Here is a 57,671-nt window from a genome sequence, read left to right on the forward strand (position 1 = left end):
GCTGTATATGATCAGACATGCTGTTATAACTGGTGGCCAGACTTGCCATCTCGTCATAACCTTCAACAGGTACACGTTGCGACATATCCCCTGTTCTCATCACATCCAAGGCTTCATTCACCTGTTTCAACTTGCGTTGCATTGGCACAATCAAGCCATAAACCCCCAAACACAGCAAGAACATACTCAACAATGTTATTCCAGCAGCCAATTTAACAGGCATCCAGTTAAACATTGGAACAGGTCCCAGCACCAAGACATCTGTAGGCGAATTTGGCAATGGAGAAACAATCGAAATGGTTGTACCACGTACAGTTGCACTGTCACGCCATAAAATTACACTTTGATCTGATCTTAAACGTCCAATTTGCTCTGAATCGAGATTGAGCTGAGAAATCTTTTCAACACCTACATGATAGGAAAAATGTTGTTGAATTTTTTTAAGATATTCTTGTTCTTGACCGGGATAATAAACCAAATAATCCAGAATGAACACAGGAAGCGCCTTCATTTGGCGTTCGCCGATTTGGTCGACTTTGATATATAAATAATGCTTTGGATCGTTTCTGATCCCTAAAACTAGATAAGCAATCCCTTGTTCTGCATCATAACGCACCACCGCTTTTTGATTTTCTATGCGTTTTTCTTCAGTACGAGATAAATCAACCTTTCTTGCTTCGAGATAATAAATGGGAAGCTCTAACAAATCAGAAGCATCTGAAATCCAATCTAGACGCTGCTGCTCAGTTTGCTGACGTGCCACACCCTCACTAATCACAAATGAAATTCCATCTGTGAGAGACTCACGATATTCCTGCGCACGTTGATAATTAATTATTTGGACAAGTAAATATCCAAACAAGGCAACCAACACAACAAGAATGACTAATCCTGCATAGATGCGCAAAAATATACTGTGTTTAGACACGCAAACTAACCTTCTTTATGCTTGTCCGGTGATGGACAAGCATCTTGGATGACCGACCCATCGTTTATAGACCAGTCTCTTTAACAAACAAATAACCTTTACTACGTACAGTTTTAATACGTTTCGGGTTTTCAGGATCATCACCAATTTTTGGACGAATACGTGAAATACGTACGTCAATCGAACGGTCTTGACCATCATATTCAATACCACGGAGACGTTCAAAGATGTCTTCACGCGATAAGATACGGCCTGCATTGGATGCCAACAACCAAAGTAAATCATATTCAGCACTGGTGAAGTCAACCAACTCACCATTGAGTGTCACTGAACGACCGCCATTGTCGATCACAAGATCGTCAAATTCAATACGTTGTGCAACTTCATCTTCAGGCGCTTTATCTGTACGACGTAATAGCGCACGGATACGCGCAAGCAGTACACGCGGTTGAACAGGTTTTGCAACGTAGTCATCTGCACCCATTTCTAGACCAAGAACTTGGTCCATATCTTCGGTACGTGCAGTCAACATCAAAATCGGTTGATGATAATGTGGACGAACTTCACGACAAACGGTTAAACCATCTGCACCCGGCAACATCACATCCAATACAACCAAGTCTGGTTGTTCAGCAATAATGCGGCGAATCGCACGGTTACCATCTGGTTCTACCCCAACTTCTAATCCATTACGAATTAAGTATTCCTGAGTTAAGCGAGCTAGGCGCTCGTCATCTTCAACAATCAGAATCTTTGGTAACTTTTCTTCTTGGCTCATCTATTTGCCCCTATATTTGATTTTGGAGTCTGCTACAAAGCTCGCAGATTCAACACACTATGTTTTGCAATATACACACGTTTACAATGTAAACAAGACCTCATTCACCAAACTGATACATGAGCGTATCAATTTGTTATATTTTTATTAACTATTGAATTGTAGGCAGTTTTATAAACTCAATACACATCATTTTTAAATTTCTCTAAGACAATCAATAGCTGGACTAATTTTTATACAAAATATTTCATTGTTCATATTCTGTCTCATCAGTTTATCGTTTTTTTAGTTATCCACACACTTATCTATAAGCACTCTACTGAGTCTTTGCTATGCTATGTGCTTGTCTCATAAGGCATATAACAAAAATGACACTTTGAGGCAAAAAGATGCAAATAAAAATTTACTTTTCACGGATAAAATATTCTTGAAATGTCAATATTGATCTACCCTTAAAATTACCGTATCTTGTGTTCTAAATTAAATTAAACCACTAAGTATTGTGTTTAGTCCTCAAACATCGTGACAACAAATTTTGCAGTTTGTACGATTCAAATGGTCCATAAACATAACAATGATGACAATGGAGCTACGCTGACAATGAACGCCATTACAACCCCAGGTCAACTACAAGTGATTAAACGCACTGGTGATGTTGCCGCTTTTGATGCAGATAAAATCTCTGTAGCAATTGGTAAAGCTTTTTTGGCTGTAGAAGGTCAACAAAGTGCAGATTCAAGCCGTATTCATGATCGCATCACTCAGCTCACAGAGATGGTGATGAATACTTTTAATCGTCGTTTACCTTCTGGCGGAACAATTCATATTGAAGAAATTCAAGACCAAGTTGAATTGGCGCTTATGCGTACAGGTGAACAAAAAGTTGCACGTGCATATGTAATCTATCGTGAACAACGTTCTGATGCACGTAAACAAACTGGTGCTCATCATCACCCAACCTTACAAATCACAGATGCGAACGGTCAGCTTCAGCCTCTAGATTTGAGCAAACTTCAAGCCACGATTGAAAAAGCAAGTGAAGGCTTAGAAGGCATCAATGTTCAAGCCATTGTCGATGAAACAGTTAAAAACTTATATAACGGTGTAAAACAGTCAGACATCTCAACCACGATGATGATGGCGACACGTACCCGTATCGAACAAGAACCAAACTATACTTATGTAACTGCACGTCTATTACGTGATGACTTGGTTGCGACAGGTTTAAAATTCTTAGGTTTAGCTACAGATACTATCGAAGGCGATGCGCTCGAAACTTATTTAAACAAAGGTATCGAGCTTGAGCTTCTCTCTCCTGAGCTTTTAAACTTTGACCTTGCAAAATTGGCAGCTGCAATCAAACCAGAACGCTCAAACCAATTTACCTATTTAGGTTTACAGACTTTATTTGACCGTTACTTCATTCACTCAAATGATGTACGTTTCGAACTTCCGCAATTGTTCTTTATGCGTGTTTCAATGGGACTTGCATTAAATGAAGAACAGCGTGAAGATCGTGCAATCGAGTTCTATGACTTATTGTCTAGCTTCGATTATATGGCGTCTACACCGACCCTGTTTAACTCAGGTACATTACGTCCACAATTGTCAAGCTGTTACTTAACTACGATTCAAGATGATCTTTATGACATCTATGGTGCGATGCGTGACAATGCCCTTCTTTCTAAATGGGCAGGCGGTTTAGGTAATGACTGGACACCAGTACGTGCCTTGAACTCATATATCAAAGGTACTAACGGTAAGTCACAAGGTGTTGTACCTTTCCTTAAAGTTGCCAACGATACTGCTGTTGCAGTAAACCAAGGTGGTAAACGTAAAGGTGCAGTATGTGCATACCTAGAAACTTGGCACTTGGACATTGAAGAATTCCTAGAGCTTCGTAAAAACACTGGTGATGATCGTCGTCGTACTCACGACATGAACACGGCTAACTGGGTTCCAGATTTGTTTATGCAACGTGTGATTGAAGACGCTGAATGGACACTGTTCACACCATCTGAAACGCCTGATTTGCATGATTTAACTGGCGGTGAATTTGCTGAACGTTATGCTTACTACGAAGGCATTGCAAAAGAAAACAACATGCTGCATAAGAAAATCCGTGCGAAAGACTTATGGCGCAAAATGTTATCAATGTTGTTTGAAACAGGTCATCCTTGGATCACATTCAAAGACGTATGTAACTTACGTTCACCACAACAACACGTAGGTGTAGTGCATTCATCTAACTTATGTACTGAAATCACTTTAAATACCAATAAAGATGAAATCGCAGTATGTAACTTAGGTTCGATCAACCTTGTACAACATGTTCAAGGTGGCGCATTAGACCGTGAAAAATTAGCGCGTACAGTTAAAACTGCTGTTCGTATGCTCGACAACGTGATTGACATCAACTACTACGCAGTTGAACAAGCACGTAATTCAAATATGAAACACCGCCCTGTCGGTATGGGTATCATGGGCTTCCAAGATGCTTTATATGAATTGGGTATGGGTTATGGTTCTGATGCAGCGGTAGATTTTGCTGATGAATCAATGGAAGTGATCAGCTACTACGCGATTCAAACATCAAGCGACCTTGCTGTTGAACGTGGTGTGTATTCAACATTTAAAGGTTCATTGTGGGATCAAGGTATCTTGCCAATCGACTCTTTAGATATCGTTGCAAAATCACGTCCAGAGCGTATGTTTGAAGTTGACCGCACTCAACGTTTGGACTGGGATACATTACGTACTAAAGTTCAAAAAGACGGTATGCGTAACTCAAATGTAATGGCGATTGCACCTACAGCAACCATTTCAAATATTTGTGGCGTTTCGCAGTCTATCGAACCGACTTTCCAAAACCTTTATGTAAAATCTAACCTTTCTGGTGAATTTACAGTGATCAACCCGTACTTGGTACGTGCGTTAAAAGATCGTGGTCTTTGGGACTCTGTGATGGTTAACGACTTGAAACATTTCGAGGGTTCAGTACAAAAAATTGCACGTATTCCTGAAGAGTTAAAAGCAATTTTTGCGACTGCATTTGAAGTCGATACACGTTGGATCGTAGATGCTGCATCACGTCGTCAAAAATGGATCGACCAAGCGCAGTCATTGAACCTTTATATCTCTGGTGCAAATGGTAAGAAACTAGACATCACTTATAAGATGGCTTGGTTACGTGGTCTTAAAACCACTTATTACCTCCGTGCATTAGGTGCAACCTCTGCGGAAAAATCAACCATTAACACGGGTGCTTTAAACGCAGTAAAAGCAACAACTGTTGCTGCACCAGTGGCTACGGTTGCTCAAGAAACTAAACCTGAAGCGCCTGCTGAAGAAGATGGTTTCGCTCAAGCAGCACCAGTACCACAAGCATGTTCAATCGACAATCCAGATTGTGAAGCTTGTCAGTAAGTAATCCTTCCCAATCCTCAAGGGGAATAAAGTCCCCCTTTTTAAAAAGGGGGACTTAGGGGGATTCAAAAAATCTGAAATTATAAAAGGCGAAGAAATGTTCCATTTAAGTCATAACTATGAGTTAGGCGTAATCGTGCTGATCTTAGCCTTTTTAGTTTTTTACGTGCCTGCGGTCTATGCATTCTTTGCGATCCGTAAGCAGCAAAAGCGTAAGCAAAATAAGTAGTGTGGATATCTGTTCTTTCGAACAAGAACAAAACAACTATCGGCAAAACTTAATTTTGCTTGCACAGAATAAGCGTATAGTAGTGACATCTTCCATTGTGAGATGTCGAACATAGATATTAACAACGAAGAGAGAACAACGATGTCTATCCTAAGTTGGGACGATTTTGAAGATGATGAACAGAAACAAGCTGCACAAGCTCACCAGCCTGCGCCCGTCGAACAGAAAAAAACGACTGATTCGCAAGTGGTATCTGATACAAAGCAGTCATCGCAGAATGTGGCAACTACACAATCCGCTGGAACCTATACAGCAAGATCAACAAATCCAACCGATTCGTTGGCAAGAGCATCTCACGCCTTAGAAAAGTTAGATGTTGCACCTGGCTTAGAAGAGCTTGAAATGGGTGCGCAACGTGTACAAGTTGATGATAAAGCCATGATCAACTGTCGTGCTGACTTAAACCAACTTGTACCGTTCAAATACGAGTGGGCTTGGCAAAAGTATCTAGACGGGTGTGCAAACCACTGGATGCCGCAAGAAGTTAACATGAACCACGATATCGCACTTTGGAAGTCTGAAAATGGCTTAACTGAAGATGAGCGTACCATCGTGATGCGTTCATTAGGTTTCTTCTCTACTGCGGATTCTTTGGTTGCAAACAACTTGGTGTTGGCGATTTACCGTCACATTACCAACCCTGAATGCCGTCAATACATCTTGCGTCAAGCATTTGAAGAAGCGATTCATACGCATGCTTACCAATACTGTATCGAATCTTTAGGTATGGATGAAGGCGAAGTCTTCAACATGTACCGTGAAGTTCCATCAGTTGCTCGTAAAGCTGCTTGGGGCTTGAAATATACTCAGTCTTTATGTGATCCAACCTTCCAAACAGGTACACCTGAAAACGATCAAATCTTACTGCGTAACTTGATTGCATTCTATTGCGTACTTGAAGGGATCTTCTTCTACTGTGGTTTCAGCCAGATCTTGTCTATGGGTCGTCGTAACAAGATGAATGGTGTTGCTGAGCAATTCCAGTACATCTTACGTGATGAGTCTATGCACTTGAACTTTGGTATCGACATGATTAACCAAATCAAGATTGAAAATCCAAACTTGTGGACTGCTGAATTCCAAGAAGAAATCATTCAGATGATTCTTGAAGGTACTATGCTTGAAATCGAATATGCGCGTGACACAATGCCACGTGGTGTATTGGGTATGAACGCAGCGATGATGGAAGAATATTTAAAATTCATCTGTAACCGTCGTTTAGCGCAGTTAGGTTTACCTGAGCAGTTTGCTGGTGTAAATAACCCATTCCAGTGGATGTCTGAAATGATGGACTTGCGTAAAGAGAAGAACTTCTTTGAAACGCGTGTAACTGATTATCAAACTGGTGGTGCGTTGAGCTGGTAAGCTCGACATATCGTAGAAGGATACAACACCTGTCATGACGTTCCATGACAGGTGTCATACAATAAATAACTTTGAAAGACATCAAAATATACATCTTGAATATTTTCTTGATAGCCTAAAGATGCCTACAAAATATTAAATAAAAAATGAACTCGTATCACTATCTTTTAAAAAAATTTCCCGATCTAATTATTAACATACAGATTGTTCATAAAAAAGATTATATAAAAAACAAAGGACTATCAAAAAATGTAAGTCAAAAAGTAGTTTTTATTTCACATTTAAAATTTTCTTATTTAATAGAGCATAGTTTTATATGAATATCAGCCTTAAGTCTTGCGAAGAAATCTATAATATCTTAGAAAATATCTCCAAAGATGAGAAGAAAATCAAAAGTAAAAAAATAGAGAGCAACTCAAAAATAGATATATCAATACTAGTAATAGGAATAATATTATTTATTTATGCTTTTATCATAAAGTTTATAATTTTTTTAACGTCAAAAACAGAACCTCTTGAAAATGCACTTTTCTTTTTAGTTATGCTAGGATACCTTCTTATAATAATAAGCCCAATTGTTGGACTAATGATAGAAATTAAGAAAAACTATAAAAATATTAAGAATCCCTTAAAAATATTATTTAAGAGAACAAGAGATTCAACTGAAGCAGATATAAATGCCGTAAGAAAACTAATATATTTCAATCAAGATAATCTTGATTTTTCTTACATAGAACTAAAGCATGAGCTAGAAGATTTTAATAAAAGAATAGCTAATATTGTAGGTACCATAAGCAAAATAGGTTTATTCCCAGCAATTCTCGTAGGATTGACAGCGATATCCACTCAATTAGAGAAAAAAAAGTTTATTCTTCAAAATTTGGAACCATTAAATCAATATATAGTTCTATTTTCAATTTCTATAATTATACTTTACTTTGTATCACTTCATGCTAACTTTAAATCCTCTGATTTAGAAAGAAGAGTTAAGATTCTTGAATATGTAATACAGTTAAAAAAGAACAAAAAAGATATCATTCATCTAATATAGTTAAAAATCCAAAAATTCTAGGAGAAGAAACATACCTAATTCTGTAAAAATATTTAATAAATGGCTTAGAGAAACAAATCTTTTCAGATTTAGACTTTTCTCATGAGAGATCCAACAAACCCAAAAGCAAACTGGCTTTAAGCAACCTCGGTCTGCCCAACATGATGATAAGAACGATTAAAATAAACCAAGCTTTGATCATGTTCACTTTGTTGAATTGCCACAATACGACAAATAAAAATCGTATGTGTTCCAACTTCCTGAATTTGCTCAATCTCACAATCAAAATTCACCAAAGCATCATCTAAAACCGGTGCGCCAGTTTCTAATTCTGTCCAAACGCCATGTTTAAATCGTTCTTCTGGGCTTAATTTAGACGAAAACGCTTTAGAAATATGCTGATGATGTGCACTTAAAACATTTACAGTTAAAATTTTATTTTCAACAAAATGCACATGCGAACTCGCCGCTTTATTCATACAGACCAATAAAGTCGGAGGCGAATCCGTCACACTACATACGGCAGACGCAGTAAATCCATAACGACCAGACAAACCTGTCGTGGTAATGACACTGACTGCACTGGTCAACAAAGACATTGCATTTCTAAAGTCTGTTGCTTCAATCATTTCATTGTTCCTAAATTGAACCGTACTTTTTTAGATTTAGCATTACCCTGCTATTCCGTCATGTAGGCACTGCATCTGGATGAGTTTCTCAGTAGAACTGACGTTCTCTAAATTGTGATCAGGGTTTCCAGTTGGGTCTTGGATATCCATTCACCCAAACAGGTCACCCTTTTTACACCACAATATCGTTGAATACTAGCGGCTAAGTTCTTGACGAACGATTTCTGCGCCAGCACTTAAAGCATTAAGTTTGCCTCTTGCAACTTCACGAGATAAAGGAGCCATACCACAGTTAGTCGATGGATAAAGCTTATCCGCATCGACAAACTGAAGTGCTTTTCGTAATGTGTTGGCAACTTCTTCTGCTGTCTCAATGGTATTGGTTGCCACATCAATAGCACCAACCATTACTTTCTTACCACGGATCAATTCGATCAGATCCATTGGCACACGAGAGTTTTGGCATTCTAAAGACACGATATCAATTTTAGATTGTTGAAGTTTAGGGAATGCTTCTTCATATTGACGCCATTCTGAACCTAAAGTCTTTTTCCAATCTGTATTGGCTTTGATACCATAGCCATAGCAAATATGCACCGCAGTTTCACATTTAAGCCCTTCAAGCGCTCTTTCTAAAGTCGCAACACCCCAGTCGTTGACTTCATCAAAAAACACATTAAATGCAGGTTCATCAAATTGGATAATATCCACACCCGCAGCTTCTAACTCTTTGGCTTCTTCATTGAGGATTTTGGCAAATTCCCAAGCAAGTTTTTCACGACTTTTATAATGCGCATCATACAACGTATCAATCATGGTCATTGGACCAGGCAACGCCCATTTAATCGGTTGATTGGTTTGTTGACGTAAAAACTTGGCATCATCAACAAAAACAGGCTTTTGACGAGATACCGCACCGACAACAGTTGGTACGCTTGCATCATAGCGATTACGAATGCGTACAGTCTCGCGCTTCTCAAAGTCCACACCATTCAGATGTTCAATAAACGTGGTGACAAAGTGTTGGCGCGTTTGTTCACCATCACTGACAATATCGATCCCAGCGTGTTGTTGCTCTTGCAATGACAAGCGTAAAGCATCTTGTTTGCCTTCAATTAATTGCTCATCTTGTAATTTCCAAGGTGACCAAAGTTTTTCAGGCTCAGCAAGCCAAGAAGGTTTTGGTAAGCTGCCAGCAGTTGAAGTTGGTAATAATATTTTCATAATCAATAATCTTGTCTATCTAGGTAAATTAAGCAACGTAATTTGCAGACCACTGCTCAAGGATATGTTTGTATGGCTTGATGAACTGCTCTTCAGTAAATTTCCCTTGCTTAATCGCCAACTGGCCACGCTCTTCTCGGTCATACACAATACGAGTTAGTGAATAATCCTGATGCTTTAAACTTGGTTGGTAAGATTTACCTGCCACAGAATTTGCGTTGTAAATCTCAGGTCGGTAAATCTTCTGGAAAGTTTCCATGGTGCTAATAGTACCGATCAACTCAAGGTTAGTGTAATCACTCAACAAATCACCACGGAAGTAAAATGCCAAAGGCGCAACACTATTAGGCGGCATAAAATAACGAACCTGCAAACCCATTTTTCCGAAGTATTCATCTGTTAACGAATATTCATCTTGTAGATATTCAACACCCAATACTGGATGCACATTTGCAGTACGGTGATACACCTTGCTACTTGAAACACTAAGACAAATCACAGGTGATTTTTTAAAGTTTTCTTTATACGCATTTGAATTTACAAATGCGTTGAAAATCTTCCCATGAAGCTCGCCATAGTTTTCTGGCAGGCTAAATTGATCTTTATTTTTATTATGTTCTAACAGCAATACACTAAAATCATAATCACGCACATAAGAAGAAAAATTGTTGCCCACAATACCTTCAATACGTTGATTATTTTTGTGATCAACAATATTGGTTTTCAATATTTCAATCGTAGGGAAAGTCTCACCGTTGCCTTCGATATCAATATCAACTGAAATGATTTCTAACTCAACAGAATAACGATCTGCTTCTGGATTATCCCAATGCGCTAAGGCATTAAAACGATTGTCAATCATCGTTAGGGTATTGCGCAGATTGTCATGGCGACTCTCACCTCTTGCTAAATTGGCAAAGTTGGTTGTGATACGCGTATTATTAGAGGGATGATAGTTTTCGTCGAAACTAATGCTCTTAATCGTAAATGTAAAATCTTTACTCATGATGATCTGATACCCTAATTTCTGAAATAAACCTGAATTTTTTTCATGCTCTTTCTGAACCATCCAATTTCTCTTTGGATCTATCCAGCCAATAGTATTTCCCGTATTTTCTGACTTGTACTTGGTTGCTCAATTCAGAATCAACGATAATTTTGTCTATCGTGAAGCGCTTGGTGTAATTTATACCGTAATCCTTACATGAATAAAAATGATATAATTTCACAAAAAAGTGAAACAAATTCATGTTTAGGGGTGAGTAACATGAATAAATGGATTGTGAGGCTGGGCTATATGATAAAACTCAAGAAATGAGTAAGCAAAAATGCTGTTAAAAGTGTATATAAAAAAACTGATCTGATTACCAATGTGTTGGGCTTTATTGTGTTGGTTGCTATTTGGCTTATTTCTTGGATTAGGAAATTGAGAAGAAATGAAGATCGAAAGTATTTTTTAGATTGATCAGTTAAGTTTTTCTATTGTTGGACTGTTGGGTAACTGCCGTTGGCAAAAAATCATCATCTAATAATGACTTATACTCATCATTTAATAGCCTCTTTATAAATATTAAATTTGTTAAAAGCAGCCAGCTCGATAAATATCAATTAAAATTATATGGTTATGGTAAATATTTTTTGATGATGAATCCCAAACGTAATTATGACTAAACTCCTAAAAAATATCAGATAATTTAATATATCCTTCTGTTGTCTTAGTTTTTCCATAATATTCAACATGAAGGTATAATGAGTCACTATTTTTAATAATATTCTTTATTGTTACTTTATCATTTTTTACAATATAAGCCTTTGTTTTTATATAATTTTTATCAAGAAAAAACACTTTAGGTAAATTTATTTTTATATTTTTTACTGTTTGATTTGAATTGTCTTTTAGAGAGTAAATAGTTGATTTATTATAATAAATAACACTTAGGTTAAGATTATCACTTAATGTTTTTAGTTCTTCTTGCAAAGAATATCTATCATTTTTCAACTTGTATATACGTGTGTAACTTATAGAGCCATCTTTAAACCTTTCAATAATTTGTTTTTTATCATTTATAACTTCTGGATCGTATAATGGACTCAAATAAAACTTATGAGCTTTATTATTTGATATATCGAATATTTGATACTTTCCACTAGGATTGCAATCATCTGTATAGTTTACAAACAAATATTTCCTTTTATCATTCGTTAAACTCTCCACAGAAAAAGCATCTTTATCAAAACAATAATTAGCATCATCAAATAGGAAAATTTTCAGGGAACCCTGTTTAAAATAAACTTTATGATTATCCTTTACTAGGCTATCACTATCAGCAAAAGTTAGTGGTGGACATAAAAGAGCTACTGTTAAAAAGATTTTTTTACTTAAACCCATTTCTTTTCTCAACTTCTCTTAATATTTTCAAAAATAAACTTTTCCGCTCGGCTAAACCTACTGTACCACCATTAATCCTTCTGCTTACTTTATCTACAACTTGTAAATGATGAGAATTGGTATAAGTCCCATTTAAGTCACTATATCCTTTCCGAACCAAATTATCCGCATTTTTAAATTCATTAAAAGCCCATACAGCACTTTCAACAGCATGAAAAAGATCGTTACAAAGTAAATCCGGATTTGTTACCACATCAAGTCCTGAATAGTTTTTATATAAAATATATGCACTTTTCCACGTTAATTGAATTAAACCTCGCCCTCTATATTTTGGTCCATCACCCGGCGTAGTATTACCTTCTTTTATTATTTGTTTACGCCTTCTACACGCTCTACTTTTTGGAATATCACATACAGATGGAGGAAAAGTTGAAATGTCGTAATCTCTCCCACTCGCATACTCGATTAATGTATAAAAATGATCACATTCATGGTAGATCTGAGCAAGAAAATGACAAAGCATAAGCTTGTCTGTCATTTTATATTTTAGTAATCCCTTATTTAAGGCGAGTACAAATTGTTCAGGAGTTGTGTTCTGTGTCGGTTTACCGTTCATTCCTTCTTTCCAAAATAACTTTCGAGAACCATATACCTCCTTAAAAAAGCTTAAAGAAATTATTTCTCCTGAAATACTATCCTCTATACGTCTAGGAATATTAGGATCATTTGTTGCTGTTCTTCCATTCAAAATATCTACACTTAATTGTAAATCAATAAATTCCTCTTTAACTCTTCTGACCATAAAGCTCACAGAATCTAAAGGAGTTCCATCTGGTTTTAAAATGATTAATTTAATTTTTTGACCAACCCAGTTAATTAACTTTAATTGTCCATTTTTAACTTTAAGATTCTTTTTTTGATTATTGTTAAAAATCATCTCAACATCGACATCATTAACTGCATAACGCTGTCCTGATTTATCTAATACTTTTATTAATGTAACACCTTTAAAGCGATCATATGGTTCATTTAGTTTAAGTAATATTGGTTGCTTTATCCCATTTCCTGAGTTCCCAGAAAACTTAAGCTGAAATTGATCAGTTGATGTAAGTACTAAAACTTCAATATCTCGATTCGCAGATGATAGAACTTCTACTATTCCTTGATTATTTGTATATTTATCTGGAGAGTTTCCTTTTCCTTTTGGTCTAGATTGAATCGGAAAATTAACCATAACTTTTCCATTACTATCAACAACTTTAAATAAAGTACTAACTATTCCTTTGTTCGTAGAAGACCTATTGCTTTGTTTATATTCGTCAATCGTCTTTGGCAATTGAATTCTAATAGGATTATCTTCAGATGATATTACAGAAGAATTGATTGTTTTAAAAACAGTATAACTTTGCTGATTAGGTGGTTGAACAAGAATTTCAATCGCTCTATTGGGTGAAGCTTGAAATACAAACAAGCCATGCGAATTCGTTTTCTGAAGATTCTCTTTAGATGACCCCTTATATTTAGATTTGACACTTAAATTGACTACATATTTCCCAGAACTATCAAAGAATTTTACTGTAATTGTTTTTAATTCAGACATTACTAAAAATCCTCTTCAGAATAAACATCATCACCGTTCGATAATGCTTCATCTAATAATTCATCTATATTTTCTCCATCTAATCGTTTTTGCACTAAAGAAACATATGATGAATCAAACCCTAATGCAATAAAATCAGTTTCTTCAGGTGTATAAAAGCGTAAAGAACTCATATTATTTTTATCATTCAATTTATCAATTTTAGATTTTATTAAATAATTATTATGTTTATTTAGAACAAAAATTTCCTTGTCATTACCAATATTATCACTCCAGTTATAATCAATTTTATTACTATAAAGTGTTCTAGGTGTTGGTAAACTTACTTTAAAATTAGGTACATGTACTCCTCCTTCAAACTTCTGCTGCCCCGACTTCACCTCAAACAATCCTGATGTTGTCGCAAACACACCTGAACCATTGATCCTTACCTCAGAAGTGTCCCCAACCAGTCGAATCTCTTTAGGGCTTATGATATAAACTGCATCTTCAGTTGAAATAATTTGGATGTCTTTACGTGCAATGACATCAGCACCATCACCCTGAGCTTGAATTTCAACTTTACCTTTTCCTGCAAATAACCTTGCGCCTTCTTGTGCTGCAAACAAACTGATCTTGTTTTGTGCATGCGCTAAGAAGCTCTTTTGAGTGCTTAGATTAATACTGTCGCCTGCGCTATGACTAATTTGCCCATCTGCTGAAAGATGAATATCTTCATTACTGGTAAGCGCAATTGAGTTTGGTGAAGCCAATATCATTAACGCCTGTTTAAACGCCTCGGCTTGGTTCTTAGCTTCATCTGAGTCATCTTTTTCCAAAGCAGAAATAAACGATTTCAAATGATCTAAGTTTTCTAAAGGATCAGTCTTTTGGTTCTTGGCAATATCACTTAAAGCTTTACTGTTGGTCTGACTACCCTCAAGTTGCTTTTTGGCAAACTCTGAATCAAGGTGATCACCTTTGGCTTGGTCTTGTTTGTAGGTCGAAAGCAGTAAACCTTGCCCTGCGCGTAGTGCTCCCCATTGGTCAGTTCTCAGCTCAAAACCTTCTCCACGATCATCACTTTCTGCTTTGTCTTTTGGATGACTCAGTTTGCCCAAGTTGAGTTGGCTGGCCCCATGACTACTCTGTAACTGGCTGCTGATTTGGCCAGTAGTATCGTCAAACCTCAGTTGATTGTAGCCACTGCCTTGATACTCTCGACTTTTTATTCCTGCCAGTTTCTTGGTATCAGGCAGTTTGCCTTTGTCATCAAACTTGCTTGGATGACGTTGTGCTTCATGGATGCGCCCAACCACAAATGGACGGTCAATGTTGCCATCAAAGAAGTCAATCACGACAATCTCACCGATTCTCGGTAAGAACCGCGCACCATAGCCTTCGCCTGCCCATGGGGTCAGGACATCGACCCAAGCTGAATCTGTGTCATTGTCATTAGAACCCGCACCGCCATCATGGGTATTGTCTTCAGTACGGCTAAACAGGAAGCGAACTTTGATACGCCCCCATTCATCAACATGGATTTCTTCTCCGCTTGGCCCTACTACTTTGGCCCGTTGTGGTGATGCAATCGGTCGGTGTTGTAATGGGTTATAGGCTGGAACCGTGCTGATATTACGACGTTGAATGGTTAAATTACTGGCTTGACGTTCATCACTCGTGTTGCTGGTGATTTGACTTGTTTGCCAATTGCTTTGTTGGACTAAAGCGGTGACTTGATCGGTGAGATCTTTAGGTAAGTTATTTTGGTTATAAAAGCTTTTAGCCGTGATTAAAAATTCTTTGTCTGCACCTGAGTGTTGATCTATCTCAGGATGTTCATTTAGTTCAAACCAATAACCAACATGTGCATCGCGCACAGTTGATGTTGCTGTAAATTGTTTGGCTTGTGAATCGTAGTAGTTGCTGAGGTTTTGGTTAAACTTTTCAATCTGACTGTTGCTCGATGGCGTTGCACCATCTTCGCCATTAAGGTCTTGAATCCATGCAGGGCTAAAGTGCCATGCTTGTTCTAAAGCTAGACTGGCATTGTCATAATTTTCACTATGACTGTGTTTACTTTGGACACTGCCAGCACCTTCATCAATATCCAATACATCAGCTTGCCAACGCTGGATATGCACTGAAGTCGGTTGAATGGAACGCTGACCAATAAAATTGGTAATTGAATCAGTTTTTTCTACGGCGCTGCTTCTATGGAAGCGAATATTGCGGCGTTCTAAGGCACTAAATTGTGAATTGTCATCGATTAAACGAAGCTTTTGTGCTTGGATTTGTTCTGTTGAACTCGACACTTTAAGTTGTGCTTCATCGATCAACCAGTTAATCCCTTCACTTCTCATCAAACGGGTCAGGAAGTCAAAATCACTTTCAGATGCCTGCATAATGAATGGGCGCACATCATAGTCTTTGCTCAGTCCACTCTTATCTAATGTCAGACTTGAAGCAAATAGTGGGCTGCGTTGTACCCATTCTTGGAACACGGTCTGGATCACATCCACAACCGACTTATTCATAAATACTCTAGAGTTTCTACGGTGTTTCCAAAGTGCTGTTGGGTCTTCTACAGTCAAACGATAGATGGTAAGAGAACCATCAGATGCGCCAATATCGGCTTGGGTCACAATTCCTGAAATACGGGTTAATTCAGATTTATCTGTGACAATATCAATTGCAGCTTGCGTTCCAATAAAGCTTTTTAAAGGAATGCTTGCTGACGTTGCAAGACAGATGAGCTGAAGTCGAACACCCTCATTGATTTGATGTGTTCCATCAATACGTTGTAGGAATACTTGTTGGCTCAATGCCGAATTAGAAAATTGTACGTGGATCGCACGTTTTTGTGCTGATAATCCAAGCTGCTCCAAAGCAGAGTAAATATTGTTGGACATATTTTTTATACATAATCTTAATAATTAATATATATCTTTAAGTATATAACTATAAAAATCAACTTAATAACATTATTCTATTAATTTTTACTTAATAATTTTTAAAATTCCGTTCAATTTTTTATTAGCTACTTACTTCAATATTTATTGATATTCATATTTGAACTGCTTTGAAATCAATTGTACTCATACAGAATATTTCCTTTACTCAATTCATTTTAAATACAGTTTTATTAATTGAAAATTATATTTCTATCTCAGCCTTTATAGACAGTCCTAAGTAACAAAGCTCCTTAGTATTCAAACCCACCCAACATATAAAGTTGATCCACTTCACATTATGCTATTAAAATATGGATAAATTTTCTATTAAAAACATATAAAAATTTACATTAAAAATTATAAACTTAGCTTAGTTTAATCATCATAAAACAAAATATTCCCTATTTATTTTCAGGTTTTTTTATGGTTTTTATAATTAAACAATGTATTCCTCTTAACTTTTCCATTAAAATAAGCCAAATATCTTTTTGTAATTCGTCACCACCCTCTCCTATGTGCCTATTGAGTGGTAACACGAATAAAACATGCCTTTGAAAATTCGCGTGGCTAATAAACTGTAATGACTCAAGCAACTCAGCATCCTATGGAATCCATTTCCAACATCCGTGTATTGGATGAATGGCAAGAAGAAATTCCAGAGGATTTATATATTCCTCCTGCTGCATTCGAAATTCTGCTTGAACATTTCGAAGGACCACTCGACTTTTTAATTTATCTGATTCAAAAAAATGGTTTCGATCTTTTACAGTTAGATATTGCTCCGATTGCAACACAATATTTGTCTTATATGGACAGTATGAAATCGTTAAATATCGAGCTAACCGCAGACTATATGGTGATGGCAGCATTATTGGCAGATTTAAAATCTCGCTTGTTATTGCCAAAACCAAAAACTATTCATATTGAAAAAGATCCAAAACAGGAACTAATCGATCGCTTAGAAACCTATTTACGGATTAAAAAAGCAGCTGAACGTTTAGGCCAGATGCCAGTTTTAGACCGAGACACTTTTGCGACACATATTGCGATTGGTCATATTCCAAAAGTGTATGAAGGTTATGACGTTGAGATGCTAAAAGATGCCTTATATTGCATTTTTAACCGTCCTGAACCCGTAACCCATAAGATTGAACAAGAACCTGTACTTCTTGAAGAACGCATTGCTTATATCGAATATATGATTGAATCTGGAGAAGTTCTCAGTTTCCAAGAATTACTCAAGCCAAACCAAGGTCGAATGGGCATGGTGGTTACATTTATGGCAATCTTGGAGCTGACTCGTCAGCAAAAAGTCCAAATTATTTCTTCTGGTGTTGAAGCCCCGCTTGCAATTCAAGGAGCAACGGCATGACCATTGATCAAAATAATGCCTTTAATGTTGATGAATTACATCACGAAGTTCTGATGCAACTTGAAGCGATTATCTTTGCAAGTGATGCCCCTGTATCGCTTGCTCGCTTAAGAGAAGCATTTCAAAATCAGTATTCTAAACAACAGTTGCAACAGTATTTACAGCAATTGTCTGTGTTACAACATGGTCGTTCAATCGAACTTGTCGAAACAGCTCAAGGTTATCGTTTTCAAGTGCGGGCAAAATACCGCAACGTGATTGCGCAAGTTTGGCCAGATCGACCGACTCGATTATCGCCATCACTGTTAGAAACTGTTGCAGTGATCGCTTATCATCAGCCAGTAACCCGTGCTGATATTGAGCAAATACGAGGGGTTACAAATAATAGTCAAATACTCAGGACTTTGTTTGATTGGAACTGGATTAAAGAATCTGGTTACCGAGAACTCCCAGGTAGACCCGCGTTGTTAGTGACAACGCCACAATTTTTAAATGCTTTTGGTCTAGTGTCTTTAGATCAATTGCCTCCCCTACAGGATGCCAAGGAAGCTTTTATGATTTTGGATGCGCAAGCTGCCAAGTCTTAAATAGGTGCACTGTTGATGATTATTTCTAAGGTTATGCTGTCATGAGTGAAAAATTGCAAAAGGTACTCGCACGAGTGGGTTTGGGCTCTCGCCGTTATATGGAAGAGGTCATTGCCGCTGGTCGTGTAAGTGTCAATGGGCAGGTTGCTCAAGTGGGCGAACGTATTGAACCAGGTGATGAGCTTCGCATCGATGGTCGTAAAGTTCAGTTCCAAATTGAAGACGAAATTCGTCGTCGTGTATTGATTTACTACAAACCTGAAGGTGAAATCTGTTCTCGTAATGACCCAGAATCTCGCCCGACTGTGTTTGATAACTTACCCCCGATTTCCAATGACCGTTGGGTGATGGTAGGTCGTCTAGATATCAACTCAACAGGTTTATTACTTTTTACAAATGATGGTGAACTTGCCAATCGTTTAATGCATCCCTCAAATGAAATCGAACGTGAATATGCAGTTCGAGTCATGGGTGAAGTAACGCCTCAAATCAAAAACAACATGACAAATGGCGTTGTTTTAGATGATGGTCCAGCAAAATTTGAATCTTTCTCTGAAATTGGTGGTGAAGGAATCAATCGCTGGTACCAAGTCGTTGTAAAAGAAGGTCGTAACCGTGAGGTTCGCCGTATTTTTGAATCACAAGGTCTAAAAGTAAGTCGCTTGCTCCGTACTCGTTACGGCACTGTGATTTTGCCTCGTGAACTTCGTACAGGTCGTTGGATGGAACTTGATAAAACTGATATCGATAATTTAACCAAAGCTGTTGAACTTAAACCACGTCAAGGTACAGGTTTATTTGGTATGGCAAAACGTCGTACCGAACGTATGCAAGACAAACCTATGGCTGCGCGTCGTGGTGGATTCCTGCGTCAACAACGTCGTGATAGCGAAGGTGAAGAAGCTCACAACCATCAAAATGATCGTCGTGATTCTCAGCCAAGTGCAAACCAATATGGTCAAAACCGCACTGAAAACCGTACTGACAATCGCAATGAACGCTCAGACAACCGCTTTAATAAAGCACGTTCTGGTGGCAACAGCTACAACAATGACCGTGCGGACAACCGTGGTAATAGTTTTAATAGCAACCGTTCTGAAAACCGTTATGGCAATCAACAAAACCGTAACCGTTCAGAAGGTCGCTATAATCCAAACGAACGTTTAGATCGTTCAGATCGCCAAGAACGTAGCGAACAACCTGAAAAGAAAAAACCGTTTGTTGTGACAAAAGGTTTTAAAAAATTCTAAGTCTTTAACACTTATTTATTGACACTAAAAAGCCACTCAATCGAGTGGCTTTTTACACAGTAAAAATCTAAATCACCTGTCTGGTTCCTTGCGGAATTGAACTCAATAAGCGTTTGGTATAGTCATGCTGTGGTGACTGATACAACTCATCCGAATTGGCGATTTCAACGATATCACCGTGGTTCATCACCATAATTTGATCCGAAATATATTTCACCACAGACAAATCATGTGAGATAAAAATATAACTTAAGCCAAATTCATCTTGCAGATCTTGAAGTAAGTTCAGGACTTGTGCTTGAACCGATACATCAAGTGCTGAGACGGATTCATCACAGATTAAAATTTCAGGTTTTAAAGTTAAACAGCGTGCTATTGCAATACGTTGACGTTGCCCCCCAGAAAACTCATGCGGATAACGATCAAAGGCTTGCGCAGGTAAGCTTACTCTTTCCAGTAATTCCAAAGCCATCTTTTTACGTTCAGTATCATTTGCGCCAATTTTATGAACTTGCATCGGTTCCATCAAAATTTGCCCCACGGTAAAACGCGGATTAAGTGAGGCATAAGGATTCTGAAAGATAATTTGAATCTTACGTTGATACTGGGCAAACTCTTTTTCAGACATTGCCAAAATATCTTTACCTTGAAACAAAGCTTGGCCACCAGAAGCTTGTTGCAAGCGCATCAACAATAAACCAATGGTGGTTTTACCTGAGCCAGACTCCCCGACGAGCCCTAAAGTTTTACCTTTCGCCAGTTGGAAGGATGCCCCTTTGACTGCCTGAAATTCATCTTTGCCAAATAGCCCTTTACGGCTAAAAAATGATTTTTTTAAATCACGTACATCTAAAATAATTTCTTCACCGCCAATAAGACCTCGCTTACGCTCCGCAAAATCCACCTCAGTCAAACTCACCGCCTCAGTCTCAGGTACATCTTGAACTTGCATAAAATCACTAATGACTGGTAAGCGATATGGACGATGCGAAAGTTGCGGACGGCATAATAATAATGCTTTGGTATAGGCATCTTGTGGTTGTTCTAAAACAACCTTTGCTAAACCTTGTTCACGAATTTCACCATGACGCATCACAATCACTTCATCAGCAATTTCACTCACCAATGCCAAGTCATGAGTAATAAACAACATCGACATTTGACGGCGCTTACGTAAAGCCTCCAACAAATCCAATATTTGTTTTTGGATAGTGACATCTAATGCTGTGGTCGGTTCATCAGCAATCAGTAATTTGGGTTCACAGGCGATTGCCATGGCAATCATGACCCGTTGCTGTTGACCACCAGAAAGTTGACTGGGATAAGCATCAATCTTGCTTTCAGGGGATGGAATTCCAACTTCAGTGAGCAACTCCAAAGTACGTTGTCGTGCTTGTTTACGCCCCATGTTTAAATGAATACGCATAATTTCAGCAATTTGATCACCCACCGTAAACACAGGATTAAGTGATGACATCGGTTCCTGAAAAATCATAGCAATATCTTTACCACACATTGCACGCATTTGTTTGCTGTTTAAACTGAGTAAGTCTTTACCTTCAAAAATAATTTTACTGTTTTCAGCAATACGAGATTGGCCTTTGGGTAATAAACCCATGGTTGCTAGGGAAGTTACAGATTTGCCACTGCCAGATTCGCCAACCAAGGCCACGGTGGTATTGGTAGGAATCTGAAATGAAATGCCTTTTACAGTTTCAATAAATTGCTTATTTTCACCCTTAAAACTCACACTCAGATTTTCAACACTGAGTAGCACAGGAGGTGTCGCTTGTTGTTCTGACATCTTTATGCTCCTTATTTTAGTTTAGGGTCTAATGCATCACGCAATGCATCTGTAAACATTGAAAATGCGGTCACAAGCACGGCCATCGCTACTGAAGCTGCCACCAATTGCCACCATTTGCCTAAAATTAGCTCACTTTGTGCTTCATTCAACATACTACCCCATGACACCACTCCCACAGGTACACCAAAGCCCAAGAAGCTTAGAATTACTTCAGACTTAATAAATGCAACCACCAAGATCGACATCTGAACCAAAGCAATATGACTTACATTTGGGAAAATATGCACGAACATCCTTCGGGTATTACTGACACCAATTGCTTTGGCTGCCAGTACATACTCGCGTGAATTATGTTTCATATATTCGGCACGAATTAAACGAAATACCCCCGTCCAACCCGTTAATCCAAGAATTAAAACAATGGAAAGAATACCCTTTTGTTGCAGTACAGCAGCAATCGCCAACACCAACAATAGATAAGGTATCGAGGTAAAAATGTTATAAAACCAGTTCAGAACATCATCGACCCAACCACCAAAATAACCAGCGATTGCCCCTAAGAATGTGCCGATTACCACTGCCAGCAATGCCGAGATCAAGCCCACAATAATAGACGTTTCTGCACCTTTAATGGTTTTTAGTACTACATCCTGTCCCCATTTATCAGCACCAAAAGGCAAGGTTTGTTTGAGTTCGCTTTGCTGATCAAGTAAATGCCCACCCAATTGCTGATCAATGGCTTTCATATCTTCTGCAAGCGGATCTTGAATACCGTAGTAGTCAATCTCACCACCTGAAGTTTGTTCTGTTGCAATTTCAGTATTTAGTTCTTTGATCACATCTTTTAAAGGATCAACAGGATTTTCAGGTAAAGCTGCTACAGGTGTGGCTTTTTTTTCAGAATCTTGCGTGTTTTGATCTGCCCCTATAAATGTAGGTGGCGCATAACTCACGGCGACTTCTTTATTCCAATTTGATGCAATCACACCCGTCATGGAGAGTACCAATATGATGAAATAACACAGCAACACCAATAACGACAACATAGCAATACGATCTGCTTTTAAACGTCGCATCGCCAATCGCCATAAACCAGGAGAAGTCTGTTGGTCTTGGACGTCTACTTTTTTAGATAAAATTCCGAGCATCATCCCACCTACTTCAACTGTACGCGTGGATCAACCACTTTATAAATCAAATCGGCAATGAGGTTAAAAATCATGGTCGCAGCAGCAACATATACGGTGATTGCTTTAATCACTGGAAAGTCGCTTCGTTCTACTGCAATAATGACTTCTCGTCCAATCCCCGGAATACCAAAAAATCGCTCAATTAAAAATGCTCCAATCAATAACGCTGGCAGGCTCGACATCACATCGGTAATAATCGGAATAGATGCATTACGCAGCACATGCACGCCCAAAATACGTCCCTCACCGACCCCTTTTGCCCGTGCAGTACGCACATAGTCCTGATTGACTTCATCTAAGACAAAGCTACGGTATAGACGTAAAGTCGGTGCAATACTCACCACCAACATGATTAAGATTGGCAATAGTGCGTATTGCAATAGATTTTCACTGAGACTATCGCTCCAACCTTGTACAGGGAACCATCCCAGCTTATAGGCAAGACCGTATTGAAATACGATGATATAGACCAAAATACTGATCGACATCCCAATGGTACATAACAACATCACCATACGATCCGTCAGCGAACCACGTACCGAAGCAACAGCCAAAGCCAGAATGATTGAAATTACAGTTTGTAAAATTGTCAGTGGAATGATGATGGTCAGTGATGGACCCAAACGGGTCAGAATAATGTTTGAAACTGATTCCCCAGTACTCCAACTATTGCCATAATCAAAAGTCAGGATTTGCTTAATAAAAATCCACAATTGAACGTAATATGGTTGGTCTACCCCAAGTTGCTGACGAATATTTTCAATCTGTTCAGGATTTGCCATTTTTCCAGCAAGGATATAAGCAGGATCTCCGCCTACCCAGTTAAATAGAAAGAAAATCAGCAACACGACTCCCAACATGGTGGGAATCATTTGCCATATACGGCGCGTGATATATGCCAGCATAGTTCTAATTCCTTTTAATCACGTTGACCGGTAATTTCTTGAAAGAATGCCTTGTTATCCGGTTCTCTGCCCAAGAAATCAACCACCAACTGCTCTGCTTTCTTTTGTCCACCTTGTGACAAAATTGCTTTACGATAACGTGCTCCAACCTCTGGATTATTTAAGTTATCGCCAAAAGCAGAAAGCATGTCTAAGGCCATCACTTCAGACCACATATAGCCATAATAGCCGACTTGGTATCCGCCCATAATATGACCAAATTGCCCTGGGAATTCTGTAGTTGGCACATACCCTAAGGCGGTTTGATTTTCGAGTTTTTTCCATACCTCTAAAGGCTGGGTTTTTAAAGCATCTGCGGTATGCAGTGCCATATCGTATTGCGCATATAAAGTTTGACGAGAATAAAATAAGCCACGACCGTAGTTTTTAACGGCTTTTAATTTGCCAATCAATTCATCGTCGACACGCGGACAGGCGGGTTTGCAATAATTGGCTAAGGTCGACAACGTTTCTTTACGGCGTGCCCATTCTTCATACATCTGTGACGGTGCTTCAACAAAATCTCGCTCGACTGAGGTGCCAGATTGTGAGGCATAACGGGTGTTTGATAAAATTCCGTGTAAAGCATGCCCAAACTCATGTACAAAGGTTTCCAGTTCATCACTGTTTAAACCTTTACGGTTAAAGTTGGTGACTAAGGCTGAAATCGGTTTACGCTGGGTTAGGGTACTGCCCCCCTTAACGCCCCACACCGCTGCATGACCATACTTTCCTTCGCGTGGAAATTTATCGATATATAAACCACCTAAAAGCTGACCTGTTTTCTGATCTGTTACATCGTAATATTCAACTTCATCTTGCCAGACATCAACCTTGGCAGGCTTAAATTCAATCCCATATAGATTTGAAGAAATTGCAAATAACCAATCTTGTGATGCTTGGGTCGGGAAATATTCCCGCATTTTTTCTTGGTCAATTTTGTACTTTTCTTGGCGTAATTTTTCGCTCCAATAGCCCTCACTCCAACGGTTAATTTCCGCTTTTTCCACAGGAATATTTAAGGTTTTAGCCTTAAATTCACGCAGTGTTTGCACTTCTTTTTTCTCTAATGGCGCAACCGTACTATGTACCTCATTGAGGAATTTATTGACCGTTTCAGGATTTTTGGCCATACGATTTTTCAATGCCCAATCGGCATAACTGGCTTTACCGAATAATTGTGCAAGTTCATGCCGTAAATCAATCGCTTGTTTAAGCAACACTAAATTCTTTTCAGTACCACGGCGGGTATAAGCAATTTGATAACGTTTACGCGCATCATCACTGTCTGCCAATTCCATAAAAGGACGGTATTCTGGGTAGTCAAAACCCAACAGGTAATTGCCTTTTTCATTTTTCTTTAGATTGGCAATATAGCTTTCTGGTAAGCCTTTTAATTCGGCTGGAGTAAATTCTAATTTTTCAGGATTGTCTCGAATGTTACGGGCATATTCTTGTTGAATCTTGGTCAATTCATCTAAAATCACTTTTAAACGTGCTTGTTTTTCTGCGGGAAGTTGTACCCCTGTATCTTCAAAACCATCTAAAATATCTTGGCGATATTTACGGTCAATCTCATCACTGGCTTTGATTTTTTTAATTTGCTGATAAAGCTTTCCATCTTGATACACTTCAGTTTGAAACTGACTGATTTTAACTTCACAGTCTTCTGCGGCTTTACGTAAATCCGCGCTTGGGTCAACATTACTGGCTAAATTAATTGGTCCATAAAAATCTTCAAACTCTGCAAAAATTTCATCCCACTTTGCCAATACTGCTCCAGCAGGTGCATTATTTTTGAGTTTAACTTTGGCAAATTCAGCCAACTTGGTTTTAACGTCTGTAATTTTTGCATCACATTGGGCAGGGATATCTTTGGCCTGAAACTTGGGTAAAGTACTGCGCTCAGTTTCTGCAAAGGCCCATTGCCCCATACCCATTGACAACATACAGAGTGTAGTTAATTTAAATCGCTTCATTTTCATTTTCTCCAATCTTTCATTTATTCATTTTCAAATTTCAATCTGTTTATTTTTAAGCTTTTGATAGAGTTTATTTTTTCATATCAAAATACATCCATTCCGATGGAATAATCGGATGCTTTTTAAAGCCAATGACACGCGGTTGCGCCAAAGCATTGCGATAACGGGTCGATGCCATTTGTACCGGCATATACACTTCTAATATTCGCGCCATCTTATGGTATAAAGCATCACGCTCAGGACCCGGTTTCAATTTTTGCGTTTGTTCATATAAGCGATCATATTCAGGAATTTTCATGCAGGCACTATTGGTTGAATGGATATTCTTTCCATAAAATAGCTGCATAAAGTTATCTGCATCGGGATAATCTGCAATCCAAGCTGATCCCTTAAACATGGTTTTACATTGTTTTTCTGCTTTTAAACCTTCCGCAAAAGGCAAGGATTTGGTGGTCATTTTGACCTTGATATTGTCTAAAGTCTTTTTCCAAAATTCAGCACTTTGCTGACTACGTGTACTATTTCCATAAACAGTTAATTCAATTAGCAAAGGTTTACCATTCGGCAAGGTACGCCAACCATCGGCAGCAACCTTATAATGATAACGATCTAACAGTAAATTGGCGGCTTTGACGGAATAAGGAATACTGGTTTTATAGTTTGGATCATGCCCAATCACTCCATAAGGAATGGGGAATTGTAATCGTTGCGCATCACCTTTCATCAAAATCTTAATTTGATTATCAGGTGAAAAGGCCATTGCCATGGCACGACGTAAAGCAATTTTTTCTTTACTCAAACCACCAACAACAGGGTTTTGCATATTCCAGTAATAATAATCAATTGAAGGATCGGCAATACGGGAAAGTTGAATCCCTTTTTTGGCAAGTTCGGGTTTAAGCTGACCGTCTTGGATGGCTTGAACACTGAGATCACCATCCAACACAAATAAATCAGTTTCATCTTTACTAAATGATAACCAGCGTGATTGTGATTCTTCCATCACTTGAATATCGACCACACCGATTTGCGGCATTTTTTTGCCTTTCATGGCATCTACAATTTTTTGATCTTCTGGTGTGGATGCTTTGAAATCCCAAATATAACCACGATAATCTGGATTGGCTTTCAGGATAATCCGTGAGCCGGGTGTCCATTTTGTCAAGACATAGGGACCTGTTCCCACAGGATGTGCCATGGCAAAACCAGACCGATCACGATAATGTTCAATCACTTCTCGTGCAACTGCGCCAGCTGGTTGGTGTGCCAACAGCATTGGGAAGTTTTGATCAACTTGTTTCAGTTTAATCACCAAGGTATAACGATCTGTCGCCTGAAGACCTGCAACTGATAGATCATAATTAAACTTCCCTGTTTTTTTAGCTTGCTCAAGCACTTTGTCCATGCCTAGAATTTTGTCATCAAACAACCAACTATTGGGCGAGTGCAAACTTGGGTCTAACAAACGCTTATAAGAATAAACATAGTCTTGCGCGGTTAATTCACGGGCTTTGCCTTTAAATACAGGATCTTTGGCAAAATAAATACCTTTTTGAATTTTAAAAGTATAGGTTAAACCATCAGCACTGACTTCAGGCAGGCCCACCGCGGTACGTGGTACTAATTTGGCGGGTGATGCCAAATAATCATAGGTATATAAGCCTTCAAATATTGAATTATGTACATGTGCAGAATAAAGATCTTGGGTACCTGCTGGGTCAAAACCCGTTTCTGCAACTGGGAAAACATAACGTAAAACTTTATTTGGATCCGCTGGACTTTTGGCAAATACATTCATTGTGACTGTCAGGAGCATGCCCCCCAATAATGCACTAACCCCAATCTGCTTTAACTTTTGATTTAAATCATCCTTCATCATTTTATTCAACTTCATCAGGTTATTTTTTAGCTGGCTGAACATCAAGGTATTGCCAAACGGTATTGATCATTGGATGTGCTTTATAGCCTTGAACTTGTGGTTGCAACAGCCAATTACGAATACGGGTACTATGAATAATCCAAGGGTTATCTGCCTCTATCTGCCGACTGATTTTTTCATAAAATGGCGTTCGTTGTTGTGGCGGTAAAGTTAAAGCTTGCTGATACAGTGCATCATAAGCTTTAGATTGATAGCAACTTAAATTTCCTTTGCCTGAGTTCGGACCATAAAGCAATTGGGCAAAATTTTCTCCTTCAGGAAAATCAGCAATCCATGCCCCACCCCAAATCATATGTTTACACTGCATGGCTTCTTTTAAGTTATCGGCAAAATTACTGACCTTAAATTCTACACGCACTCCAATAGCATCTAAGTTTTTCTTCCATAACTCAGAATGAATGACTGAGCTTGAGCTATTTTCCGTATTATATTTCAGGGTAAACGGCTGCCCGTTGGGTAAAGTTCGATAACCATCTTTGCCTTTCTTATAACCAAATCGATCCAGTAATTTATTGGCCAATAACGGGTTATAGGCAATACTACTTCTATATTGAGCATTGTGCCCTTGCACCCCATCTGGCACCAACATTTCAGCCCTAACCGCTTGACCTTTATAAAGTTGCTTAATCGCTTCTTGTTGGTTGTATGCCAGCGTAATGGCTCGACGTAGCGCTATTTTGTCTAGACTATAACCTCCCACAATCGGATCTTTCATATTGAACATGGTATAGGTGATTTCAGGGTCTTTATTGGGAAAATGTTGAATGCCCTGTTGTTTAAGTTCTGGTTTTAATTGTGTGCCGTTTAAAGCCTGAGGAACCGCATTTGAGGTTAATTTGTCAAAATCCAATTGGCCTGACTTAAACGCCAACCACCTTGACTGTTCTTCCTCAATAATACTCACGACAACCTTACCGACTTGAGGCATTTTTTTACCCGACATCTCTTTGACAAGTTGGTTATCCCATGCCGTACCTGTCGATTTATAATTCCAAATAAAGCCACGATAGTCAGGGTTTGCCACCAGCTCAATTTTACTACGTGGCACGTATTTACTCAGTTGGTAAGCACCTGTACCTACAGGATGCTGCCCGATACGATCACCATAAAACTCAACAACTTCACGCGCTGTTCCGCTAAAAGTGACATAGGCCAAAATATAAGGGAAATTATAATCTGCACGGGTTAAGGTGAATTGTAGAGTGTATTTGTCTAAAGCTTTAAGCCCTGAAATGGGCGCATCATAATTAAACTTGCCTGTCTTTTTCGCATTGGCAACTACTTGCTCTAAACCTTGAATTTTGCCATCAATAAAAGAATAGGTAGGCGAATGGTTTTTCGGATCACTCACACGTTGAATAGAGTAAATATAATCCTGAGCAGTCAGCTCACGTCGTTTGCCTTTAAACGCAGCATCATCGGTAAAATAAATGCCTGGCTTAATTTTAAAAGTATAGACCTTGCCCTCTTGTTCTATTTTTGGCAATGCTTGTGCCGTATTGGGCACCAATACCACAGGACGAGCCAGATAATCATATTTTAATAAAGGTTCAAATATCGCCTCTGCAATATTCCCACTATAGAAATTATAGGTTTTCACCATATCGAAACCATCATCTGGTGCTTCAAAAGCCAAATTCAGGATTTTATTCGGTTGTGCAGGCGTTTTCGCAATCGCCATTTCCCCGTAACTCATTGCACCGACCAACAACGCAAATTGTAAAAGCTTGAATTCCAAATTCACACCTATGTATTTTTATTCATCAAATTATTTAAACAGAATACTGGCAACACCATCATCCTGTAGATTACTGCTTTGGTGCCGAACCAGAACGTTAAATTAACAATAGTGAAAAATTGAACGATATAACAGTATTAAATGCAAAGCGAATATCATGCCACTACGATTACCCCTTCTAAATTTTATTTATTTTTACCGTAATAAAATCACATTAATTCTATGAATATCTATGATTGACATCCTATCGTCATCTTTCACCCCAGCATAAATATTAAATTCAGATATCATTTATCAGAACTACTCATAATGCACAATTTAAGTACACACACGTTCCAAAATTGATCACTTATTTTATCAAACACTATAAATATTCACTTAATCTTTTGATTTAAAATAATTAATACCAAAAACAAAGTCATAATTAATAGTTATACGATTCATTAGATATAGTTAAAATCTTTAAATAACAAATAAATATAAAGAATAATTAAAGCCATCAGCGTGTTTTTTAATCACAACTTCATATTTTATTAACATTAATTAAGACGACTTCCAAACTTATTTTTCTACCATCAAGTCACGGATGAATAAGGAGATTAAACACTAGTCACGTAAATTCTTATCATTTTTTTGTATATTTTTAAAACATATAATTAGATAGTTGGCACTTGAATTGCTAGAAAGCAATGCAGCAATATCGCTAAGTACAAAAAAAAACGGATGTCTGAAAATATGAAAGTAAACAAAAATGTTTGCACTGTGGGATCGCCAACGATGGGGAAAACCTTACTAAAGTTGAGTACGCTTAGTCTAAGTATGATGTGGCTATCGCTAGCGCATGCAGCAGAAACTGAAGAAAAAACACAGCCAACAAAAGTAGCCAAAGTCACAGTTACAGGGTCTTCAATTAAAGGTGTTGCAGCTCAAAGTGCTTCACCCATTACGATTATTAAAGGTGAAGATCTAGCCAAACAAGGGGTAACCACTGTCGAAGAAGCACTGACCAAAGTCAGTTCTAACCAAGCTGGTTTTTCTACATCTCAAAATGTGGGTGCAAGTAATACCGAGGGTTCATCAGCCAATTTACGTGGATTAGGCACAGATAAAACTCTGGTCTTATTGAATGGTCGTCGTCTGGCTTATAGCCCATTTAGTACATCAACCACCAACCTTAATATTATTCCAATGGCAATGGTTGAACGTATCGAAGTCCTCCGTGATGGCGCATCAGCGGTTTATGGTGCCGATGCAATTGGTGGTGTCATCAATTTTATTACCAAAAAATCCTTTGAAGGTCTCAACATCAGTGTGGGAGCGACTCAGCCCGAAGCCAGTGGTGGTGATAAACAAGATATTTCCATCTTTGGGGGCTATGGCAATCTAGATGAACAAGGCTTTAATGTTTACGGTGTGGTCGATTATCGTAGAAGCAACAATATCATGGCAAAAGACCGCAAGATCAGTCGCCGTGGTGGTGTAATTCCTGAGCTCGGTTTAGATGCCAGCTCAGCAAATGCTTTCCCAGCAAATATTTTTGATCCCAAAAACAATATTTTGGCAAATCCATACGGCAATACAAATTGTAATAACACACCAAATGTCGCTGCAGATGGCGGCTTATGTTATCTCAATACCCAAGCACTGATTGGAATTACTCCAGAAGTTGAAACAATTTCAGCACTTGGCCGCGGAACCTTTAAACTTTCAGATAAATTTAATCTGATTGGAGAATATATCTTCTCACGTAACGAAGTTACTACTTCGATTGCGCCTGATGTATATAGCCGTTCAGTCACGCTTCCTTCGACAAGTCAATATTATCCAGGCAAAGGTATTGTCCCCGCAGTGAATGGACTCAGCAATGGAGATTTACAACTCTATCTGCGTTCACAAGGGGGAAACCGTTCAGGCAAAACAACCAATGACTCACATCGTGCATTTGCAGGAATTGAGGGTGAAGCCTATGGTTGGGATATCAATGCAGGCTTAACCTATGCAAAAAGTGAAGCAACCGATAGCTTTAATGCGGGTTACCTCAATCAAAGTAAAGTTCAAGCTGCTTTAAACGACGGTTCACTCAATCCATTTGGCCCTTCAGCCAATGCTAATATTTGGAAATCTTTTGAAGTCAATGGGGATACCAATAAAGCCAGCTTAGACTCAACCTCTTTTGATGTCACTGTATCTCGTCCAATCTATACACTGCCTGCGGGTGACGTTGGATTTGCCTTAGGTGGTAGTTTTACCAAACAAAATTGGGATCAAAAAATTAATGCTGAGATCGTCAGACAAGTGCCTGGTAGCGGTATAGATCCAGATAAACCTGTGAGTAAGGGTGATCGAGATATATCTGCAGTATTCACAGAATTACATATCCCGATTTTAGCCAATTTAGAAGCGCAGCTCGCAGCACGTTATGATGACTATAGTGATTTTGGCGATACCTTCAATCCAAAAGTTGCTTTACGTTGGGAACCGTTAAAGCAATTGATGTTCCGTACCTCATACAGCACAGGTTTTCGTGCACCCAGCTTATATGACATCAACTCACCGCAAAGCCAAACCTTTACAGGTTCGAAATACAATGACCCTGTGCTCTGCCCCGGTGGTACTGCAACTTCACCACAATACCAAACTGAATGTAATGTCCAATTTAAGCGTATGCAAGGTGGGAATCCCGACTTAAAAGCTGAAGAGTCAACATCTTATACTGCTGGACTGGTGTTTGAGCCAATCAAAAATCTAGTATTTACAGCAGATTACTACAACATCAAAGTAGACAACCTGATTGATGCAATTACCGATTCAATTATTTTTGCTGACCCAAGCAAATATTCAAGTTTATTTGTCCGTGATGCAGATGGGCGGATCAAATATGTGAGTACCACTTTGATCAATATGGGTGGAATTAAAACCCAAGGAGTTGATTTAAGTTTGAACTATCTCACGCCTGTAACTAAAACAGGGCGTTTTGGTTTTGGTATTGATGGAACCTATGTCATTAAATATGACAAACAAGAAGAAAAAGGCGGGGAATGGGTCAGCCGTACAGGTAGCTATTATAACCAGCAAGTCTATTCTCGCTGGAAACATGTTGCCAATGTCAATTGGAGTTATGACAACTGGAAAATGATCTTTGAGCAACAATTTAGCCGTGGTTATAAAGACTCAAATTCTATTGGTGAAGCCAAATATGATAACCATCGAGTCAGTGATTACATCCTTTATAACATTGCGGGCACTTATAGCGGATTTAAGAACTTAGAACTCACTGGCGGGATCAAAAATATTTTTGACCAAGATCCACCTGCATCCAACGTGACTGATAACTTCCAATACGGTTATGACTCTAGCTATGCAGACCCAACAGGTCGCGCATATTACGTCAGAGCAACTTACAAATTCTAATTGGGCATTTCGCAAACATTATCTAAGCCTTGTCATGGTGTTTGCGTAATTGATTCATTCACTTAGCCAAACAAAAGAATTGAACAGAATTTTTTATCGTCTCTCTTTTACTATTTATTGTTTGTCTCTCATTTCAGGAGTAGCAATGGGCAAGAATTTTTCAGAATTAGAAAATAATTCTTCCAAACGCCTGATCGGGATTGGAGCAGTCATCTTACTGCATCTAATCATTCTCTATGGCTTGATTACGGGTTTATCTAAAACAGTTGAAAAACCAGCGGATGAACCTGTTGAATTACTGATTATTCAGGACAAAAAACCTGAACCAGAAAAACCTAAACCCATTGAAAAACCACCAGAACTACCAAAGTTGGTGCAGAAAGTTTTGAAAACGCCAGATCCAAAGCCGACTGAAAAACCAATGGAAAAACCGACAGCAACACCAAAGCAGCCGGCTACACCCACAGCAACGCCTAAGACCTCAGAAAGTCCTGAGCCGACACCAACCCCGACGCCAAAGCCAGAAACAACACCAAAACCTGAGCCTGCAAAAGCAAAACCAACAGGTGAAACACGCGGTGTGTCGAGTGGAGAAGCGGGTTGTAAAACCCCTGATTACCCACGTGAATCTTTACAAAACGAAGAACAAGGTGAGGTCCTTATTTCGGTATTTGTGGGTAGTGATGGAAAGGTTAAAGAGGCTAAAGTAAAAAAATCGAGTGGGAGTAAAAGCTTAGATAAAGCTGCCTCGAAAGCTTTTAGTTTATGTAAGTTTAAACCTGCATTAAAGAATGGTGAACCTCAAGATTCTTGGTATGACATACCTTATGAATTTGTATTGAATTAATCAATTAAATAAAAATTTGGAGATAAATGATGAATAAAGCGCTCAAATCTGTACGACTATTTGCTTCAGTTGGCATTTTAACTGTAAGCACCCTACTGCCTGTATCTGGTGTATTTGCAGAAGAAACCACTGCAACACCTGCGACTGTAACGGCAACAAATACAACAACAAGTGAAGCCCATACACCACCACCTAAACCAGCAACAACACAAGCTGTACACAACCCTTACGGTTTAGAAGCACTATGGCGCGAAGGTGATATTGTTGCTAAATCAACCCTATTTATCTTGGTCCTGATGTCGATTGGAACATGGTACATCATGGTAACCAAGTTTATTCAGCAGGCAAAAATTAAACGTCAGGGTAAAGAGGTTGAAGCCAAATTTTGGGATGCTGCATCAATTGACGGCGCTGCGGGAACACTAGGCGAAGCAAGTGCCTACCGTTTTATTGCTGAAAAAGGCATTAACTCAACCAAAAAACATGGTGGAAACCTACTTGAGCGTATCGACTTTAACACTTGGGTCACAATGTCGATTCAACGGGCAATTGATAAAATTCAAAGCCACTTAAGTGGTGGTTTAGCATTTCTTGCAACGGTTGGTTCTACCGCACCATTCGTAGGTTTATTCGGTACAGTTTGGGGAATCTATCATGCACTTACTGCAATTGGGATTTCGGGTCAGGCCTCTATTGATAAAGTTGCTGGACCTGTAGGCGAAGCACTGATCATGACAGCAATCGGTCTCGCTGTAGCAGTGCCTGCGGTACTTGGTTATAACTGGCTCACCCGCCGCAATAAAGCAGTATTGGATAATGTACGTACTTTTGGTTCTGACTTACATACTGTTTTACTCAGTGGTGAGATCAAAAACAGTAGTGATGCTAAATAAATGAGGGATCAGTTATGAGCATGACAGTCAATTCAGACAGTGACGAAGATGATGTGATTTCTGCGATTAATACCACACCTTTGGTGGATATTATGCTGGTTTTACTGATTATATTTTTAATCACTGTCCCTGTTGCAATTCACACGGTTCCAGTCAAATTGCCTGAGGAAAAAAATACACCTTATGTCACTAAACCAATTAATGTGCAAATCGCTGTCAATAAAGCGGGGGATATTTTTTGGAACGAAAAGTATATCGCAGATAAAAATACATTGATCAATCGTTTACAGGCTGAAGCAGCAAAACGCCCACAACCAGAAGTACATATTCGTGGTGATCAAGTAACAAAATTTGAAGCGATTGATGAAGTAATCAGTGCTACCAAGCAAGCAGGTATCGGCAAAATCGCTTTTGTCACGACACCAGTTGCCGCACCATAATCGAGAAAAGGAACAGCTTATGGCTATGAATGTCGGTGCCAATAAAGACGATGATGATGTGATGTTAGATGTCAATATGACACCACTTATTGATGTGATGCTGGTGTTGTTGATTATGTTTATTATCACCATCCCAATTCCAAATAATGCGATCAATATTGACTTGCCCAATGGTGCACCACCACCTACCAATGAGAAGCCACCTGAGCCAGTCACCTTACGTATTGACCCTCAAGGTAAAATCTTTTGGAATGATCAAGCTGTTGAAAATAAACAAGCGCTAGACGTTTTATTTGCTGGTGTTGCACAGAAATCAGATCAAGATCCGATTAAAGTCCAGCCAGATAAACTCACTGAATATAAGGATGTAGCAATGGTGATGGCAGCCGCACAACGATTAAATGTTAAAAAAATCGGAATTGCAGCAAGCCAATAATATTTAAGGGATGAACAAAGCTGCACAGTACAATCGACTTGCAGCTTTGAGCCCTTGATCTATGCAATGTTTCAAGACGTTTTATTCATAGTGCAACATTATAAAGAACACAATACTCAATATATCTGACTTTCACTCACATCTAAACAAGCCAGCATCTGCTGGCTGATCATAAGCATTCAATCAATTAAGTGATTTTAAATGCCAAAGAAATGGCTTGATCTTGTTCTTCAGGATCAGGCCATTTTTGTGAAACAGATTTTAACTTCGTATAGAAACGAGCGGCATCTGGACCATATAAATGCGACTCACCAAATTTTGAACGTCGCAAACCACCAAAGTTAAAATAACTCACTGGGAGTGGTACAGGCACATTAACACCAATCATGCCCGACTCAACTTCCATAAAGAAGCGATGTGCTGACTTTCCATCACGGGTAAAAATCACCGAACCATTGCCATATTCATGGCTATTGGTCACAGCAATTGCCTCATCTAAACTATTGACGCGTAAAATTCCTCGCGCTGGGCCAAAAACCTCTTGTTGATAAAAATCCATATCTGTAGACAAATAATCAAATAGAGTTGGCCCAATATAATAGCCATTTGAATACTCTGGATGTTTAAAATCACGACCATCTAATACCAACTCAGCACCATCTGCAATACATTGATCAATCGCCTTTAAAACAGACTGTTGCGATTGCGCACTAATCACCGCACCAAAATCTGCATTTGGATCATTATATGCGCCAACTTTCAATGCATTGATTTTTTCCACAATACGTTGACGTAAGCGATCTGCCGTTTCAGCACCGACGGGAATGAGCAATGACACCGCCATACAACGTTGACTTGCTGATCCAAACCCTGCTGAAACAAAGGCATTTGCAGCCGCTTCAAGATCGGCATCAGGCATCACCACCATGTGATTTTTCCCGCCTGTAAATGCGGCAACACGTTTGTTATGTGAGGTGCCTTTTTGGTAAACATATTCACCAATCTGTGTAGAACCCACAAAGCTCACAGCTGCGATTTCAGGATGTTCAAGTAATGCATCGACTGCGGTTTTATCCCCTTGTACAACATTAAATACATCATCTGGAAGACCAGCTTCTTTCCATAACTCTGCAAAAAATAATGCAGCCGAAGGCACTTTTTCAGATGGTTTCCAAACAATTGAATTACCCACAGACACAGCCATTGCCATCATAACAGCAGGAATCATGATGGGGAAATTAAACGGGGTAATACAGCCCACCACACCCACAGGAACACGTACAGAAAACACATCGATGTCGCCAGCAACATTACGTGCATATTCGCCCTTAGTAATCTGTGGGGCATTACAAGCAAATTCAATTCCTTCAATCGCACGGCCAATTTCACCGATTGCATCGGCAATAGTTTTGCCATGTTCACGACCAATGATTTCTGCTAATTCAGATGTTTTGGCAATCATTAACTCACGTAATTTAAACAGAACTTGCAAGCGTGTAGCATGTGAAGCTTTTGCCCATTTTTTTGCATTTGCTGATGTCGCAGCTTTTACGGCAGTATCAATCACTGTTGCATCGCCATAAGCACAACGTGCTATTTCTTCACCTGTTGAGGGATTAAATACTGGGCCTGAATGTTGAGTTTCTGTGATATGACGACCTGAAATATAATGTCCGATTAAAGTACTCATCCTGATTTTTCCTTCATGTTGCGACTGAAACTAAATTAAAAATACTACTGAAGTCGGTCTTTCCATGACCACTTTGACTATGCTTACTATAAATCGTTTGAGCCAATGTTCCTAAACTCACCTGTGCATCGACTTCGGATGCTGCATCTAGGGATAATCCCAAATCTTTCAACATTAAATCGGTCATAAAGCCCGCAATATAACCTTGACTTGAAGGCACATTTTCCAAAACATCTGGGACAGGATTATATTTCTCCACACACCAATTTGCCCCGGAACTGTTTTGAATAATCTCAGACATGACTTTGGGATCTAAACCATGTCGCATTGCCAGATTCAAAGCTTCACTGGTACCAATCATATTGATTGCCAGCAGCATGTTATTACTGGCTTTGGCAATCTGCCCTGCACCATGTTCTCCAGCATGAAAAATATTTTTACCCATTTTCTCTAAAATAGATTTCGCTCGCTCAAACTGCAGCTTTGAACCACCCACCATAAAGGTCAAGCTTGCTGCTTGGGCAGCTAAAGTTCCACCTGAAACAGGTGCATCTACACAGTCGACTCCCATAGATTCTGCAAACTTTGAGACTTCTCGGCTGGTTAAAGCTGCAATCGACGAACAATCAATAATCAACGAACCCTTTTTTAAACTTTTTAAAATACCTTGATCACCAAGATAAAAATTTCTGACACTTTCTGAGTTGGGTAACATGGTGATCACAACATCTGCATCTTGAAGAACGTGCTTGTGATCTACGGCTACACCACCCAAGGATTTAAATGCTGCAACAGCCTCGGGGGATAAATCTAAGCCTGTCACCTTCCACTGTGCACTGAGCAAATTTTTAGCCATAGGAAGCCCCATATTCCCAAGACCAATAAAGGAAATATTCATATTTATTCCTAAAAATTAAGTGTTGTAAATTTGATCATTGATTGCAATGATTTTCTTTAAATCAATCATCTACTCTAAACAGACAATTTGCTTTTAACCGTTTTATGATGTCGCGCTAGGCTGAGATCATCACGCTTCATAAACAAGCTACAGAAGATTGCGAAAATCGCCATACTTACGATGTAGATAACAATCAAATGAGGACTACCATTACCAATACTGAGTAGTTTGGTGGCGATCAATGGCGCTAATCCACCGCCTAACACGCCTGCAAATTGAACTGAAATCGAGATGCCACTGTAGCGAATTTCGGCAGGGAACTGTCGAGCAAACAACTGAGACTGTGGCGCATACATAATCGGAAACACCACGCCGATTGCTAAAACAATTGCGGTCCAGACCAACACAGGATCTTTGGTATCCAGCATGCTAAAGAACGGATAGCAATACAATGCAAGGACCACTAGACCAAACATAAACATATTCCGCTGCCCCACTTTGTCGGATAAATGTCCACACAATGGCGTCATCACCATGATTAAGCCTGCACCACAAATCGTTGCAAACAAAATGTCTTGGCGAGGAATACCTAACTTGGTTGTGGTATAGGCTAAGGCAAAAGTTGAAGCAATATAGAACCATGCATTTTCAGCAGCACGGGCAAAGATAATCGTGAGTAATTCACGCGGATGATGTTTAAAGACCTGCATTGCTGGAACTTTAACTTCTTGTGCTTGTTGTTTTACTTTTTCAAAATCTGGTGACTCAGGTACTTTGACACGGATATACCACCCCACACCTAACAATAAAATGCTGGCAAGGAAAGGCAAACGCCAGCCCCAACTAAATAGACTTGCTTCGGGTAAAAGTGAAACCAACCCCAGTGCGATAGAGGCCAACATTAAACCACCACCGGCACTCGCTTGCGGTAAACTCCCCCAAAAGCCTTTACCGCCTTCAGGTGCATGCTCCACAGCCATCAACACGGCACCACCCCACTCGCCACCCATTGCCATACCTTGAACAAAGCGTAAAATCACCAGAAAAAAGGTCGCCCAATATCCAATACTTTCGTAGGTTGGCAATAGGCCAATTAAAACGGTAGGAATCCCCATCATAATTAGGGTAGTGAGCAACATTGTTTTTCGACCAATTTTGTCCCCGAAATGACCAAAGATAATACCTCCCAAGGGACGTCCAATAAAACCAACTGCGTATGTGGCAAATGCAGCCAGTACGCCTGTTAATGGATCAAGATTTGGGAAAAACAATTTATTGAAAATCAACGCTGCGGCTGCACCGTAAATAAAAAAGTCATACCATTCAATTGTCGTTCCCACCATGCTGGATATACCCGCTAAACGGTGTGAAGATTTTTTCTGTTGTTGAGGACCTGATCCTTGTATGTGCTCCATCGCTACCTCGCCCAATTTTTAGTATTGTCATCCATTCATCACCTTAGAGATAATCTATCCTGATTATATTAATTAAGGTGAGCTCATTCTTTTTACATAAACAAGTTAAAATAAGCAGCCAAGATTAATATTGATTTATTTTGATAAAAAATTCTAAATAACCTACAGGCTTCTCATCATCAATGTGAATCAATTGCTTTTTTCAGTCAACACCCTTAATTACTTAAGTAGTTTTAAAAATAAAACAAATAAAGCAAATACAACTAGTTATATTAAAAACCTAAATATAGACTAAAGTTAAATATAAAAAATGTGATACATTGCATAGTATTTAAAATACTAAATTTATATACATAGTCATATAAAAATAATCTATTTAATTTTCATCATATTATAAAAAAATAACGGTTTAATACTTGTTATTTCCATCTAGCTCGCTATATTTATTATTATACTAAGTAAGGATGCTTATTATGAACTATAATAAAATCGCATTTGATTTTAGCCCTGCACCGATCGTTGTATTAAGTTATAGACATATGATGGAAATGAATTCTGCATTTGCCACTTTGTTTGGCTATGAGCGTGGGGAATTGATCGAGCAATCTATTGTGAAAATTTTTCCTAGCCTTGAGGATTATGAAAAAGTTGGCAATGATGCATTACAAAGTTTACTGTTAAAAAAAAGCCATTACTATTCCGATCAGCGTTTTATGCAGCACAAAAATGGCGAAATCTTTTGGACACATACTCATGGGCAAACATTGACGCCTGAAGATCCATTTAAATTAATGGTCTGGCATTTTGAACGAAAAGATCAGGTGTTATCTTCTAAGCAAAAACTCACAAAACGTGAATCTGAAATTACCCAATTGATTGTCAATGGGTTTACCTGTAAAGAAATTGCCCGGAAATTAGAGCTATCACACCGGACCATAGAAGTACATAAAGCAAATTTAATGAAAAAGTTGGGCGTTCGCTCCAAAGCAGAACTAACCTCAAAAATTATTATTCGAGAAAATGATAGCTACTAAAAATGATCACAGTCATTATACTGTGATCATGTATGAGCCTAAGAAATTAAGCTTTTTTCACAAATTCTGATTTCAATTTCATTGGACCAATCCCATCGATTTTACAATCAATATCATGACCATCATTACTGTCTACAAGTAACCGAATACTTTTGACTTTCGTTCCTACCTTAACCACTGAAGAAGAACCTTTAATTTTTAAATCTTTAATCACCGTCACTGAGTCGCCATCTGCCAAGATATTTCCAACAGCATCTTTAATCGTCACGTTGTCATCTGCTGTTACTTGCTCACCATCTTTCCATTCATAGCTACATTCTGGGCAAATCAATAAATCACTATCTTGATAGGTGTATTCTGAATTACATTTCGGACAATGGGGCAACGACATAATAAGCTCAGCTTAGGATCAAATCACAATCATAGCATTTTAAGATTTTTCATCAACTTAAAAACCATAATAAATATAAGGAATAATTTAAAAATCAACCGCGATCATTAAACTAAGCTTTAGGATTTAACACATCAAGCAAAACACTGACATGATTTCGACCTTGATTTTTGGCCGCCGTTAATAAGGTTATAGGACCTTGTGCTGTAAGTTTCCGCAATTCATCTAACGATACTGTAACCTGAGATAATTCAACCCGATATCGTTTTTGAAATTCATCCCAACGGCTTTCTATATCCTCGTGATACCATTTTCTCAGTTGATTAGATGGTGTAACGTCTTTTGGCCATAAGTCAATCTTAGCATCTTCTTTTTTGATACCGCGTGGCCATAAGCGATCAACGAGAATCCTTTTACCATCTGTTTCTGAAACAGCATCATAAATCCGCTTACTATAAATCGTCATTATTTTTCCAAACTGGAGTTGTACTTAACCGAAGTGATTCTAAATAATGAGAAATATCCTTTCACAAGGTAATACTGGAGTAGCAATAAATATGCAAGCCCCACCTTAGCTGTTGCACTAAAAACATAGCACTATCTTATACTTGCTTACGCAATCTATACAATCGATGATTGAATTGCCCACTTATTGTTGAGGATAGCGGTGTACCATTTGCTCTCGAAAACGATTATTTTCATTATTTCACTAGCACTATTTTATTGGTCTGGAATGGTTGGATTGACCAATAACCCAAGTAACTGCAAAGACTCTTGCCATCCCAAGTAACAGGCTTCAACAGGAATCACTTTGGGGATGCCTGACTGGGTAATATTGACTTCAGTTCCGACAAGCACCCCTTTTATTTCAATGATCACTTCAATATCTCCAGCTAATTCGGGATTATCAAAGCGATCAAAATATCGTATGCGCTGGTTTGGAATAAGCTCCGCGTAAGTTCCACCAAATGAATGAGTTGAACCTGTAGAAAAATTGGTAAAAGACATCCGATAAGAACCGCCAACTTTCGCATCCATTTGGTAAAGTTTTGCGGTAAATCCATGGGGTGGCATCCATTTTACAATCGCGTCTGGGTCTAAGAATGCTTTATAGACTCGCTCTGGTGGTGCACTAAAAACGCGATGCAATTTTACCGTGTTACTCATACTCATATCCTTGACTATTATTCTTGTTGAAAATCAAGTTTAGCGCTGTATAAAGCTTTCATATGTATGGTTTGAGTAGTCTGAAACTTAAAAAAGCAGATCAACAAGGATATGCTTTTAAAACAATATCAGTCATCTATTCCTCATCGTCTTCATCATCAAATATATAGGTTGTGCATCCCCAACCATCATACTCACCTTCAAACTGCTCAGCAATTTTAGTAAACCATTGCTCTAAATCCACAATGTCTTCGTAGTCTGGAAGAAGATGAACATAAATTGTAATCACCCATTCATTTGGCTGTACTTCTTCGTCCAAATACAGTGAAACTTTTTGCTCTTCGTGTAAAAGATAAATTGCACATTTTTCAGCAAGTTCTTGTGTTTTAAAATACACAGAAAACTCGATTTCATGTACCTCTTCCAAATCATCACCATCTTCGTGCATTTGCCAAAGTAGATTACCGTTATCATCTTCTGGGAATTTTTCAAAATCACGAGTCATGGCTAAGCCCTCTTTTAAGGTTATAAATATTATGAGTTTACAATATCAAAGTTTTATGACAGTTTTAAAATATTGCCCATTCGCACACAAATTACTACTTTTATTTGACGTCAATTTGTAATAAAAATTGAATTAATTCTATGATTAATAAAACTCATATCTATTGTTAACCTATATTCATTGACGATTAAACTAATAATGACAGGTGCATGATGCCAGACTTTAGCCAACAACAACGACAAGAAATTCTTTTACTGATTCAACAAGGTCGTAAAGTTGAAGCAGTTAAATGGGTCAAAGACCACTCAGACTTAGGCTTGAAAGACGCGAAGGATTATGTAGAAAACCTGACAGAAAACTCATACGACTTTGCATTTTCAGATACTGCCCAAAGTGTTATTTCTCGTGATATACAATTGCAAACTCCACAACAAGACATTCTTGTCCTGATTCAACAAAATCGTAAAATTGAAGCGATTAAACTGGTCATGGAAAATTCAAACCTTGGGCTAAAAGATGCCAAAAACTTTGTAGAACAGCTCACTGAAAATCCTCATTTAGCAATCAATCAATTTCAGTTCGATGATGATTTTTATGATAGTCAGCATCCAAGCTATAAGGCAATTCAGTCGAATTTTGAAACTGGCGAAATCTATGTGTTAGATCAAGATCATCAAAAAGTGTTGATAAATGAACATCATCCTGACTGGAATGAAATTATGCATCATTTTACGCAAGGTGAAACATATGATTCGGCTGCTGACTACATTGCTGCAATGAAAGCCAAAGCACGTGATAGCGCTGTCAATTCGACACATAATATTCATTCAATTCCCCGCCCATCCAGCGTGACAACACAACCGGTCGGTATTGAAGATCAAACCCAGAAAAAAGGCTTACCTATTTTTATGCTTATTGTTATTGCGATTGTTGCTGTGCTTGCATATCAATTTTTTATCAAGCAATAAAATGCAACGCCGCGATAAAATTTAACACAGCAATAAGATTGAATATGCAATGCAAAATGTCTAATAAAGTTTAAAACAGTCAAAAGAAAGCCTTTCGACTAAAAGCTCTTGTTCTCATCACTTAAATTATTCGGGGTAAGCATCTACCCATTGAATCAAATATAATTACAAGCATTGCTTGATCTACTTAAATACCGTCAAATAGAACCAGCAGAACAATTCCTTATTACACAACTTCAACTAGATCCTACCGCAGCACAAAATTTAGTCCGCATCCTACATGAATCACCCGATGCGCTTCATGCTTTTAAAGCAAACCCTCAAATTTTATCGGGCGAAATACCAAATATAAAAAATGAAAGCAAATCTTTTCAATTCAACTTTTCATCTAGTACGGTGAAAATGCCCCATCAGGATGGTAAAACCATTGAAATCAATGATCAACATCCCGACTGGCAAGAGATCAAAAACAATTCCAAATCGATTTGACTCAACCAGATGCTTTATCCAAATTTGCCGAAAACTTTATACAAGGACAGACGCAAAATACCTCATCACAAGCAAAGTCTTCATCTTATGATTCAACAAGCCCTACTTACGCTTCGATTCAAACCTCAGGGGTGGAAGACTTGAGTCATCAGAATATGTCCAGCAGCATGCTGTTATTGATTGGGTTTCTTGTTTTGATTGGGATTGCAGCCTTTTACGATTTTAAAACATGATTGATCAGTATGAAAATTAACTCAGCTCAATAATATCAATAGTTGGTGGTACTCTAAACCGAAAAGGTACACCCACCATACCGGTACCGACACTGACAAATACATCGGCATTTTCATGCTGATATAAACCACGTTTATGACCGAGGATAGACACTTTTTTCATCACATAGCTGGTCAACCACGGCAATTCAACTTGCCCGCCATGTGTATGCCCAGACAGCATCAGCGGACGTGTAGGTAATTGCGGAACCATATCTACCGTATCGGGGTTATGTGACAAAATTAACCACGGTTTGTCTTGAGGTAAGTCAGGCATATAGCGCATATCCGCTTTACCTGCCCATAAATCACCCACACCGATTAAACGAAAATCATCAAATTCAACAATTTTACCTTCAATATCCATAACATTATTGGCTGCTAAAGCTTTTGCCAATAACCCTTGAATCGGTGGTCCCGGATATTGCTCATCATGATTGCCATTCACTGAATAAATAGGAGCTTCAATCTCTTTTAAGATCGCCAACTCTTCAACCAATTTATTTTCAGGCTCATAGGTCCAATCTCCCGCAACTACAACAAAATCGGGTTGAGCTAAATTAATTTTTTTGACAATTGTTTTCAGCTGACGCTCATGTCCAGAAAATAGTCCGATATGTAAATCAGCAAGCAGCGCAACTTTAATCGGTTGAGTAAATGTTTTCTCTTGTCCCAAACAATAACCTATATGCTGAACATGAACTGTATGTGGTTCAATAAAACGAGCATAAATCAGTAATGCACTGAGCAAAAAAACAAAAATACTTTCATGTAATGAGAATTTTCCGATGTAACCTGCATAAATGCTAAAAAATAACAACGGAATTAATAAATAAGATAGGTAGAATGCGAGTAAATGGACGAAAGACTTAAAAGGATGGATCGTTTCAGTTCTAGATTGACTTAACCATGCTTGGCTCATTCCCCATATTGCAAGCACAATGAAGCAGAGATAAAAAATTGATGTAACGGTTAGGGTTGGAAACATATTCAATCTCTCAAGTACTGTGTATGTACTTGTCATCTCTCTATTTATCTTTTGAAAAGGGATATTGGCATTTCATAAATGGATTGCATTTCAGCAAACATCAATGAATTGTCAATATATCCTCAGGCAATTATACTCTAGCTCTGAGAAATCTTAGAAAATATTATGCAAAGAACGATCAATCGTAATACCCAATTACAGCAAAAAGCTCACAATCACCATGTGTCAAAATTTTGGGTGATGATCGGTTCTTGCCTCTTACTCAGCCTTTCTGCCTGTTCAACTCTACCTCGACAAGAAAATATTAAACCCGAATATGCTTACGATATAGAAACCAAAGACACCCCTTTAGCACAAATTATTTCCCCATTAAAAGCGCAAAATCCAGAGTTAACTGGTTATCACGTTCTGTATGATCCGCTGGAAGCAATCGCAGCACGCATCAATTTGATTGAAAAAGCACAAAAAACATTAGATTTGCAATATTACATTTGGGACAATGACAAAATTGGCTCATTGGCTTTATACAAAATTATTGAAGCCGCAGATCGCGGTGTTAAAGTTCGTTTACTGATCGATGATAATAATGCTAAACAAATGGAAGGGGTTTATCTCGCCTTAGATCAACACCCAAACATAGAAGTAAAATTATTTAACCCTTACCGTTTTAGAAGTATTCGTCCAATCGATATGGTGCTGGATTTAAAACGTATTAATCGTCGTATGCATAATAAAACATTTACTGCTGATAATCAGATTTCATTAATTGGCGGACGTAATATGAGTAATCAATATTACAATGTTAGTGACAATTATCAATTTTCAGATGTTGATGTCATGCTTGTAGGCCAAGCGGTAGATGATATTACCCATTCTTTTGATGAATATTGGAATCATAGCTATGCTTATCCGGTAAGAAATATTGTCAATCACAGTACCTACACCTTACGTTATGACAGCCTAAAAGAACAATTAACCCACCATTACCAAGAAATTACGGTTCAAAATTATTTAAATTTAAGTAATCGTACGCATGCTTTTGATCAGTGGCTCAATCAGAATATTCAACTTGATTGGGTCAAAGCAGAGGTGGTCAAAGATGCCCCTGATAAAATTCAGGCCAAGGCAAAAAAAGAACAGCATCTCAACTTCCAAATGGTGAAACGCTTAGATATCCCAACTCAAAATGTCGATCTGATCTCTGCTTATTTTGTTCCGCAAAAAAAAGGCGCAAAGAAACTGGTTGAGCTGGCAGATGAGGGCGTCAAAGTACGTATCCTGACCAATTCATTTAAAGCCAATGATGTCGCATTGGTGCATGCATTTTATGCAAAATATCGAGATAACTTATTAAAAAATGGTGTCGAGCTTTATGAGTTCCTGCCTGCCGTTTCTGAGGAGAATCTCTATGCCAATTCAGAAGAAATCTCAAAGAAAGCCAAAGTCAGTTTAAAGGGCTTAAGCCGTTCTAGCTTGCATGCCAAACTGATGGCTGTGGATAATAAGCAAGTATTTATTGGTTCATTTAATTTCGACCCACGTTCAGCCAACTTAAATACTGAAATTGGCGTCATTATCAACAGTCCACCGTTGGCAATTGCTGTACATAAAACCATGGACGATAATTTAAAAAAATATGCTTATAAGTTGGTTCTAGATTCACAGAATAAAATCAATTGGCTCAAAGAAACACCTCAAGGTATTGTCACTTTAAGAAAAGAACCAAAAATGAAGTGGTGGCAAAAAGCAGGAATTAAGGTGATTTCTTGGTTGCCGATTGAGGGCTTTATGTAATCCTGAATAGTTTCATAGATATGGTATAAGCACTGAATAAGCAAAGTAATACAATTCATGAAAAATCGCATAATATAAGATGTATTCACTGCCTTATATTTTGAGAAAAGTTTCGATCAATTTGCATAAGCGATGCTCTACTTTTCTCGGGCAATGCCAAAACTTACGCTGCAAACAAAGCCGTGCTTTGTTTTTGCTCATGTTTGTCAAAGGTGCAATCCTTATCGCCCTTGACCAACGGCGGCATCCATGCCGACAAAAGCGATAGCCATCTCTGGTAAAATCGTTGAGAAACAATAATGCCTTCACTGTATTTTTGAATCTAGAATCAATCGTCCTCACTTATTATTTTTTGCTTTTTCGAACAATCCTCGTTGTGACTCTGCTCCAGAGACAAATATGTTGGCTTGCTGAGTAAAAATCATGATTATCTATTCTGATAAAAAATAAAGATATTTTATAAACCTACACACTCTTGCAGACAGCTTTTGAGCTATTCAAAACAGTCAGAAACATCATTTTGAATAGATCGTCAATCTGTTAGGACTTCTTTCTGTAGATCTTCCAAGCCTTTTTGCATCATCACTTGCACTTGTTGAGTCAGGCTTTCAACTGTATGCCCTTCTGTTGCAATCGCAGGAAAGGTTTTGAGATGCGCCACAACCTTTGGCATTTCCAGCACAGCTTGAACATGTTCAACAAATGTGGTTTCGCCAATAAAAGGCACCACGGTATCTAATTTCCCATGTTGATTTACATAGCAAATCACACACACTTGTACGGGTTTCTTAGCTTCAATCGCTGCACCTAAGATCCGACCATGTACTTTTTTGACTTTTGAACCATCGGTGGTCGTTGCTTCAGGGAAAAACAAAACTGGAATATCTTTACTTAAGAACTCAGCGATTTGCTCTCGAATACGCACCGAATCCCCTGAACCACGTTTAATAAATAGGGTTCCACCACCTTTAGCCAAATTGCCAAAAACTGGCCATTTTTCAATTTCAGCTTTCGCTAAAAAGAATACCCTTGCCCCAGAACCTAAAACAGCAATATCCAACCATGAAATATGGTTACTCACCCACAATGCAGGTTCACGAGGAATATCGCCATGTACACGTACATCAACATTAAATACTTCACTTAGCCGGCGACAAAAATATTGAACATAACGGGTATTTTTAGGATTATTGGGATCTTTATAGAGTTGATGGCGGTAAACCAGATAAAAGCCTTCTGCAACAGCAGATGTTCCTGATACCAGTTTTTTACTGTACAAAAAGACTTTAGATAAAGCGCTTAATTTCGATGGTTTTGACTTTTTGATTGCTTGTTGTTGAGTCATAGATATTCACTAAACAAAATGTATTTCATATTAAACTGGCACTATTGTATACATATCTAAACCAACTTGCATTCATCATAGATGACATTAACCCTGATTAACTTTGCTAAATGAATATTCAGATAAGCACAATCCTAAATTATAAGAAGATGGAGTATCAATCACGCAGCTAGCTTTTTCAGAACATCTAAAAAATCACTAGAGAAATATAAATAAACATTTTAAAATAAATTCAAATGGTTATAAATTTATTCCAATACTTTGCATACGGCTAAGGATTTAACACAGAATATCCTTTAGAATGATTTTTCTAATCTAATGTCTGAGTTTTACAATCTGTGGAATACTTTGATCAAAATCAAGGTGGTGAAAAAACCATTTTAGTCAGTGTGAATGTTCAAATCTTAGAAGATCTTGATGCAGAAGAATTTCGATTACTGGCTAAATCTGCGGGCGCGGATATATTAGAGCATTTAAGCGTACAACGGATTAAACCCGACCCTAAGTTTTTTATTGGTTCAGGTAAAGCAGAAGAAATTGCTGAGCAAGTTGAGGCAGATGAAGTGGAATTGGTCATTTTTGACCAAGCACTATCGCCCGCTCAGGAACGCAATTTAGAACGTATTTTAAAATGTCGTGTGATCGACCGTACAGGTTTGATTCTTGATATTTTTGCGCAACGTGCCCGTACCCATGAAGGTAAACTACAAGTTGAATTGGCTCAGTTAGATCACCTTTCATCACGTTTAGTCCGCAGTCGTAGCAATCTAGACAGTCAGAAAGGTGGTATTGGTCTACGTGGACCAGGTGAAACCTTACTTGAAACAGATCGACGTCTATTACGCATCCGTATGGAACAGCTCAAAGATCGTCTAGAAAAAGTCCGAAAAACACGTATTCAAGGCCGTGCTGCTCGCCAAAAAGCCAATATTCCAACTGTGTCTTTAGTCGGTTATACCAACGCAGGCAAATCAACACTTTTTAATATTTTGGCAAATAGTGATGTTTATGCTGCAGATCAATTATTTGCCACACTTGATCCAACCTTACGCCGTTTAGATTGGGATGGTATTGGCACGCTTGTTCTTGCAGACACTGTTGGTTTTGTGCGCAATCTAGCTCATTCTTTAGTCGAATCCTTTAAGGCAACTTTGGAAGAAACTTTAGAAGCCACTTTACTGCTACATATCATCGATTCGAGTAGTCCTGATGTCATGGAACAAATTGATGCCGTAGAAACGGTGTTAAATGAAATTGGCGCAGATGTTCCAATATTAAGAGTTTATAACAAGATCGATCAAAGCGGAGAAGAAGCCAAAATCATTTATGCCAAACCGCACCAACCTGAGCGTGTTTATGTTTCAGCCCATACACAACAAGGTTTAGACCTGTTACGTAAAGCGGTACATGAATGTTTGATGGGCCAAATTCAACGTTTTGAACTACAATTAAAACCCGCTTATGGTAAGTTAAAAAATCAACTTTACGATCTTAACGTCATCGAATCTGAACATTCTGACGATGAAGGCAACTTACAATTGGTGGTTGCCATGGCACCACAAAAACTGGAACAGCTCATCAATCAGGCACATATACCACTCGTTGAAATACTTGGAAATAAGGCAGAGCAATTTAAAAGACCGTTAGAAGAGTTTGAAATAAAGCGCTAAATCGGTTAAAACGTGAAAGATCAATTTTTATAAATAAACACACATGGATCAGTTAAAAGGTATCGATTGGCAAGCATGGATCTTCACAATAGGACTTATCATCTTCTTTCGTGAAGCTTCTGTGTTAGTGATGTCACAATTTAATCATCCTGAATTGGGCAATTTAACAGGTCTACTCAGCCTACTATTTGTGTTGGTTTTATGGCGTAGATTCAAGAAAATCCCTGCCCGTCTGGTCGATACCAACAATAAATTAATGAGAGAAAGTGGATTTGCTTTCCTACCGATATGTGCTGGTTCATTAATCATGCTGGTCAGTATGGGAAAAGAGATCCCCTTATTCCTGGTTGTGATGTTTGTCAGTACACTGATTCCACTCTGGATTTATGCAAAAATGGCGAAGAAGTGGCTATAGGAGGCTGATATGTTAAGTGTAATCACTGGTTTTTTAATCACACTAATTGCCTACTTGGCAGCGAAACCAATTAATAAACGCTTTCCTCAAATTCCGCTTCTGGTTATTGGCATGTTTTTTGTGATTGGAATTTTAATGATCTTTAAAATTCCTTACGAAAAATACAATACCGATATGAATGGTCTATTTAGCCACCTACTCGGTTATGTCACTGTGGCATTGGCTATTCCATTAGCCGCAATGCGTTATGATGATTTACCACTGAAATCTGTCGTAGGGATCTTGGTCTTTGCCAGTATCAGTGCTGTTGCATTACCTATGAGCTTAGCTTATTTACTGCATATGTCAGAACCGACCATTATGGCCTTTGCCACACGTGCTGTGACAACGCCAATTGCAATTAATATTGCAACTTTACTGCACTCACCAGTCACATTAGTGATTTTGATCGTAATTTTATCGGGCGTGATTGGGGCAGCATTTTCATCGATTATTTTACGTAATATTAATGATGAACGCGCATCTGGCTTGGCTTTAGGACTGGCTGCACATGCCATCGGAACGGCCCAAGCTTGGCAACGTGGAGCGGTTGCAGGTCGTTATGCAGCCTTTGGAATGGCAGTAAATGCGGTGTTCACAGCCATCTGGTTGCCAACTTTTATACTTTTTATAAAATAAATGTGATTTATTTTACTTTTCACATGATTGCCTAGAGTAATTATTCAGCTTAAGATGAACTATTCTTTCCCCCATTTTGATAAGGAATCAATAAATGAGGTTTAATAAGTTCATCTTAGGGACATTATTTTCTGTTTTAAGCTGTAGCAGTATGGCAAAAGATATCACTGGTATTTGGAAAAATATCGATGATAAAACTGGCTCTTCTAAAGCTGTGCTTGAAATACGCAAAGAAGCCAATGGCACATATACTGGTAAAATCATCAAAATTACCCCGCGTCCTGGTTATACCCCAAAAGAAACCTGTATAGACTGTCCAGCGCCTTATACCAATAAACCCATTTTAGGTATGGATGTTCTTAAAAATCTCAAACAAACCAGTGATGAAGACTATGTCGGTGGAAAAATTATCGATCCACTTACAGGTAAAATTTATTCCATGAAAGCCAAACTCAACTCAAACGGTAATCGCTTGATGTTAAGAGGTTATGTTGGAGTGTCTGCGCTCGGTCGTAGTCAAACTTGGATTCGTGAATAAGGCCTTATTCACAGATCACAACATTTAAACTTAAAAGAAAATAGGTATGCTTATGAAAAAAGGAATTTTCAGTTGTATGCTACTGGGAATGATCAGCTGGACACATGCAGCTGACATTACTGGCACATGGCGCACTGTCGATGATAAAACAGGTTATGTGCGTGCACATATTCAAATCGAGAAACAAAAAGATGATACTTATGTCGGTAAAATCATTAAAGATTTTCCCGCACCCGGAGAAACGGTTTTAACACAATGCCGCAATTGCCCCGCACCCTTTACCAATAAACCGATTATTGGCTTAACCATTTTACAAAAGTTAAAAGCTGATCCAAATAATCCAAACAACTATATTGGTGGCGAAGTTCTGGATCCTCGCGGAGGAAAAATTTATCACGGTAAAGCCCGCTTAAATGCAAGTGGAAACCGCCTGACCTTACGTGGCTATCTTGGTATTTCACTCATTGGTCGAAGTCAGACTTGGATTCGACAAGAATAATTTACTTTTCAATTGGTAGATGAATTCGCCAGTTAAAAGATTAAAATCATTTAAAATGGCGCATTGACATTATGCTTGAATCTCGTGACATTGCCAAAAATAAAAGCCACATCTTGTGGCTTTATTCATATCAAAAAAAAGGGTTATCTACACTGAAAAGTTTTTGATCCTCTAGTCGATAAGCCAGCAGTTGATGCCCCCAAACACACCCACCATCGACATTTTGGATTTGAGCATTGATGCGCTCACCTTGCAACGCTGCCCAATGTCCAAAAACGATCTGATGAGTTTTTGCTGTCTGCGATTCAAATTTGAACCATGGCTGAAAACCGACTGGCATCGGCTCATCTAAAGCATCTTTAAAGCTAAACTCTAAACGACCTTGGGCATCGGTCAAACGCATACGGGTTAAATAATTGGTAATACAGCGTAAGCGAGCATGACCTTGTAAATCATCTACCCATAAATCTGGCTCAGTGCCATACATCTCTTTCAGAAATGAATCAAGCACAGTAAAGTCATCATGCGCTAAGACTGCTTCCACTTCTTTGGCCAACGCTACGGTCTTTTCCGCATCCCAAATATTCGGAATACCCGCATGAGTCAAAATCGTCTTTTCATTGGGAAATAAGCACAAAGGCTGTTTACGTAACCAATCAACCAATTCATCACTTTCTAAAGCATGAATGACATCAGCAATATGGTCTTTTTCTTTAAGCTTTTTAATCCCACGTGCAACCGCCAGCAGATTTAAATCATGATTACCAAGGACTGTTGCAGCATTGCCTTGTTCGCATAATTTTTTGATAAAACGTATTGCACCCACTGAATTTTCACCACGGGCGATTAAATCGCCCGCAAACCAAATAAAATCTTGATCAGCATCGAATTGGATTTCTTTGAGTAGTGCTTTCAGTGCTTCAAAACACCCTTGTACGTCGCCAATCACATAATTATATCTAACTTTTTCCAGTGCCATTTAAGCCACCATTTGGTCAGATAATGCAACAAACTGAGCCAATGTTAAGGTTTCTGGACGTGCCATTGGATCTACACCAGCATTTTCAAAACCGTCTTCAACCAACATGCCTTTTAAGCTATTACGTAATGTTTTTCGGCGTTGTGTAAACACATGCGATACTAAACGTGCCAAAGCTTTTTCACTTTTAGCAACAATCGGTTTAGTTGCATATGGCTCTAAACGAAATACCGCAGACGTTACTTTTGGTGGTGGATTGAATGATCCCGGTGGTACTTCAAACAAGAAAGTAGGTTTGCAAAAGTATTGAATCATGACTGACAAACGACCATACTCTTTGGTGTTTGGAGATGCTGTAATACGATCAACCACTTCTTTTTGCAACATAAAATGCATGTCTTTGACTTTGTCACCAAATTCCAAGAGATGAAAAAGCAAAGGTGTTGAAATATTATAAGGTAGGTTTCCGACTACACGTAAAGGACGACCTTCCTGAAATAATTCAGTAAAATCATATTTTAATGCATCAGTTTCAATGATAGTTAGACGTTCAGGATGTGGTACTCGACCCGGTAAGCCTGCTGCCAAGTCACGATCCAGCTCTAGCACAGTCAAAGCATCACATTCACCATTTAAAGGCGAAGTTAAAGCAGCTAAACCTGGCCCAATTTCAACAATATTTTCTCCTGCTCGCGGGGCGACAGAACGAACAATTTTGGCAATCACACGTTGGTCATGTAAGAAGTTTTGTCCAAAACGCTTGCGCGTATGATGCCCTTCATCTTTTGGGTTTAAGGCATTAATTTGATACATAAAAAATATCCAACGTGATAAATAAGGTTGTTTACAACTTAATTCGAACGAGCTAGATCAAGTGCTAAATCGACAGCGACATGCAAACTTGAACTTTTTGCAAGGCCTGTACCTGCAAGGGAGAGCGCAGTACCATGATCGACCGAGGTCCGAATAAAAGGTAAACCTAAAGTAATATTAATGGCTTCGCCAAATCCCTGCGATTTTAACACAGGTAACCCCTGATCGTGATACATCGCTAAAACAGCATCAGTACCTTTTAAATGATCCACAGTAAATAAAGTATCAGCAGGCATACTTAAACTCATGTCTATGCCTTGCGCTCGATAACTTTCAAGTACAGGATTAATCGTATCAATTTCTTCATGACCTAAATAACCACCTTCACCTGCATGAGGATTTAAACCACACACCAAAATACGCGGATGATTAATTTTAAATTTTGTTTTTAAATCATGAATCAGAATATCAATCACCTGATGGAGACGTTGTTTGGTAATGGCATCTGCAACATCCCGCAATGGTAAATGGGTGGTCACTAAAGCGACTCTTAACGTTTTTGTTGCAAGCATCATAACCACACGCTCCACACCCGCAAACTCTTGGTAATATTCTGTATGTCCACTGAAGTGGATCCCTGCATCATTGATAATTGACTTTTGTACTGGCGCTGTAGCAACACCAACACTCAGCCCGCGCATCGCATAGTACGCAGTTCGACGCAATTGCTCGATCACATATGCAGAGTTTTGTGGGTTTAACTCCCCTAAAATAACATCTACAGCTAAAGGAACATGTTCAATATAGACTTGACCTTGAGCCAAACGCTCCGTCTGTCCTTTATACTCAATGAGCTGAACACTTTTGTTTAAAATTTTGGCACGATCCCTCAACATATTGATATCAGCCAATACAACAACTGGACGATCATCAATACGATCTGCCAAATCTAAACAAATATCTGGGCCAATGCCAGCAGGCTCACCACTGGTTATATATAAAGGAAGCATCTAGAACTCTTTTAATAGACCTTGCATAGACAGTATACATCGGTTCTAAATTATCATTTCCAATTCAAGTTCATTTTTTATATCGAATATAACTAAATCACGTAAAAAATGAACCAAAAATATTTCTCAAACCACCTATATAAGACCATTGCAAACAATTTTTATATTTCATCAGACTTAGATGATGGAAACTTAAAATGCTTTAGAGCTGACTTTTAGACGCTGGCCGAGTTTCTGGTTGAGCTTGCTGTTGATCAATCTCAGAGAAATCAAACATCGATTCAACCTCTTTCCCACACTTGGATGGGGCAATATGTTGATCAAAGATTATTCTGACTCGATGGTCTGATTCAACTTTTCCATAGACTGTATATTCGCCACTTCGGCTTTTATCATCATCATCCCCCCATTGCACGACAGCATCAACCTCCTCACCAATAGGGATATGTTGCGTTTGAATAAGTAATCCAACCGCTTGGCAAGGATATGCGGATTGAATTTCTTCACTAAAATCAACCGTCATCCATTGAACAGAGATAATCCTGTCTCCAAGATCAGCTTGATTTTGATAATGCACAGGAGCACTTGGATGAAGTTTCGGTAAAGATGAGGCCTAATCCAGAAAATCAGCTTGAGCAAAACTAAGGTTTAAGTTGCCTCCACCCACTATCAGTAGAAGGAATTTTATTGAATTTATTATTTTCATTTTTGCCTGACTTATTTTCTTTATATCACTTTTATTATTCATAAAGTCTGTCACAATTCCAATATAAATCAGAAAACCTTACAACATTTTATCCAAACTAAGCTTTGCTTTTGGCTACGTTTATCAATATAATGATGCGCTTGAAATTCAATATTTCAATTGCGACTCTAACTCTTTTCAGATAGAATTCGCACTCCTTTTTGTTTGGACAGATTCCATAGTCCAAACCAACTATAATAGGTAGTGGTTTAATGAAAACTCTCAGCGCTAAGCCAGCTGAAGTTCAACACGACTGGTATGTTGTTGATGCTTCTGGCAAAACTTTAGGTCGCCTTGCGACTGAAATCGCTCGTCGTTTACGCGGTAAACACAAAACTTCTTATACGCCTCACGTTGACACTGGTGACTACATCGTTGTGATCAATGCTGAACAAGTACAAGTGACTGGTAAAAAATCACTTGATAAGAAATACTATCGCCACACTGGTTTCCCTGGTGGTATTCGTGAAACTAATTTTGAAAAATTAGTTGCTCACAAACCAGAAGAAATCTTCGAACGTGCTGTAAAAGGCATGTTGCCAAAAGGTCCTCTTGGTTACGCGATGATCAAGAAAATGAAAGTGTACGCTGGTACTGAGCATCCTCATACTGCTCAACAGCCACAAGTTTTGGACATCTAAGGGATACAGCACATGGCTACTAACTATGGTACAGGTCGCCGTAAGACCGCAACTGCACGTGTTTTCCTATCAGCTGGTACTGGTAAACTCGTAATCAACAACCGCACTCTTGAACAGTATTTCGGTCGTGAAACTGCTCGTATGGTTGTTCGTCAACCACTTGAGCTTTTAGAAGTTACTGAAAAATTTGACCTTTACATCACTGTTGCTGGTGGTGGTATCGGTGGTCAAGCAGGCGCTATCCGTCACGGTATTACTCGTGCATTGATCGCTTCTGATGAGACTTTAAAACCTGCTCTTCGTCAAGCTGGTTTCGTTACTCGTGATGCTCGTGAAGTTGAACGTAAGAAACTTGGTTTACGTAAAGCTCGTAAACGTCCTCAATTCTCTAAACGTTAATTCGTTTACCGAATCGGACAAAAAACCTCGGCATTTGCCGAGGTTTTTTTATGGGTTAACTATTTGAAGTTATTTTGTTTTATCTCGTTTAGAGCAGTCCATGACAGCGTCAGAAATCCCATCGGCAGCTTTTGATTCTGTAATCGTACAGCCATTTTCCTGATAAGTTCGAGTTTCCTTAGAGAACTTATGATCTTTCGGAAGCGGTGCATTACACGGCTTATCGGTCTTTACATTGACCATTTTCACGGGTCCATCATTGTAGATCGTCACCTTACAACCTTTTACAACATATTCTTGTTTGATCCCACCATACATTTCTTCTTCAGAAGCAGCAGACGCAACATCACAGGCCTCATCAGCACTACATAAGGTTCCTCCTCCAGCCACTTCTGCTCCTGCAGCTTCGATTGCTTCAGTGGCAGCCTCTTGTACTTGAGTATCCAAAGGTTGCATCTTTGCATATGTATTTGAAATACCCATCATTAACAGCAATACCAACGCCAATTTACTGTGCTTATTTATTAAATTCATAGGTTTATCCTTGTTTCCTATCTATTTGATAGCAATACCCACCATAAGCTTATTAAAGTTAAGATGATTTTATTGTCTATTTTTAGTATTCTACTCTATTCACTTCACTTAGTTTTTGGAATATGCCTGTCGAAAATGCGCCTCAACAAGGGATTACATTGTATAGCCACGAGGATGACTTTCGTTCACATTGGATTAGATTTCTTCTTGTAGAAAAACAAATTAAACATACCTTAATCATTGTCGAAGAAGATGATGAAGATTTAGCCAGTTTAAATCCATATAATCAACTACCTATGCTGATTGAAAACGATTTAAAGCTGTTTAATACTAGTATTATTTCTGA

51 protein-coding genes and 1 pseudogene (2 of these 52 running past the window's edge) are annotated in these 57,671 nt (G+C 38.5%); 24 read left to right on the forward strand and 28 right to left on the reverse strand.

Going from position 1 to position 57,671, the window contains the following annotated elements; genetic code table 11:
* Both bfmS and bfmR read right to left on the reverse strand, forming a co-directional pair.
* A protein-coding gene (bfmS, locus tag AC4CVF_RS14760) for a sensor histidine kinase BfmS (RefSeq protein WP_336952955.1) crosses the window boundary here: on the reverse strand, nucleotides 1-928 show its 5' portion. It extends 701 nt beyond the left edge of the window; 928 of the gene's 1,629 nt are visible here — the first part of the coding sequence; its start codon is at nucleotides 926-928; the stop codon falls past the left edge of the window.
* A 64-nt stretch (nucleotides 929-992) separates the two neighbouring features.
* A complete protein-coding gene (gene bfmR / locus AC4CVF_RS14765) occupies nucleotides 993-1,706 on the reverse strand; it encodes a response regulator transcription factor BfmR (protein WP_004722855.1) in 714 nt (237 codons plus the stop codon).
* 555 nt (nucleotides 1,707-2,261) lie between these two features.
* Between bfmR and AC4CVF_RS14770 the strand changes: the two genes are divergently transcribed.
* From AC4CVF_RS14770 to AC4CVF_RS14785, 4 genes are all read left to right on the forward strand, one after another.
* On the forward strand, nucleotides 2,262-5,132 hold the full coding sequence (locus AC4CVF_RS14770) for a ribonucleoside-diphosphate reductase subunit alpha (RefSeq protein ID WP_490774654.1): 2,871 nt from the start codon (nucleotides 2,262-2,264) through the stop codon (nucleotides 5,130-5,132).
* 97 nt (nucleotides 5,133-5,229) lie between these two features.
* Nucleotides 5,230-5,361 (forward strand): preprotein translocase subunit YajC, encoded by a 132-nt coding sequence (locus AC4CVF_RS14775; protein ID WP_004722859.1) that lies wholly within the window; start codon nucleotides 5,230-5,232, stop codon nucleotides 5,359-5,361.
* A gap of 141 nt (nucleotides 5,362-5,502) precedes the next feature.
* On the forward strand, nucleotides 5,503-6,786 hold the full coding sequence (locus AC4CVF_RS14780) for a ribonucleotide-diphosphate reductase subunit beta (RefSeq protein WP_004722861.1): 1,284 nt from the start codon (nucleotides 5,503-5,505) through the stop codon (nucleotides 6,784-6,786).
* Between the two features lie 316 nt (nucleotides 6,787-7,102).
* Complete coding sequence (locus tag AC4CVF_RS14785; protein ID WP_490789645.1) at nucleotides 7,103-7,837, forward strand: hypothetical protein; 735 nt, start codon at nucleotides 7,103-7,105, stop codon at nucleotides 7,835-7,837.
* A 137-nt stretch (nucleotides 7,838-7,974) separates the two neighbouring features.
* Here the strand turns inward: AC4CVF_RS14785 and AC4CVF_RS14790 are convergent, their stop codons facing one another.
* The 6 genes from AC4CVF_RS14790 to AC4CVF_RS14815 form a co-directional block, all read right to left on the reverse strand.
* Nucleotides 7,975-8,466 (reverse strand): flavin reductase, encoded by a 492-nt coding sequence (locus AC4CVF_RS14790; protein WP_004722874.1) that lies wholly within the window; start codon nucleotides 8,464-8,466, stop codon nucleotides 7,975-7,977.
* A 195-nt stretch (nucleotides 8,467-8,661) separates the two neighbouring features.
* Entirely contained in the window at nucleotides 8,662-9,690 is a 1,029-nt protein-coding gene (locus tag AC4CVF_RS14795) for a methionine synthase (protein WP_336953273.1), read from the reverse strand.
* Between the two features lie 28 nt (nucleotides 9,691-9,718).
* The gene (locus AC4CVF_RS14800) at nucleotides 9,719-10,696 is read right to left on the reverse strand and encodes a DUF1852 domain-containing protein (RefSeq protein ID WP_034610135.1); all 978 of its coding nucleotides are present in this window, start codon (nucleotides 10,694-10,696) and stop codon (nucleotides 9,719-9,721) included.
* A gap of 669 nt (nucleotides 10,697-11,365) precedes the next feature.
* Complete coding sequence (locus AC4CVF_RS14805) at nucleotides 11,366-12,079, reverse strand: hypothetical protein (RefSeq protein WP_336953276.1); 714 nt, start codon at nucleotides 12,077-12,079, stop codon at nucleotides 11,366-11,368.
* Nucleotides 12,066-13,679: a glycoside hydrolase family 19 protein gene (locus AC4CVF_RS14810; protein ID WP_490789646.1), complete on the reverse strand. Its 1,614-nt coding sequence runs from the start codon at nucleotides 13,677-13,679 to the stop codon at nucleotides 12,066-12,068. Before AC4CVF_RS14810 ends, AC4CVF_RS14805 begins: the two co-directional genes overlap by 14 nt.
* Nucleotides 13,680-13,681: 2 nt before the next feature.
* A complete protein-coding gene (locus AC4CVF_RS14815; protein WP_490789647.1) occupies nucleotides 13,682-16,570 on the reverse strand; it encodes a type VI secretion system Vgr family protein in 2,889 nt (962 codons plus the stop codon).
* Between the two features lie 622 nt (nucleotides 16,571-17,192).
* On the opposite strand from AC4CVF_RS14815, the gene AC4CVF_RS14820 reads away from it, so the two are divergent.
* The 3 genes and pseudogenes from AC4CVF_RS14820 to rluB all read left to right on the forward strand — a co-directional run.
* Nucleotides 17,193-17,984 carry a segregation and condensation protein A gene (locus AC4CVF_RS14820; protein WP_336953281.1) on the forward strand — a complete coding sequence of 264 codons (792 nt, stop codon included), beginning with the start codon at nucleotides 17,193-17,195 and terminating at the stop codon, nucleotides 17,982-17,984.
* A complete protein-coding gene (gene scpB / locus AC4CVF_RS14825) occupies nucleotides 17,981-18,571 on the forward strand; it encodes an SMC-Scp complex subunit ScpB (RefSeq protein WP_336953283.1) in 591 nt (196 codons plus the stop codon). Before AC4CVF_RS14820 ends, scpB begins: the two co-directional genes overlap by 4 nt.
* A 41-nt stretch (nucleotides 18,572-18,612) precedes the next feature.
* Nucleotides 18,613-19,506 (forward strand): annotated as a pseudogene (gene rluB, locus AC4CVF_RS14830) (23S rRNA pseudouridine(2605) synthase RluB); the annotation flags it as partial.
* A gap of 382 nt (nucleotides 19,507-19,888) precedes the next feature.
* On the opposite strand, the gene AC4CVF_RS14835 reads toward rluB, so the two are convergent.
* From AC4CVF_RS14835 to AC4CVF_RS14860, 6 genes are all read right to left on the reverse strand, one after another.
* Nucleotides 19,889-21,625 (reverse strand): ABC transporter ATP-binding protein, encoded by a 1,737-nt coding sequence (locus AC4CVF_RS14835; RefSeq protein ID WP_490789648.1) that lies wholly within the window; start codon nucleotides 21,623-21,625, stop codon nucleotides 19,889-19,891.
* A gap of 11 nt (nucleotides 21,626-21,636) precedes the next feature.
* Nucleotides 21,637-22,776, reverse strand: a complete 1,140-nt coding sequence (locus tag AC4CVF_RS14840; RefSeq protein ID WP_419328030.1) for an ABC transporter permease — start codon at nucleotides 22,774-22,776, stop codon at nucleotides 21,637-21,639.
* 8 nt (nucleotides 22,777-22,784) lie between these two features.
* Nucleotides 22,785-23,723, reverse strand: a complete 939-nt coding sequence (locus AC4CVF_RS14845; RefSeq protein ID WP_004722891.1) for an ABC transporter permease — start codon at nucleotides 23,721-23,723, stop codon at nucleotides 22,785-22,787.
* A 14-nt stretch (nucleotides 23,724-23,737) separates the two neighbouring features.
* Nucleotides 23,738-25,747 carry a M3 family metallopeptidase gene (locus AC4CVF_RS14850; RefSeq protein ID WP_336953287.1) on the reverse strand — a complete coding sequence of 670 codons (2,010 nt, stop codon included), beginning with the start codon at nucleotides 25,745-25,747 and terminating at the stop codon, nucleotides 23,738-23,740.
* Nucleotides 25,748-25,814: 67 nt separating this feature from the next.
* A complete protein-coding gene (locus tag AC4CVF_RS14855; protein WP_419820732.1) occupies nucleotides 25,815-27,560 on the reverse strand; it encodes an ABC transporter substrate-binding protein in 1,746 nt (581 codons plus the stop codon).
* A gap of 82 nt (nucleotides 27,561-27,642) precedes the next feature.
* Nucleotides 27,643-29,433, reverse strand: a complete 1,791-nt coding sequence (locus AC4CVF_RS14860; protein ID WP_419820733.1) for an ABC transporter substrate-binding protein — start codon at nucleotides 29,431-29,433, stop codon at nucleotides 27,643-27,645.
* A 723-nt stretch (nucleotides 29,434-30,156) separates the two neighbouring features.
* On the opposite strand from AC4CVF_RS14860, the gene AC4CVF_RS14865 reads away from it, so the two are divergent.
* The 5 genes from AC4CVF_RS14865 to AC4CVF_RS14885 all read left to right on the forward strand — a co-directional run bounded on the left by AC4CVF_RS14865 (nucleotide 30,157) and on the right by AC4CVF_RS14885 (nucleotide 35,448).
* A complete protein-coding gene (locus tag AC4CVF_RS14865; protein ID WP_490789649.1) occupies nucleotides 30,157-32,832 on the forward strand; it encodes a TonB-dependent receptor in 2,676 nt (891 codons plus the stop codon).
* A gap of 145 nt (nucleotides 32,833-32,977) precedes the next feature.
* A complete protein-coding gene (locus AC4CVF_RS14870) occupies nucleotides 32,978-33,679 on the forward strand; it encodes an energy transducer TonB (RefSeq protein WP_419359162.1) in 702 nt (233 codons plus the stop codon).
* A gap of 26 nt (nucleotides 33,680-33,705) precedes the next feature.
* Entirely contained in the window at nucleotides 33,706-34,572 is an 867-nt protein-coding gene (locus AC4CVF_RS14875; protein ID WP_419328033.1) for a MotA/TolQ/ExbB proton channel family protein, read from the forward strand.
* A gap of 14 nt (nucleotides 34,573-34,586) precedes the next feature.
* On the forward strand, nucleotides 34,587-35,012 hold the full coding sequence (locus AC4CVF_RS14880; RefSeq protein ID WP_336953294.1) for an ExbD/TolR family protein: 426 nt from the start codon (nucleotides 34,587-34,589) through the stop codon (nucleotides 35,010-35,012).
* 19 nt (nucleotides 35,013-35,031) lie between these two features.
* Entirely contained in the window at nucleotides 35,032-35,448 is a 417-nt protein-coding gene (locus AC4CVF_RS14885) for an ExbD/TolR family protein (RefSeq protein ID WP_419359160.1), read from the forward strand.
* Between the two features lie 187 nt (nucleotides 35,449-35,635).
* On the opposite strand, the gene AC4CVF_RS14890 is transcribed toward AC4CVF_RS14885, so the two are convergent.
* The 3 genes from AC4CVF_RS14890 to AC4CVF_RS14900 all read right to left on the reverse strand — a co-directional run bounded on the left by AC4CVF_RS14890 (nucleotide 35,636) and on the right by AC4CVF_RS14900 (nucleotide 39,451).
* Nucleotides 35,636-37,138 (reverse strand): CoA-acylating methylmalonate-semialdehyde dehydrogenase, encoded by a 1,503-nt coding sequence (locus AC4CVF_RS14890; protein WP_490789650.1) that lies wholly within the window; start codon nucleotides 37,136-37,138, stop codon nucleotides 35,636-35,638.
* Between the two features lie 13 nt (nucleotides 37,139-37,151).
* On the reverse strand, nucleotides 37,152-38,036 hold the full coding sequence (gene mmsB / locus AC4CVF_RS14895; protein ID WP_336953297.1) for a 3-hydroxyisobutyrate dehydrogenase: 885 nt from the start codon (nucleotides 38,034-38,036) through the stop codon (nucleotides 37,152-37,154).
* Between the two features lie 74 nt (nucleotides 38,037-38,110).
* Nucleotides 38,111-39,451, reverse strand: coding sequence for an MFS transporter (locus tag AC4CVF_RS14900; RefSeq protein ID WP_490789651.1), 1,341 nt, complete (start codon nucleotides 39,449-39,451; stop codon nucleotides 38,111-38,113).
* A 473-nt stretch (nucleotides 39,452-39,924) separates the two neighbouring features.
* Between AC4CVF_RS14900 and AC4CVF_RS14905 the strand changes: the two genes are divergently transcribed.
* A complete protein-coding gene (locus tag AC4CVF_RS14905) occupies nucleotides 39,925-40,485 on the forward strand; it encodes a LuxR C-terminal-related transcriptional regulator (RefSeq protein ID WP_336953299.1) in 561 nt (186 codons plus the stop codon).
* 46 nt (nucleotides 40,486-40,531) lie between these two features.
* Here AC4CVF_RS14905 and AC4CVF_RS14910 read toward each other — a convergent pair whose 3' ends face one another.
* From AC4CVF_RS14910 to AC4CVF_RS14925, 4 genes are all read right to left on the reverse strand, one after another.
* A complete protein-coding gene (locus tag AC4CVF_RS14910) occupies nucleotides 40,532-40,876 on the reverse strand; it encodes a zinc ribbon domain-containing protein YjdM (RefSeq protein ID WP_336953300.1) in 345 nt (114 codons plus the stop codon).
* 112 nt (nucleotides 40,877-40,988) lie between these two features.
* Nucleotides 40,989-41,342, reverse strand: coding sequence for a DUF488 domain-containing protein (locus AC4CVF_RS14915; RefSeq protein WP_419819585.1), 354 nt, complete (start codon nucleotides 41,340-41,342; stop codon nucleotides 40,989-40,991).
* 254 nt (nucleotides 41,343-41,596) lie between these two features.
* Nucleotides 41,597-42,043 (reverse strand): SRPBCC family protein, encoded by a 447-nt coding sequence (locus AC4CVF_RS14920; RefSeq protein WP_336953303.1) that lies wholly within the window; start codon nucleotides 42,041-42,043, stop codon nucleotides 41,597-41,599.
* Nucleotides 42,044-42,179: 136 nt separating this feature from the next.
* Nucleotides 42,180-42,548: a ribonuclease E inhibitor RraB gene (locus AC4CVF_RS14925; protein ID WP_336953304.1), complete on the reverse strand. Its 369-nt coding sequence runs from the start codon at nucleotides 42,546-42,548 to the stop codon at nucleotides 42,180-42,182.
* 209 nt (nucleotides 42,549-42,757) lie between these two features.
* Between AC4CVF_RS14925 and AC4CVF_RS14930 the strand changes: the two genes are divergently transcribed.
* Complete coding sequence (locus AC4CVF_RS14930; protein ID WP_490789652.1) at nucleotides 42,758-43,516, forward strand: 50S ribosomal protein L7/L12; 759 nt, start codon at nucleotides 42,758-42,760, stop codon at nucleotides 43,514-43,516.
* Between the two features lie 174 nt (nucleotides 43,517-43,690).
* The gene (locus AC4CVF_RS14935; RefSeq protein ID WP_490789653.1) at nucleotides 43,691-44,005 is read left to right on the forward strand and encodes a hypothetical protein; all 315 of its coding nucleotides are present in this window, start codon (nucleotides 43,691-43,693) and stop codon (nucleotides 44,003-44,005) included.
* A 249-nt stretch (nucleotides 44,006-44,254) separates the two neighbouring features.
* Here AC4CVF_RS14935 and AC4CVF_RS14940 read toward each other — a convergent pair whose 3' ends face one another.
* Complete coding sequence (locus AC4CVF_RS14940; protein ID WP_336953308.1) at nucleotides 44,255-45,265, reverse strand: metallophosphoesterase; 1,011 nt, start codon at nucleotides 45,263-45,265, stop codon at nucleotides 44,255-44,257.
* A gap of 165 nt (nucleotides 45,266-45,430) precedes the next feature.
* Here AC4CVF_RS14940 and AC4CVF_RS14945 point away from each other — a divergent pair, with 165 nt between their 5' ends.
* Nucleotides 45,431-47,059 carry a phospholipase D family protein gene (locus tag AC4CVF_RS14945; RefSeq protein WP_336953309.1) on the forward strand — a complete coding sequence of 543 codons (1,629 nt, stop codon included), beginning with the start codon at nucleotides 45,431-45,433 and terminating at the stop codon, nucleotides 47,057-47,059.
* Nucleotides 47,060-47,591: 532 nt separating this feature from the next.
* Here AC4CVF_RS14945 and AC4CVF_RS14950 read toward each other — a convergent pair.
* Nucleotides 47,592-48,404 carry a lysophospholipid acyltransferase family protein gene (locus AC4CVF_RS14950; RefSeq protein ID WP_336953310.1) on the reverse strand — a complete coding sequence of 271 codons (813 nt, stop codon included), beginning with the start codon at nucleotides 48,402-48,404 and terminating at the stop codon, nucleotides 47,592-47,594.
* 338 nt (nucleotides 48,405-48,742) lie between these two features.
* Here AC4CVF_RS14950 and hflX point away from each other — a divergent pair, with 338 nt between their 5' ends.
* The 5 genes from hflX to AC4CVF_RS14975 all read left to right on the forward strand — a co-directional run bounded on the left by hflX (nucleotide 48,743) and on the right by AC4CVF_RS14975 (nucleotide 52,204).
* Entirely contained in the window at nucleotides 48,743-50,074 is a 1,332-nt protein-coding gene (gene hflX / locus AC4CVF_RS14955; protein WP_490789654.1) for a ribosome rescue GTPase HflX, read from the forward strand.
* A 43-nt stretch (nucleotides 50,075-50,117) separates the two neighbouring features.
* A complete protein-coding gene (locus AC4CVF_RS14960) occupies nucleotides 50,118-50,489 on the forward strand; it encodes a hypothetical protein (protein WP_034610058.1) in 372 nt (123 codons plus the stop codon).
* Nucleotides 50,490-50,498: 9 nt separating this feature from the next.
* Nucleotides 50,499-51,167: an LrgB family protein gene (locus AC4CVF_RS14965; RefSeq protein ID WP_336953312.1), complete on the forward strand. Its 669-nt coding sequence runs from the start codon at nucleotides 50,499-50,501 to the stop codon at nucleotides 51,165-51,167.
* Between the two features lie 94 nt (nucleotides 51,168-51,261).
* Nucleotides 51,262-51,705, forward strand: coding sequence for a DUF2147 domain-containing protein (locus tag AC4CVF_RS14970; RefSeq protein ID WP_336953314.1), 444 nt, complete (start codon nucleotides 51,262-51,264; stop codon nucleotides 51,703-51,705).
* A gap of 52 nt (nucleotides 51,706-51,757) precedes the next feature.
* Complete coding sequence (locus tag AC4CVF_RS14975; protein ID WP_336953316.1) at nucleotides 51,758-52,204, forward strand: DUF2147 domain-containing protein; 447 nt, start codon at nucleotides 51,758-51,760, stop codon at nucleotides 52,202-52,204.
* Nucleotides 52,205-52,334: 130 nt separating this feature from the next.
* Here AC4CVF_RS14975 and AC4CVF_RS14980 read toward each other — a convergent pair whose 3' ends face one another.
* The 4 genes from AC4CVF_RS14980 to AC4CVF_RS14995 form a co-directional block, all read right to left on the reverse strand.
* Nucleotides 52,335-53,183 carry a symmetrical bis(5'-nucleosyl)-tetraphosphatase gene (locus AC4CVF_RS14980; RefSeq protein ID WP_336953318.1) on the reverse strand — a complete coding sequence of 283 codons (849 nt, stop codon included), beginning with the start codon at nucleotides 53,181-53,183 and terminating at the stop codon, nucleotides 52,335-52,337.
* A complete protein-coding gene (gene rsmA / locus AC4CVF_RS14985) occupies nucleotides 53,184-53,996 on the reverse strand; it encodes a 16S rRNA (adenine(1518)-N(6)/adenine(1519)-N(6))-dimethyltransferase RsmA (RefSeq protein WP_336953320.1) in 813 nt (270 codons plus the stop codon).
* A 38-nt stretch (nucleotides 53,997-54,034) separates the two neighbouring features.
* Nucleotides 54,035-55,006 (reverse strand): 4-hydroxythreonine-4-phosphate dehydrogenase PdxA, encoded by a 972-nt coding sequence (gene pdxA, locus AC4CVF_RS14990; RefSeq protein WP_336953321.1) that lies wholly within the window; start codon nucleotides 55,004-55,006, stop codon nucleotides 54,035-54,037.
* Nucleotides 55,007-55,208: 202 nt separating this feature from the next.
* On the reverse strand, nucleotides 55,209-55,583 hold the full coding sequence (locus AC4CVF_RS14995) for a hypothetical protein (RefSeq protein ID WP_490789655.1): 375 nt from the start codon (nucleotides 55,581-55,583) through the stop codon (nucleotides 55,209-55,211).
* Nucleotides 55,584-55,963: 380 nt separating this feature from the next.
* On the opposite strand from AC4CVF_RS14995, the gene rplM reads away from it, so the two are divergent.
* Both rplM and rpsI read left to right on the forward strand, forming a co-directional pair.
* A complete protein-coding gene (gene rplM / locus AC4CVF_RS15000) occupies nucleotides 55,964-56,392 on the forward strand; it encodes a 50S ribosomal protein L13 (RefSeq protein ID WP_004722943.1) in 429 nt (142 codons plus the stop codon).
* A 12-nt stretch (nucleotides 56,393-56,404) separates the two neighbouring features.
* Nucleotides 56,405-56,791 carry a 30S ribosomal protein S9 gene (gene rpsI / locus AC4CVF_RS15005; RefSeq protein WP_004647927.1) on the forward strand — a complete coding sequence of 129 codons (387 nt, stop codon included), beginning with the start codon at nucleotides 56,405-56,407 and terminating at the stop codon, nucleotides 56,789-56,791.
* Nucleotides 56,792-56,860: 69 nt separating this feature from the next.
* On the opposite strand, the gene AC4CVF_RS15010 is transcribed toward rpsI, so the two are convergent.
* The gene (locus AC4CVF_RS15010) at nucleotides 56,861-57,325 is read right to left on the reverse strand and encodes a hypothetical protein (protein WP_490789656.1); all 465 of its coding nucleotides are present in this window, start codon (nucleotides 57,323-57,325) and stop codon (nucleotides 56,861-56,863) included.
* Between the two features lie 122 nt (nucleotides 57,326-57,447).
* Between AC4CVF_RS15010 and AC4CVF_RS15015 the strand changes: the two genes are divergently transcribed.
* A protein-coding gene (locus AC4CVF_RS15015; RefSeq protein WP_419359144.1) for a glutathione S-transferase N-terminal domain-containing protein crosses the window boundary here: on the forward strand, nucleotides 57,448-57,671 show its start. It continues 430 nt past the right edge of the window; 224 of the gene's 654 nt are visible here — the first part of the coding sequence; the start codon lies at nucleotides 57,448-57,450; its stop codon lies beyond the right edge, outside the window.

The sequence above is a fragment of the Acinetobacter sp. LipI_19 genome (assembly GCF_058242925.1).

What these genes read in the sequence shown, in the direction of transcription:
- bfmR (WP_004722855.1), bottom strand. Translation starts at nt 1,706, where the DNA reads ATGAGCCAAGAAGAAAAGTTACCAAAGATTCTGATTGTTGAAGATGAC.
- AC4CVF_RS14770 (WP_490774654.1), top strand. Translation starts at nt 2,262, where the DNA reads ATGGTCCATAAACATAACAATGATGACAATGGAGCTACGCTGACAATG.
- AC4CVF_RS14775 (WP_004722859.1), top strand. Translation starts at nt 5,230, where the DNA reads ATGTTCCATTTAAGTCATAACTATGAGTTAGGCGTAATCGTGCTGATC.
- AC4CVF_RS14780 (WP_004722861.1), top strand. Translation starts at nt 5,503, where the DNA reads ATGTCTATCCTAAGTTGGGACGATTTTGAAGATGATGAACAGAAACAA.
- AC4CVF_RS14785 (WP_490789645.1), top strand. Translation starts at nt 7,103, where the DNA reads ATGAATATCAGCCTTAAGTCTTGCGAAGAAATCTATAATATCTTAGAA.
- AC4CVF_RS14790 (WP_004722874.1), bottom strand. Translation starts at nt 8,466, where the DNA reads ATGATTGAAGCAACAGACTTTAGAAATGCAATGTCTTTGTTGACCAGT.
- AC4CVF_RS14795 (WP_336953273.1), bottom strand. Translation starts at nt 9,690, where the DNA reads ATGAAAATATTATTACCAACTTCAACTGCTGGCAGCTTACCAAAACCT.
- AC4CVF_RS14800 (WP_034610135.1), bottom strand. Translation starts at nt 10,696, where the DNA reads ATGAGTAAAGATTTTACATTTACGATTAAGAGCATTAGTTTCGACGAA.
- AC4CVF_RS14805 (WP_336953276.1), bottom strand. Translation starts at nt 12,079, where the DNA reads ATGGGTTTAAGTAAAAAAATCTTTTTAACAGTAGCTCTTTTATGTCCA.
- AC4CVF_RS14810 (WP_490789646.1), bottom strand. Translation starts at nt 13,679, where the DNA reads ATGTCTGAATTAAAAACAATTACAGTAAAATTCTTTGATAGTTCTGGG.
- AC4CVF_RS14815 (WP_490789647.1), bottom strand. Translation starts at nt 16,570, where the DNA reads ATGTCCAACAATATTTACTCTGCTTTGGAGCAGCTTGGATTATCAGCA.
- AC4CVF_RS14820 (WP_336953281.1), top strand. Translation starts at nt 17,193, where the DNA reads ATGACTCAAGCAACTCAGCATCCTATGGAATCCATTTCCAACATCCGT.
- scpB (WP_336953283.1), top strand. Translation starts at nt 17,981, where the DNA reads ATGACCATTGATCAAAATAATGCCTTTAATGTTGATGAATTACATCAC.
- AC4CVF_RS14835 (WP_490789648.1), bottom strand. Translation starts at nt 21,625, where the DNA reads ATGTCAGAACAACAAGCGACACCTCCTGTGCTACTCAGTGTTGAAAAT.
- AC4CVF_RS14840 (WP_419328030.1), bottom strand. Translation starts at nt 22,776, where the DNA reads ATGCTCGGAATTTTATCTAAAAAAGTAGACGTCCAAGACCAACAGACT.
- AC4CVF_RS14845 (WP_004722891.1), bottom strand. Translation starts at nt 23,723, where the DNA reads ATGCTGGCATATATCACGCGCCGTATATGGCAAATGATTCCCACCATG.
- AC4CVF_RS14850 (WP_336953287.1), bottom strand. Translation starts at nt 25,747, where the DNA reads ATGAAAATGAAGCGATTTAAATTAACTACACTCTGTATGTTGTCAATG.
- AC4CVF_RS14855 (WP_419820732.1), bottom strand. Translation starts at nt 27,560, where the DNA reads ATGCTCCTGACAGTCACAATGAATGTATTTGCCAAAAGTCCAGCGGAT.
- AC4CVF_RS14865 (WP_490789649.1), top strand. Translation starts at nt 30,157, where the DNA reads ATGAAAGTAAACAAAAATGTTTGCACTGTGGGATCGCCAACGATGGGG.
- AC4CVF_RS14870 (WP_419359162.1), top strand. Translation starts at nt 32,978, where the DNA reads ATGGGCAAGAATTTTTCAGAATTAGAAAATAATTCTTCCAAACGCCTG.
- AC4CVF_RS14875 (WP_419328033.1), top strand. Translation starts at nt 33,706, where the DNA reads ATGATGAATAAAGCGCTCAAATCTGTACGACTATTTGCTTCAGTTGGC.
- AC4CVF_RS14880 (WP_336953294.1), top strand. Translation starts at nt 34,587, where the DNA reads ATGAGCATGACAGTCAATTCAGACAGTGACGAAGATGATGTGATTTCT.
- AC4CVF_RS14885 (WP_419359160.1), top strand. Translation starts at nt 35,032, where the DNA reads ATGGCTATGAATGTCGGTGCCAATAAAGACGATGATGATGTGATGTTA.
- AC4CVF_RS14890 (WP_490789650.1), bottom strand. Translation starts at nt 37,138, where the DNA reads ATGAGTACTTTAATCGGACATTATATTTCAGGTCGTCATATCACAGAA.
- mmsB (WP_336953297.1), bottom strand. Translation starts at nt 38,036, where the DNA reads ATGAATATTTCCTTTATTGGTCTTGGGAATATGGGGCTTCCTATGGCT.
- AC4CVF_RS14900 (WP_490789651.1), bottom strand. Translation starts at nt 39,451, where the DNA reads ATGGAGCACATACAAGGATCAGGTCCTCAACAACAGAAAAAATCTTCA.
- AC4CVF_RS14905 (WP_336953299.1), top strand. Translation starts at nt 39,925, where the DNA reads ATGAACTATAATAAAATCGCATTTGATTTTAGCCCTGCACCGATCGTT.
- AC4CVF_RS14910 (WP_336953300.1), bottom strand. Translation starts at nt 40,876, where the DNA reads ATGTCGTTGCCCCATTGTCCGAAATGTAATTCAGAATACACCTATCAA.
- AC4CVF_RS14915 (WP_419819585.1), bottom strand. Translation starts at nt 41,342, where the DNA reads ATGACGATTTATAGTAAGCGGATTTATGATGCTGTTTCAGAAACAGAT.
- AC4CVF_RS14920 (WP_336953303.1), bottom strand. Translation starts at nt 42,043, where the DNA reads ATGAGTAACACGGTAAAATTGCATCGCGTTTTTAGTGCACCACCAGAG.
- AC4CVF_RS14925 (WP_336953304.1), bottom strand. Translation starts at nt 42,548, where the DNA reads ATGACTCGTGATTTTGAAAAATTCCCAGAAGATGATAACGGTAATCTA.
- AC4CVF_RS14930 (WP_490789652.1), top strand. Translation starts at nt 42,758, where the DNA reads ATGATGCCAGACTTTAGCCAACAACAACGACAAGAAATTCTTTTACTG.
- AC4CVF_RS14940 (WP_336953308.1), bottom strand. Translation starts at nt 45,265, where the DNA reads ATGTTTCCAACCCTAACCGTTACATCAATTTTTTATCTCTGCTTCATT.
- AC4CVF_RS14945 (WP_336953309.1), top strand. Translation starts at nt 45,431, where the DNA reads ATGCAAAGAACGATCAATCGTAATACCCAATTACAGCAAAAAGCTCAC.
- AC4CVF_RS14950 (WP_336953310.1), bottom strand. Translation starts at nt 48,404, where the DNA reads ATGACTCAACAACAAGCAATCAAAAAGTCAAAACCATCGAAATTAAGC.
- AC4CVF_RS14960 (WP_034610058.1), top strand. Translation starts at nt 50,118, where the DNA reads ATGGATCAGTTAAAAGGTATCGATTGGCAAGCATGGATCTTCACAATA.
- AC4CVF_RS14965 (WP_336953312.1), top strand. Translation starts at nt 50,499, where the DNA reads ATGTTAAGTGTAATCACTGGTTTTTTAATCACACTAATTGCCTACTTG.
- AC4CVF_RS14970 (WP_336953314.1), top strand. Translation starts at nt 51,262, where the DNA reads ATGAGGTTTAATAAGTTCATCTTAGGGACATTATTTTCTGTTTTAAGC.
- AC4CVF_RS14975 (WP_336953316.1), top strand. Translation starts at nt 51,758, where the DNA reads ATGAAAAAAGGAATTTTCAGTTGTATGCTACTGGGAATGATCAGCTGG.
- AC4CVF_RS14980 (WP_336953318.1), bottom strand. Translation starts at nt 53,183, where the DNA reads ATGGCACTGGAAAAAGTTAGATATAATTATGTGATTGGCGACGTACAA.
- rsmA (WP_336953320.1), bottom strand. Translation starts at nt 53,996, where the DNA reads ATGTATCAAATTAATGCCTTAAACCCAAAAGATGAAGGGCATCATACG.
- pdxA (WP_336953321.1), bottom strand. Translation starts at nt 55,006, where the DNA reads ATGCTTCCTTTATATATAACCAGTGGTGAGCCTGCTGGCATTGGCCCA.
- rplM (WP_004722943.1), top strand. Translation starts at nt 55,964, where the DNA reads ATGAAAACTCTCAGCGCTAAGCCAGCTGAAGTTCAACACGACTGGTAT.
- rpsI (WP_004647927.1), top strand. Translation starts at nt 56,405, where the DNA reads ATGGCTACTAACTATGGTACAGGTCGCCGTAAGACCGCAACTGCACGT.
- AC4CVF_RS15010 (WP_490789656.1), bottom strand. Translation starts at nt 57,325, where the DNA reads ATGAATTTAATAAATAAGCACAGTAAATTGGCGTTGGTATTGCTGTTA.